The organism is Modicisalibacter muralis, assembly GCF_900102945.1.
Classification (GTDB): domain Bacteria; phylum Pseudomonadota; class Gammaproteobacteria; order Pseudomonadales; family Halomonadaceae; genus Modicisalibacter; species Modicisalibacter muralis.
Window position 1 is genome coordinate 114,035 of sequence record NZ_FNGI01000005.1, and the last position, 57,355, is coordinate 171,389.

The window sequence follows — 57,355 nt, forward strand, 5'->3', positions numbered from 1 at the left end:
CGCTGCATCCGGCTAGTAGAATTGCTGGGGCTTAACTATGGTGCAATCGATCTCATCCAAGATCTCGATAACCACTACTGGTTTCTTGAGATAAATCCGAATGGCCAATGGGCCTGGATTGAAAATCGCACTGGGTTACCGATCGCTAGTGCCATCGTAGACGGACTTCAAGGAGTTTACCAGTGAAGGAGTGGCTCGAAATTTTATGGCCCCGACTTGATAAACCTACCTCGGAGCAAGAAAAGAACGATTTAATACTATGCAAGCAGCATATCAAGGAAATTCAGGATCAGCCTTGGGAGCGAGACATTGATGCGGCACTTGAAGAGGCCCGACGGCTAAATGACATAGAGAATGACCGCCGTAAGGGGGCTGATACAAAGGCCGGGGTCTACTTGGCTGCCGTAGGTGCGCTTGCTCCAATTCTTACTTCCTTAATTATGACCTCATGGGATGAAGTGCCCAGTTTATCCCTCCGCTGGATCACACTTGGTCTTCTGCTACCAGCTGTAGCCTATTTGCTGAGTAGTGGTTTGTGGGCATTTCAGACCTTGAAAGTAGCCGCTTCAAACCGTGTCGATGTAACCGAGCTAGTGAAAGCTTGGACAAGTGATGAGCCGAAGGCCTACTTAATTAAAGATCACTTATCCGCCGTTAGGCTGAATCGCGCGGGTGTTAACCAGAAAGTGTCATGCATCAAGATGACACATGCCTTCTTGCTGCGAACATTTCTTTCCTTCACTCTTCTTCTCTTGGTTCAGGGCATTTGGCCTCCAATAGCCTCTTATTTTGAAGCGGATATTGAAACCGCCCAGAAAAACTTCCTAACTCGCCTTATAGTTGTGGAAACTGACAACGCTTGTCCGGCCCAGCCCCCTCTAAAAATACCTAGTTCATGTTAGATAGTCAGTCTTTGCAACTTCATATTCATGCCTACCGTGCCAAGATGCATCGATCGCTTTCAAGATATGGAATAGGTAGCTAGGGCAGCAGCTGAGCATGCGAGCAATCCAGGGTCTTGGCTATGAGGTACAGCTTGTCCACAGTGATGTTGACCTCTCCCCGTTCGATTCTCCCCATATAGCTACGATCAATGCCGCACGCTAAGGCCAGCGCATCCTGGGATAGCCCTTTTTCCTTTCGGGCTACCCTGATCCTTTCTCCGATGACCTTTGCTAGCTCACTCATTGACGCCTCGCTTACACGAGGCAGAACTATCCTTCGTTGCGGGCGCAGCGGCCACGGACTATAATCCGCATTTTTTTATGCCCACCCCTTCTCCTACCCTTCAAAGGAGCTGTATGGAACCCCAATCCTTCCGCTTGGATCGCCGGCTCCATGAGCTGTTAATGCAGGAATGCCTCTCTATCTTTACCGTCAGGCAGCTGCGTGATGCTTATTACGAGGGGTTGAGCACCCCGTCCTGCAGTCGCAGCGAACTTCGACGCTACCTCTATCAGCAGGTACTGCGCCTGAAAAAAGCGGGCTGGATTGTAGTCGGGGAAGAGCGTGTAAAACGTGACCAGTGCTTCCATGTGCGCGAAAAGCCGGAACGCCTTCGGCTAAAGCTGATCGACCGGCCTTTCGAATCGAAGCCAGAGAATGCGGAAAACAGCCAGCCTGCTAGCGGACCGTTAGAGACACCGGCTGCCTGCTCGAAGGTAGCCGAACAGCTGAACTATCGCTGGAAGGAAATGCGTCTGGAATTATTGGCAAGCATTGGCGAGGCTGAGCAATTCAAGATGCTATTTCAGGAATTTCCTAACCTAGAAGCGCGTCTTAACCCTTCTTATCTCGAGTCGCGCGACCGCAGTTCAAAGCTGCTAGGTCAGATTAAGGCTCTGGAGACGACAATGCAGGCATTGACAGAGCATTCGAGATGAAGCCCCTTCGCCGATGGCAAAGGCAATGTATCGATCGTGCATTGGATCACTATCGCTCATATCCACACTTTTTCTGCCAGGCGACTCCCGGTGCAGGAAAAAGCCGTATGGCGGCTGAGGTAGCCCACCAGTTATTAAAGGATGGCAAGATAGATCTGGTGGTTTGCTTTGCACCATCCGTTAGTGTCGTTGATAGCCTTCGCGAGGCATTTTCACAAACCTTAGGCAGACGTTTTGATGGCAGGATGGGATCCGCTGGCGGAGCTTTTACTTATCAATCCATGGCCCACCTACATGATTCGTTCTGGGAGTTGTTTGAGGATTACCGGGTCATGGTGGTCTTCGATGAAATTCACCACTGTGCTGGCAGTGACCCGCTTCTCAGCAATGCGTGGGGACAGCAGATACTGTTACGTATCCAGCAGCACGCAACGGTAACGTTGGCTTTATCGGGCACCCCTTGGCGCTCTGACGAACAGAGCATAGTGCTGGCTCGATACTCGAACCCAGAAGGGCAGTTGATCTGTGACTACTCGTACGGGCTTAGAGAGGCTGTCAGTGATCTTGTCTGCCGCTCTCCACGCATAGTCCTGGTCGATAACGGTCACGTGATACTCACTGAAGAAGCCGAACCTCGGCAGCCTCGATTTTTTCCCAGCATCGGCGGGCTGCTACGTGAATCGGCGATCAGCTACGATGATGTGCTGCAGCACAATGACGCCATCCAGCAAATATTATCGCTAGGCACTGAGAGGCTAGACCGTATACGTACAACGATTTCCGATGCAGCCGGTCTCGTCGTTACTTCTAGTGTCGCGCATGCCCAGCAGGTGGCAGCTATGCTGGCCTCGATGGGCGAAACGTTTCAGGTTGCTACCTACAAGGCACCGAACGCCCAACAGGTAATCGAAGGATTCAGAACAAGTACTACATGTCGCTGGATTGTCACGGTCGGCATGATCAGTGAAGGAACAGACATACCGAGACTACAGGTATGCTGTCACCTGAGCCGAGTCAGAACAGAGCTGCATTTCAGACAGGTGTTGGGAAGAATACTTCGCAGAAGGAGTACAAGCGATGACCAGGCGTGGCTGTATGTGTTAGCCGAACCGGCTCTTGAACGATTTTCCCGGCGTATCGGCGACGACCTACCGGACGATCTGGCCGTGGTCAGCGAAGTTTCGGGCAGCACTCGAGCGGTTAATGGGAAGTCATCAAGCCAAGAGCTTCCCGGCGAAGGAAAGATCATGGAGAAGTTGAGCGATAGCGGCCTTGCTGAGAAGCCCTCCAAGGGGCAGCCCCGTCAGTTATCCGAGCCACCGCCTGCGTTGCGTTTAGAGCTTTCCCAGCATTTCCGCCACCAAGTTTTAGCCTTGTTTTGAGCTTCAGACTCACAAAGCATCAGTGTGGTGACAGGGATTCCCCCGGCCGAGTGCACCGGATCTGGTGAGCCTCTGGTCTCAAGCCGCATCGGAAGAAGACGTTCAAGTTGTCTGGAATGCTCCGATACCAAGCCTCAAAATGAGGCCTGCTCGAAGATGTCTGGGCTGACGCCACTTATCGACAGCCGACCGCAGGATAATCTAGCAACTGCAAAGCACTCCGGGCGCCAGTAGCAGGCGGTTGCAGGGTATTCTGGAAAGCGGTCTGGCGTGCGAGTAACTTTTTGACTTTGTTATGGTTCACCTATTTTGTCGCAGCTATCAACGCCGACTAAAAAGGGGCTCCTTTCAGCCTTGATTCGCCGAAGTAATATTGCCCCCAGGCCCGACGGTTATTCGCCTGCCGTCGCTGGTGATCCCCAGGAGAAGGAAATATGCGCTTAAGAGTGCTCTCCGACTTGCACCTAGAGCATTTCGACGAGGAACGAGTGCTGCCGGACGTGGCTGCAGATGCGGTAATCCTCGCGGGAGATATCCATAGTGGAACTCAGGGCCTAGCCTGGGCCGCTAGTCGCTTCGATGGAATACCGATCCTCTATGTACCCGGCAACCATGAGTTCTATGGTAAGTGTGTGCCGACGCTTCGCATGGAGCTGGCCGCCGAGGCTGAGCGCTTGGGCATCCATCTATTGGATAACAGAAGTCTGACCCTAGGAGGCGCGCGTTTTCACGGCACCACTCTGTGGACTGATTTCCTTCTTTACGCCGATCAGCGCGGTCACGACCCAGCGCTTTCTGAGGAGATGGCGCTACGACTGATGACCGATTTTCGTGTCATAGAGCAACGAGAAGGACAGGTGTTCACTACGGCGGAAAGCCGCCGCTTACACGCTGAGGCCTTGACCTGGCTCGATGCGGAGCTTGCCCACCCCTTTGATGGGCCACGGGTAGTGATTAGCCACCACGCCCCGCTGGCAGAGTGCATACCGTCACGCTATCAAGGCGATATTCTTTCTCCGGCCTTCGCATCACATCTCCCTCATCTGATGGGACGCATGGATCTTTGGATTCACGGTCATGTACATGAGCCAGTTGATCGGGAAGTGATGGGGACCCATGTTCTCGCCAACCCCGGCGGTTACCCAGACGAGTTTGACCTACCATTGTTTACGCCGGACTTGGTAATCGACGTTCCTGCCGATGGCACATGGCGTTAGCACGCTTAAGCCTGCTTACCTTAATCATATGAGATCGTGGCGCGCTTAGCCTCAGAGGCCCGGGCTAAGCGTTGGATCGCACGCATGCTGGGCGGTCTCAAGCTCCAAATGCAACACTAACGGTTGCGTTCATAGGGCTTGAAGGAGAGGCTCGATTGAGTGATCGCACATAGCTCAATCATTCCATAGCTGGCCAGCCCCCAGGAATTCGACGGTAGCACCAATGGACCAAGGCAAGCCTCTCAAGGCCTGAACCTCCGGGGCATCTTCCTCCTTAATTGCGAAACGATCGACCTTTCCCAGTATCGGCAACGGCGATATAAATCCGACAATCATCGAAACAGATTGTCCCCCGACCCGCATGGCCTTCCCTTGTTGGTGACCAAGCCTTCAAGAGATCGCGCCATGCTAAACCGAGAGGACTTTCTCATGATAAAACAACTTCAGCGAGGCGTTCATCTCGTGGACATCGCTCATCAGGTCGGTTGCTGCGAACACACCATGCGTCGCCATCTGGCCTTGCCAGCGCCTCCTCGACGTGCCCTCAAGCGAGCAAACCATCGCGCCGTAGAGCGAGGAATTACGTGCCTTGCTGGATGCTATCGATCGACAGACGCGAGCCGGTTGTCGTGGCTACGCCCTGCTACTCACTCTGCTCAACACCGAGGCGCGGGTGTGGGAACTTATCGATCTGCGACCGATGGACCTCCAGCTCGAGCGCCCCTTGCAACTTCGGCTCTATGGCAAGAGGGACGCAAGGAACGCTTTTGCCCGCTGTAGCCGCAAACTGCTGCGGTATTGCGTGTGCTTCTTTCCAAACAGGGACTCACAGCTGGCTTGACTGCTTGCCAGTCAGCATCGGATACCGCCCATGACGATGACAGCTCCCTTTACTACTGAGCGCGGGTGCTCATTAGCAACGGATGGCCCGAAGAAAGCAGCCAGGGCTTTACGATAGGGCAAGGCCTATATAGGCTATAACCTATATACAAAAAAGAGGTAGCTGATGTGGTCGATAGAACAAACCGAGATATTTGAGGACTGGTATTACTCGCTGGATGGCGCTGATCGCGGGAACGTCCTGGCGGCGATGTTGATGTTCTGGGAAAAAAGGTCGATGTTGCCATGCCCGCATGCCGACATCGTAAACGGCTCTCGATCTCCTAATAGGAAAGAGTTGTGCACCCAGAGCCAGGGCAACCCTCTCAGAACCTTCTTTATGTTTGACCCGCAGCGAACTGGCGTCCTGCTCTACGCCAGAGACAGGGGCGGCAACGACAAACGCTTTTACAATGAGATGATTCCAATAGTTGGCCGGGTATACGCCGTGTAACTGGAATCACTGAAGTGAGGTGAAAACGATGGTACGCAAACTGGAACAGCTTCTGGATAACGAGAAACCAGAGATTGTTGCGGCTGCGAAAGCGAAGGCCGACGAAATGCTGCTCGAACTGCGACTCAAGGAGATTCGCCGTCTGGTGGGGATGACTCAGGCTCAGATGGCCGACGCCTTAGGCGTCAAGCAACCGACCGTCGCCGGCATGGAGAAGGGCGGCCAGGATCTTCGACTGAGCTCGATTAAACGCTACGTAGAGTCAGTGGGCGGCCGGGCCCGTCTGGACGTCGAGCTGTCTGACGGGAGCCACCATGGCTTCCTAGTCTGAGAGGCCCCACAATCGGGAGAAAAATCTCCGCAGCATCGCCCAGTTCAGGCGTTCAGGTGATGCGAAGGTCTACTTGGCCGTTGTCTGGATCTGTATGCCCGCCGGTGATCGGCTGGTCTATGCCACGGCCCCCGACTCTAAGCTAACCCGACAGGCCCTGGCGATCGCTTATGAGTCTTAAAGACGGCCACCTTGGCTCTTGTTCCATTCGGACAGGACTGTCACCGTGCCAGTCTCTCGTTCCGTCAGTTGCTCTGGCAATAACAGGCCGAGCGGAGCATGAGCTGAAGGAGTAACTGCCAGGATAATGCATCTATGCCCGGCCTCCGACGTGGGCCGTCACGGGCATGGCGGTTCTGGCGCTTGCGTGCACCGGCATGCATGCCATTCGCATGCAGTCGGGGATCGTCTACGACTCGGCTTTGGTGGCGGCCTCGCTGGTGGTGGCGTTTGTGGCATCGGCGGCGGCGTTGTGGATCAGTTTCAACCTGCGCGGCGCCTATTTACTACGTGGCTTCGTCCGCAGGTTGGCGCGGCACTGGTCATGGGTGCGGCAACCGTTGCATGCACTACACCGGTATGGCGGCGGCGCAGTTTCCGCTGGGCAACATCTGCGGCGCGGCAACGCAACTCGACTCAGCCTGGCTCGCGCTGTTCGTCGGCTTGCCCACAATGCTGTTGTTGAGTCCTGAGGTGATGGCGTCCATGCTGGACCGGCGGTCCGAAACCGCGCAACTCGTCAAGTCGTTGGGCAAGGCAAATGCCGAACTACTGCATCTGACGCTTCACGACCCACTGACCAACCTCGCACTATTACATGATTGTATAGACCAATGCGTGGAGCGGTGGCGGTGCGAGCATGATCGCTTCGTCGTGACCAACGTGGGCTTGTGGACGGACTCAAGACGCTGAACGACGACCTTGGCCATCAGGTCGGCGACGAGCTGCTGTGCAACGTCGCCAACGCTATGTGCGGCTCGGCACGCGATACCGATACCGTCGCCCGGGTCGGTGGCAACGAGCTCGTGATTGCGCTGGCCGAAATGCCAACGCGCGACGCCGTGGCGGGGATCGGCGCGAAAGTACTCACGGCGGTGGCCGCAATCAGCGTGGGGGGGTGCAAGTGTCCGCGAGCATAGGCGCAATAGTTTGCCCCGAGGATTGAGGCCTACGAAGAAAAGCACTCCCCTGTCGATCGGTGAGAGGCCGGCGCCAACTCGTCAACTAGGGGCCGAGACAAGATCGGAGTGAACGGGGTTTGTATGGCGAGGGTACGAGAAATGTATTCCCAGACACTTCTTTTCTACAATTGCGCCCATAGACACAAGTATTGCTTGGAAGGTTATCCATGACCACGGTGGAAGCGCCAGTCATCAGCAAGACGACGGCAGCCTCTGGGCTGACGGCCGCCGTCGCCATCCTGCAAAAGTGGGGAGCCACCGGCGAGCAGGGTACCGCCATTCTGCGTGTTTCTCGCAGCACCTATGCCAGGGCCAAACGCCGCGATCCAGGCTGGGAAGTCAACCTCGATGGTGACCAACTCACGCGCATAAGCCTGGTTCTCAATATGCACGCCGCGCTGCGTGTGATTTTCGACAACCCTGAGAATCACTACGGCTTCATGGCCATGGCCAACCACAATGGATACTTTGATGGGCGCTCCCCTCTGGAGATCATCGCACAGGGCGGTATCCTCTCGCTCTACGAGGTATACCGGCGCATTGATAGTCTGCGAGGAGCGCAATGGTAAGTCTGGAAGTGCTACCGATTCTGCCGGCCGGTGATTGCCGGGGGCATCGCCTGGTAAATTCAAAGCTGCCCCCGATTCCTATGTTCGATGATGTCGCCAGTCTTGACGAATTCGATGCGCTCTACGAGCTTCAGTAGCTGACCAATCCGCGCTTGCAGACGGCGGTGGGAAATCTGGGGCCGCTTCCGCGAGCAGAGATTCCCTTCGGTATACCAGGCTGCTCGTATGCCACAGCGCGCTTCACCCACCTCAATTCTGATGGATCCCGCTTCAGCAATGGACAGTATGGGGTGCTCTATGTTGCGGGACACCATGGATAGGCGCTATCGGAGGTTCGCTATCACCAGGAATGCTACTGGCGAAATGTACCAGACCTCAGCTATGAGCGTTTCGTGTTCCGCAGCCTGGTGTGTCAGTTCGACGAAGCGGAGATTGCTGATGGCTTGGAGACCCGACGACGGGACCCTATCTACGCATCCGAGGATTACTCTGCCTCACGGGTTCTGGGCCACGCCCTGAAGGAGCAGGGTGCGCCTAGGCTCCGATATCATTCCATTAGACAGCCGGGCGCCACCTGTTGGGCGCTGATGACCCCAAAGCCGATGACCTCCATTACCCAGACCACTCACTTTGAAATAGTCAGAAACGGAACGATTGCAGGGGGCAATCGATCCTCCTCAGCATAACCAGGGCGTAGCTTGTCCCCTTACCCCGCCCGAACATCACCTAAAATCCATTCGGCTTCGCAGTCTCACCACGACATCGTGATGCTGCACGCGCCTTCATCGACACCGTAGGCATTTTAGTCCCCTGCCAAGCTGGTCCGGCCTCGCCCCTGCCCCGCACTCCACAGCAGCACCGCAACGAAGATCACCAGGCCAGCTAGATCGACAACGAGCAACCCATGTGGCCATAGCATCAGCGCGCCGATGGGGAACATCAGAAGGCGAACCCACCACGGCAACTCATGCTCGAGATAGCCTTCCAGCCCGGCGATGATGGCGTAGATGCCGAACAGCGCGAAGACGAATACCGTCAGCTTCTCGAGCAGCGTGCCGCTGAGCAACGGCGACCACACGAACAACAGCGGCACGATGTACAGCCCCTTGGCGAGCTTCCACGCCGTGAAGCCGGTACGCATCTGTGGCGTGCCGGCGATGGCCGCGGCAGCAAAGGCGGTCAGGCACACCGGCGGCGTGACGTTGGAATCCTGCGACAGCCAGAAGATCACCATATGCGCGGCGACCAGCGCCATGGTCAGGAAGTGCGGCGACAGCGCCTGCTCGTAGAGCTGACTCTGGAAAGTATCGGGCACCTTCGTCAACAACGCCTCGGCGCTGGCCATGTCCATCGGTGCCGTTAGTGCCTGGACCTGCTCTGGCGCGGCGATCATGAAGATCGCCCTGGCCTGCTGCGGCAGGTTGCCGTCGGCAATCAGCTCGAGCAGTTGCGCGTGGGCGATCAGATCGTAAAGCGCCGGGGCCGACAACGTGGCGAGCACGATGTAGGACGCCGTCACCGGTAGCCCCATACCCAGGATCAGCGAGGCGATGGCGATCAGCACGATAGTGATCAGCAGGCTGCCGCCGGCCCAGTCGGTGATCATCAGCGAGAAGGTATTGCCGATGCCGGTAGTCGAGACCACATTGACGATCAGCCCCACGGTGATCAGCAGGATTGCCGTGGTGATCATGTTGCGGCTGCCTAATGCCAGGGCGTCGAGGATGGCTTTCGGACCCATCGGCTGCTTCGACAGCCATGAGGCCACGATCACCGAGAGGATCGCAACGCCGGCGGCATAGGTTGGCGTGAAGCCCTGGATCATCGTGCCAATCAGCACCAACAACGGCAGCAGGAAGTGCCAGCCACCTTTGAGCACCTCGCCGAACGTCGGCGCATCGGGGTCAGCCAGTGGCTGAGCATTGCTGCGTTTGGCCTCGACGCGCACAAACAACGCCACCGACAGAAAATACAACAGCGCCGGCAGCGCCGCCACGCCGATGATGGTCAAGTACGACACCTGCGTATAGGACGCCATGATGAACGCGCCAGCGCCCATCACCGGGGGCATCAGCTGGCCACCGGTCGAGGCCGCCGCCTCGACGCCGGCGGCGAAGCGCGGCGGATAGCCGGCCTTGCGCATCAGCGGAATGGTAATGACGCCGGTGGAGACGGTATTGGCCACCGCCGAGCCGGACACCGAGCCCATCAGCCCCGACGAGAACACGGCGACGAAGCCCGGGCCGCCGGTCAAGCGCCCAGCCGCACAGCGCGCCAGTTCGATGATGAAGTCCCCGGCGCCGGAGCGGACCAGGAAGGCGCCGAAGAGGATGAACATGAATACGTAGGACCAGGAGATACGCGCGATCATGCCCAGCATGCCCTCGCCGCCCAGGTAGCTGCGAAACAGCAGCGTCTCCCAGGTCAAGCCGGGGAATTGGAAGATACCGTCGATGTACTGGCCCCACCAGGACACGTAGGTCAAGGCGATAATGCACAGCGCCGGAATGAACCAGCCGGTGGTGCGCCGCGCAAACTCAAGGGTCAGCGCCACGGCGGTGATCGAAACCATCCAATCCGCCGTGTTGAAGTTCACGCCACGCGCGTAGAGCGCATCTTCGAAGGCGATCAAATACAGCGCGCAGCTCGTCGCGGCCAGCGCCAGGATGACATCGATGACGAAGACCAGGTGTCGCGGGACTCGCCGCGCCGTACTGATCATGGGGATCGACAGCGCGCACAGCACGCCAAAAGCCCCGAAATGCAGGGCACTGGTCCATAGCGTCGACATCGTCGACAGCGTGTTGAAATACAGATGGCCCAAGGCCACGATAACCGCGAAAACGAACAGGAAGCGGCCAAGCCAGGGGTGTTGCAGGCGCCCCTTGTCTTCGCTGGTACCCTCGTTGTCACGGACCTGATCGATCGTGGGATCGCTCATGGATCACTCCGGAAAAGAGACAGGGAGCTGCTGCGGCAGCTCGGGGGGATCACCCACCACGGCGGTCGGACGCGGTCATCAACCAACGTCACCGGGCCGTACGGCGACCCGGGACGAGGCGGTTTATTCGGTGATGGGCATCAAATGCTCGGGAATCTCCAGCCCCTGTTCTTGGAAGTAGCGCGCGGCGCCCGCATGCAGTGGCATCGGCAAGCCAGCGATCGCTTTCTCCAGTGCCATCGCCTTGGTCGCCGGGTGGATGTTGTTCAAAAAGGGCAGATTTTCGTACATCGTCTTGGTAATGGCGTAGACATGCTCCTCAGGAACATCACTGCGCACCGTCAGCACGACGGGACTGGCGATAGTGGTTACAGGCTCATTCTGGTTGGGGTAGGTATTGGCCGGCAGTTCGTGGGGACTCCAGAGCTCGAACTCAGCATTGATACGCTCAAGCTGCGCTGGGGTAATCTCCAGGATGTCGACATTTTCACCGGCTTGCGCCAACAAGCGCGTCACCGCGGAGACGGGGGCACCGCCAATGATATTGGCACCGCTAACCCGACCATTGAGCATCGCATCGGTCGTGGGTCCAAACCCCAGGTACGCCAGGTTGAGCCGATTAACATCGATCCCGAGCTGGCCCAATATGTAGCGACCCGAGCCCTCGGTGCCCGAGTTGCGCGCCCCGATAGAAAACGCGCCTTTTTCGTATAAATTTGTTAAGTCCTGGACGTTCCCGCTTTCGATGTACTCTTTATCCAGCAGGAAATGTTGCACGTCCTGCCACAGCATCGATACGCTGCGTAAATCCTTGTAGGCCTTGGGCACGGGACCGGTGCCGTTCCAGGCGAAGCTTCCATAAAGGCCTTGCAACATCCCAAACTGAGCCTGGTTCTCGTCCATGAGCTTTAGATTCTCTGCCGACCCGCCCGAACTGATGGCCGATAGTGAAATGCCGGATGTAGGTTCCAGTTTCACTTTGGTCAATGTCGATAGCGCAACCCCGACCGGATAGAACGTCCCGCCTGTCGTCGCGGTGGTCAGGATATATTGTCCTTGTGCCGCGGCCAGCGTAGAGACGGCGGTGAGAACCGCGCCAAAACAGATTGCCGATAGGTATCTTGTTAACATGATTTGTTCCTCTCGAAGCACTCTTTCGGATGATCTCGGTGCGTTATGGCCAGGCCATCGCACCGAGGGGATGCCCAGACAGCGATCACTGTCCGGGCACGTTTAATGGCATCTCGCAACGCTCGAGCCAGGCTGTGAAAACCTGCCGAGCGACGGCTGACAGTTTCGGGCCGTAGCGAAGCGCCTGATTACGAATGGCCTGGGGGTCGATGCCGGCCAATGACAGTTCAAAGGCATGGCCGATCAGCCATTGCTCGATACGCGTGCCATCGGTTTCCAAGTGGAATTGCAAGGCAAGCGTGTGGTTCTCCAGGGCAAAAAGCCTGGCGATAACACCGGGGCGAAACGGCGAGTGCAGCGGCCTGAGCGGGAATCTCGAATTCGTCACCATGCCAATGCAGCACGGGCATGTTGTCGAGCGGAGCCATGAACGAAGCGCGCCCCGCTGCCGTCAGCGTCAAGGTGTCAAAACCGATCTCGCGGGCTGTCATGGCCGTGATGAAGGCGCCCATGGCCCGGGCAATCAACTGAGCTCCCAGGCAGATTCCCAGGGTGGGGTAACCCGCGGTGATCCGCTGCTGAATGACCTCAAGCTCGGCTAAAAGAAAGGGGTAACGCGCCTCATCCAGGGCGCTGATCGGCCCACCCAACACCACCAGGAGATCGGCTTGCAGCGCCTCCTCGACCCAGCGGCTATCCAGCCCGATGTCGTGATAACGCACGTCATAACCGCGCTCACGCAGTAACGGTTCCCATACCCCCAAGTCCTCGAAGGAAACATGGCGAATGGCGAAGGCGGTCTTCATTGCGAAATCCCCTCCGTGCTTCCCTGGTCAGGCCAAAAATGACGATCGGAAAGATGTCGAGGACCAAAGATTGCCTGTCCGATACGAACGACCGTGGCGCCCTCTTCGATGGCGATCTCGTAATCACCCGACATCCCCATGGAGAGTGTCGCCATGTCGATACCCTCGGGCGCCTCCTGACGGAGCCGGTCGCGCAGGGTACGCAGACGCACGAAACAGGTCCGAGCGCGCGCTGGGTCGGACGATAGGGCCGCCAAGGTCATTAGTCCCCGGACCCTCAGGCTGGAAAACACGGGCAGAGCATGAAGAAAGCCGGTGACTTCCTGTGGAGGAAGACCGTATTTACTGGTTTCACCCGAGGTATTGACCTGGATCAGCACGTCCAAGGATCGCCCCATTGCCTGCAAGCGTCGATCCAATGCCTCGGCCACTTTCAAGCTATCCAGTGCCTGAAACTCCGATGCGAATTGCGCAACGGTTTTCGCTTTATTGGTTTGAAGGTGGCCAATCATCGACCACCGCACCCCCTCAAGGTCGGCAAGCGCTTGCGACTTACGATCGGCTTCCTGAACGCGGTTTTCCCCGAATTCACGACACCCCGCCGCATGAGCCCAGCGCAGCCGGGCAGCCTCGACGGTCTTGCTCACCGGCAACAGCCGGATATCAGTCGGAGAACGGCCGCTACGCTCGCAAGCGGCTGCTATACGGCGTTGAACAGCGGCCAGGTTATGCTGCAGATCGAGCGGCGATGCCACTGATGGATAGTCGTCGGCATCTTGCTCGTCGGGATACGCGGTTCGTGACGCATTCATGGGCATGACCTCGACGTCGATATCCGAAAACCGTTATCAGGGCCTTAGGGGCTCACGTGCTACAGGGAACGCCAAGGTGGGCTTGTGCTATGTCGAAACCCACGTGGGACGTGCTTGACGCAGGTAGCTTTTCAGCGAAGGTCGTCGAGTATTCTCTGCAGCCGATGACACCCCTCGGCGTTGAGCGCACTCAGCGGTGGGCGTGGGGCGCCGGTTTCAAGCCCAGTCAAGCGTAGGCCGGCTTTTACCGTGCTTGGCAGGCCACCGCGAAGAATGAAATCCAGCAGAGGGAGCTGACGATAGAACAGGCTTTTCGCTTCGTCCCATTGACCCGCGTTCACGGCCGTATAGAGCTGACCGTTCAGATCGGGGATGAGATTGGGCGCTGCGGTGCACCACCCTTTTGCCCCAGCGACAAACGCTTCCAGAGCCATTGGGTTACAGCCGTTGTAGAAAGGCAGCTGCCCTTGCGAACGCAGGTTCAGCTGATGCATGCGCTGGATATCCCCCGTGCTCTCTTTGACCATGGTCACGTTGTCCACCGCGTTAACGATGCGCATGATCAAGTCCACGGACATGTCGATACCGCTGGTGCCGGGATTGTTATAGAGCATGATCGGGATGCCCAGGTTGTCGCCCACGGCACGGTAATGCTCGAAGATCTCCTCATCGCTGAGCTTCCAGTAAGAGATCGGCAGTATCATGACCGCGTCGGCACCGTGCGCTTCGGCGAACTGGGCACGCCGAAGCGTGCCCGCCGTGGTGAGATCGGAGACGCTGACAATGGTCGGGATACGCCGATCGACCTGAGTCAGCGTGAACTCGGCCACCGCTTCCCACTCCTGTTCACTGAGATAGGCGCCCTCACCCGTGCTGCCGAGAGGCGCGATCGCGTGAACGCCACCGTCAATCAGCCGTTCGATGGAATGACCGAGAGCCGGCAGATCGAGTTGCCCTTCGCTGTCGAAAGGAGTGATGGTGTAACCGATAATGCCGTGAATGGACTGCGTGGACATCGTATACCCCTTACGTTCACCGGAAGTTAAAGACAGGCATGTCGTGGCTGCTCAACTCAAGCAGTCACTGTGCTGACGCAGGGTGCGACGTGCGTAGTAGTTGAAGGCCGCGCCATGACGCTTGGGCTTCGAGATCCAATCGTGAGCCTCGCGGCCGAGTTCCGGCGGGATGGGGCGGATATCGCCGGCGGACATGGCCAAAAGCTGTAGCCTGGCGGCGCGTTCAATCAACATGGCGATAACGCAGGCTTCCTCGATCGATTGGCCGGTGGACAACTGACCGTGGTGGGCCAGCAGGATGGCCCGCTTGTCGCCCAAGGCCTCAGAGATGATCTCGCCCTCCTCGTTGCCCACCGGCACACCCGGCCAGCTTTCGAGAAAGGCACAGTCTTCAAAGAGCGGACAGATATCCATGTGCGATACCGCCAGCGGCACCTCGAGCATCGACAAGGCGGCGATGTGCAAGGGGTGGGTATGAATGATGCAATTCACATCTTCACGAGCTCGGTAGACCCAGCTATGGAAGCGGTTTGCCGGGTTGGGCATGCCGCTTCCCTCGAGAACGTTGAGATCCTCGTCCACGAGTAGCAGGTTGCCGGCGCTGATCTCGTCGAACCCCAGTCCCAGGCGCTGGGTATAGTAGGTGCCGGACTGAGGCCCACGCGCTGTAATCTGACCGGCAAGGCCCGAGTCGTGGCCGCCTTCAAAAAGAATCCGGCAGGTTAGTGCCAGTTTTTGGAGATCGGTCCAGGTATTATCACTGAGGCCGGTCTTCATTTGCTGTTCAGCATGGCGAACCAGGTCGTCTTTGGAAGTCTGCATGGTCGTCATAACATGTCCTTATCGCCGCTTGCGGCGAGGCTGGTGTTCTTACGGCCACATCGAGAGGTGAGTGGCGATGACACAAATGACTATATATGACACAATGTGTCATCTGCAAACATCAATTTGATGGAATCTGTGCTGCAATGTCTATGCGTTTGAAACTCTTGAGAAAAAAACTTGGTGTTACCTTGGAGGGGCTAGCGGGACAAACCGGGATGAGCAAAAGCTATCTGTCCAAGATTGAACGCGGACTGAATACGCCGTCGATCGCGGCGGCGCTCAAACTGGCGAAGGCCATGAACGTCCAGGTCGAGGAACTGTTTTCCGATGAACTCGATGCTCAGCAGGGCTATAGCATCGTACGCGCCGAGCAGCGTGGTACTTTAACTAACGGTGATGAGAGCTTGTCCTACGCATCGCTGGCCAAAATGGTCGGCAAACGTCAGTTGCTCCCGTTCATGCTCTACCCAAAGCCTGACTTCAACCACTCCGCCTTCAAAGAGCACCTCGGGGAGGAGTTTTTGTTTGTGCACCGCGGACAAGTCGAAATCGATTTTATGACCGAACGCGTCACACTCAACGCTGGGGATGCGCTGCATTTCGATGCGAAACAACCCCACCGCATTCGCTCACTGGGCGACTCCCGGGCCGAGTTGTTGGTGGTCGTCGACAGTCACGAGTGAGCACCCAGGCGCGTACATGTAGGCGTTAGTGGATACCCGTGAACAGAGTCTCGAGCCCAGACCACGCCAGCGCCCTTTTCAACCGAGATCGTCGGCTGCGGCCGCAGCGCCGCAAGTGCGCCAAGACAATCCGACGGTTTATCCCGACGGCCGCCCACGGCACGTCAACGGCATAAAGCTGCGCCTGACCGGCTCCTGCGGCTGGCCGTCATCTCGGAATACGGCGATAGGTCGCGTAGGCGACGCCACCCAAGTCGTAGACCCGAAGTGGTTCGGCGAGGCCACGTTCGATGCCAATTCCCGGCGACCCCATCAGCATGCCCGGCACGCTGATGCCGGCGATGGTGGGACGCTGGTCGAGCACCCGATGCACGCTTCTGACCGGGATGTGGCCCTCGAAGACATAACCCTCGATGATTGAGGTGTGGCAGCTGGCCAGCGGCCTGGGCACGCCCTGCTCCGCCTTGATCTGGGCCATGTCAGGCATCGGAATGACCACGACATCGAAACCATTCTCGCGCAGGTAATCGACGTACGCCGAGCAGCAGCCACCGCTCGGGCTTTTGTACAGTCGCACGGATTCGCTGGCGGCAACGGCCGTCAGCGGCGTGACGAGCAGGAGAGCTATCAGAAAGGGGCGGACCATGACACGAACCTCCTGTGAACGATGGGATCAGGTTACACGCATCAGCGACATCGCATTATCGTCACCACAACGCATAAATCGCCCTCGGGGCGTCGGCCCCCACCAGCAATGGGTAACGCGGCTGAGGGAATTCAGCTCATGGCGAAATCAACCGGACGGTGGCCCGGTAAACGTGGTAAACGATGCCGTTACCATCAGGATGACGATCACCACGACGAGTTCGCTGCCGATGGAGCGTTTCAACGCGGAAATTGCCCCGGCCTCCTGAGCCCTAAGCCGTGGCACCAGGCGCCGCCGGTTGACAGCCGCCAGCGACAACAGTCCCGCCACCGCGATCAGTTTGAGCGAGAACAAACGCCCGTACGGGGTCGTCACCAGATTCGTGACCGAGCCCAGAAGCAGCCACGCCAGTGTCGTGCCGGCGATGACCAGGCCGGCCACGATAAAGCGCGCGTAATCGCCGAATCGCTCGAGTATCGGCACGGCTTCACCGGGGTGCGCGGACCATGCGAGATGGAGCAACGGGGGCAACGAGCCGATCCAGTAAGCCACGGCCGCTAGATGGAGGATCAGCAGCGCCTGCGCGAACGCACCGACGCCCGAGGCGTGTCCGGGAAATAGATCTGCTTTTCCGCAATCGCATCCAGTACCGACTGGCTGTCGGCAATGGCCTGCCGATCCCCCCCAGCAGCAGGGTGGCGCTGCCGGCTTCCATCTGGCTGACTCCAGCCAGCACCGACGCATCGACGATGGAGATGCCGTACGGCTCGAGTATCTCCTGGCTTTTGTGTATGTGCTCCGGATTGACCGTGCTCGTTTCCACGACGATGCTGCCACTTTCGAGATTGCTGGCCAGCGTTTCCAGAACGGCCTGAGAGATGTCGGGGCGCGGCAGGGACAGCACGACAACACTCTTCCCCGGCAATGCCTTCTGCGAAGCGAGGGCCTTCGCCCCGAACGATGCCTCCGCTTTCTTCACTTTTTCCTCGTCGACATCAAAGACCGTGACGGCAAAGCGCCTGGCTATTCTCTCGGCAACGAGGTACCCCATATTTCCGAGGCCGTAAACGACGATGTTGTCTATAGCTTGCATGATTCGCTCCATGACAGTCACCGACCCCAATGCCGGTGGCGGCGGCTCATGACCGACCGACTTTTCAGAATTGGCAAGGCTTACTTGGCGACTTTAAGGGGCTGTTCATGCAACCCGAAGTACATGCTCTTGACCTGTGCATAGAGCCGCAGGCCGTCGATGCCTTTCTCCCGGCCTATACCGCTGTCCTTGAAACCGCCGAAGGGTGTGCTGGTGACGGATTGCTTGTAGGTGTTGATCCACACAGAGCCGGCGTCCAGCGCGCGCCCGATACGCCAGGCTTTCTTGAAGTTTTCCGTCCAGATGCCGCACGCCAGACCGAAGTCAGTGTCGTTGGCCTTTTCGATCAGGTCTGACTCATCGTCGAAAGGTAGCGCGACGAGCACCGGCCCGAAGGCCTCCTCCTGACAGGTGCGCGACCGTGGTGGCAGCCCGTCGATCACGGTTGGCAGATAGAAGGCCCCGGCGGCGAGCCTGGAATCGTCCGGTATCCGACCGCCGCAAAGCACTCGGCCCCCCTCGGCCTGAGCGCGCTCTACGAAGTCGATCACACGACGGCGGTGGTGCAGCGACGAGAGTGGGCCCATCTCAACGCCGTCGGCATCAGGGAAGTCCACGCACAGCGTGCTGGCGCGCTCTACGATGCGTTCGAGCACCTCGTCGTAGACCTCGCGCTCGATGAAGACTCGAGACCCAGCCACACAGGATTGGCCAGCGGAGCCGAAGATCCCCGCTACCACGGCAGCGATAGCATGCTCACGGTCGGCATCGGCGAACACCACGTGCGGCGACTTTCCACCCAGTTCCAGCGCCACCGGGATCAGGCGTTCCCCCGCTGTGTGGCCAATGGTGCGACCGGCGACGGTGCCGCCGGTGAAGGACACCATGCGGACATCAGGATGCTCGACCAGCGCGGCTCCGATGTTTGCACCACGCCCCTGAACTACCTGTAGCTGGCCGTGGGGAAGGCCCGCCGCCAGTGCGATGCGTACCAGCTCCGGGGCCAGGAGCGGTGAGTCTTCCGAGGGTTTCAGAATCACCGCATTGCCCGCCGCCAGCGCCGGCGCCACTTTAGTGGCGTCGTTCATCAGCGGTGAGTTCCAGGGAGTGATAGCGGCGACGACGCCGTAGGGTTCGAGCACGGTGAACGACACGTAGTCGCCACGCGATGGCGTGACGTCGGTTTCGAGGGTTTCACACACGCCGGCATAGTAGCGAAAGGTACCGACCGCAGAGTCCACCATGCCACGGCATTCGCCTATTGACTTGCCATTGTCACGCATCTGCAAATCGGCCAGTGACTCTTTCTCAGCCATTAGTCCATCGGCAATGGCATGCAGAACGGCCGCCCGCTTATGAGGAAGCAGCGACTTCCAGCCGGAATTGTGAAAAGCTGACTGCGCATCAGCGACAATCCGGTCGAGCTCCTGGCGACTCGTCATGCGGACACGTCCAACTTCTTCGCCGTTGGCCGGGTTATAACTCACCAGTACGTTATCAGTGAACTGCATGGGCATTCGTGCTCTCTCCGTAACCGAGAGCTCCTACTCTAGCGAGGGAGCCAATTACGGCAAGGAGCGCGTTATCACTACTCGAATCGATGGAATTATCGAGTCCAAAACCGCCGCAGAATCAGCTATCTGCGCGCATTATCAATAACCCGTCAAGCGGACTGATTCGCCTAAAGTTTAAGACGCTACGATCATGTCGAATCCATGGACAGCAACAGCCGCCACTGTTGCTCTGCCTCGAGGGCGAGGCTACGATGGACCAGGCCTAGTTGCTCGTTTCCGACCCAGCCACTTCCCTTCAGCAAGGCCAGATCGTGTCACCGCCAATGTAAGACGGCCCCCTTAACGCCGAAGTAAATTTGACCCCGCTGGGCGAAGATGGCGGCTTTTGAGCCACCGAATGTTGCCCCAGGAGCAGTCAGTAGAAATCAAAGGGTTGGCCCGTCAGGGCCATGGCATCAAGGCGATCGCGCGGGAGCTGACAGTCGCGCAATACGGTACGTAAGCCCTTCAGAAGCGGCGAGCAACCGCAGTATACGCCGCGCAGCCACGACCGACCCGTACAAGGCGTATCTACAGGAGCATATCGAGGCGGCCCGGCCGCGCTGGGTTCCGGCGACGGTGCTGCTGCGCGAAATCCAGGCGCAGGGCTATCCGGGCGGTGTCAGCCAGCTGAAAGCTACCTGGCACCGTATAAATGCCAGCCGGAGGAGCTGTTGATTCGTTTTGAGACGCCGCCGGACAAGCAGTTGCAGGTCGGCTTCACTACCATTCGCCGGGGCCGTTCGCCGCCACGCTTGGTTACAGCCGTGCGACCTTAGTGCGCTTCTCCGTCCCGAGAGACGGCGAGGCATGGCTCGCGGGCTTGGAGGCGGCCTTCGCCTACTTTGGTGGCGTGCCGCAGGAGACGCTGTTCGACAACGTCGGCGCCATCATCACCGAGCGCGATGCGTATGCACCGCTGGCATCCCCGGCTCGCCGCCCTGGCCGACAAGTACGGCTTTCGCCCCCGCTTCTGCCAACCCTACCGGGCCAAGACTAAGGGTAAAGTCGAGCGCTTCAACGGCTACCTCAAGGGCAACTTTGTGATGCCACTCGCCGCCACGCTGAAAAGCGCCGGCGGCCTCGTGCTCGACGTCTCCACCACCAACACGCGGGTTCGGTAACCACACTGGCCAACGGCTGGAGATCACCCAAGCACAACCTGCTGGCATTGGTGGGCCTGGTGACCGCCGAGCAGGGCATCAGCGTGCTGTCATATTACTGCGTGGCCAACCTGGCTGGCGGCGACGTGCTGGAAGTCATCGACACAACGCCACCACTGCCGAGGATCGGTTATTACGCGGTGTTTCGTGACAGCTCACGGCTGAAACTGATAGAGACCCTCGCCCAGCGCCTGGCGGGGGCGGCTGACTTTACTCAACCGTTCTTTCTGCGGGGCTCGGTCGACCGGGAAGACTGAACGACTCTCTCGGCCGGCCGGAAAAGGGAACGGTGCAGCCATCAAAGGGGGATGCCACAAGGCACAGAGTCTCGTCCCCCGGACCTCATATGATCGAGAAAGCCAGTAGAAAACCGGATTATCTGGATATTGATAAGGGCCACAATCGATAAAGGTGGACGCCATGTTGAGGAACAAGACAGTCATGGCAAACAAGCAGGCAAGCTTTCCGGCTGGACTGACCCGATAACCCCTGGGTTCATAGAAGTCGGATAGACCGGGCGATTGCTCTATCCATCAGATCCGACTGGATACTCACATCCACCACGCGCTGCATGTGCCGAGCTCTCTTGACATCAAACTCGATGCCATAGGCATCGGTTTGCTCCCGCCCCAGCCGGTGAGCACTTTCCAGGGTCGCCATGCCTTCGCCGGCACAAGGATCAAGAATGCGCACCCGTTGGTTGTGAGAAGTCTCCAGGGCGTTCAGTACACGCTCGAGCGTGACTTCATCGGTTAGGTAGTCGCCATTGTGGTGTCGATTCCGCACGCTCCCGTTCGATTAGATCAGGAGCCAAGATAAATAGCGGTATCTGCAAATCGACGGAGTTGGAAATGATGAAGCTATACGGAACACCCCCGACCCGCGCCCTGCGCGTTATCTGGTTGCTCAACGAACTAGGTCTGGAGTACGAGATGCTCCCGGTGGATATCTCGCAAGGTGAGAACCAACAACAAGACTTTCTCACGCTTAACCCCGCCGCCCAGGTCCCGCGACGGAAGCCTCGTGGTAACCGAATCGGCCGTGATCCAACTCTACCTGGCCGAAAAGAATCCCCAGGCCCGTGTCGCGATAAGCGACGCTACGCCCGTCGATATCCAAAAATGCCATAAGGCTTCTCCAATCGTGAGCGCCTTGGCAGATGCCTCGGCGCGATATTCCGAAAGATGGAAGAACGGGCTGCGCCCTTAAAGAAGGAAGAACAACACGTCGTGCCGCGAAGGCCCGACGATTCGTCTCTTCTTTCTTCCCTTTCTATATCCGCTCGATGACTGTCGCAATCCCCTGTCCGACGCCGATACACATGGTGCATAGCGCGTAACGGCCGCCCTTGATCTCAAGCTCGTGCATGGCGCTGGTGATGATCCGTGCGCCCGACATGCCCAGCGGATGACCCAGCGCGATGGCGCCGCCGTTGGGGTTGACGCGCGGGTCATCGTCGGTGATGCCCAGCTCGCGTAGACAGGCCAGCGCCTGGGCGGCGAACGCCTCGTTGAGTTCGACGTGATCGAGCTGATCGAGGGTCATGCCGAGGCGCTTGAGCAGCTTCTGCGACGCCGGCACCGGGCCGATACCCATGATGCGCGGCTCGACGCCGGCGGTGGCCATGCCGTGAATGCGTGCCATCGGTGTGAGGCCGTGACGCTTGACCGCGTCCTCGCTGGCGACGATCAGCGCCGCCGCGCCGTCGTTGACGCCCGAGGCGTTGCCCGCGGTCACTGAGCCCATCACGCTGGAACCGGCGGCGCGGAATGGGGTCGGCAGCGTGGCGAGTTTTTCCAGGGTGGTGTCGCGTGGGTGCTCATCACGATCGAAGATCAGCGGCTCCTGCTTGCGCCGCGGAATCTCGATGGGCACGATCTCACGCGCCAGGCGCCCGCTGTCCTGAGCGCGCTTGGTCTTGATCTGTGAGCTATAGGCGAGCTGGTCCTGATCCTCGCGCGAGATAGCGAAATGCTCGGCGACGTTCTCGGCGGTCTCGGGCATCGAGTCGACGCCGTAGCGCTCCCGCAGCAGCGGATTGATGAAGCGCCAGCCGATGGTGGTGTCTTCCATGGTCTGGTTGCGAGCGAATGCGGAGCCAGCCTTGCCGAGAACATAGGGCGCACGCGTCATCGACTCGACACCGCCGGCGATCATCAGCTCGGCCTCGCCGGAGCGAATCGCTCGCGCCGCGGTGCCGATGGCATCCATGCTCGACCCGCACAGGCGGTTGAGGGTGGTGCCGGGCACGCTGGTCGGCAGGCCCGCCAGCAGCGCCGACATGCGCGCCACGTTGCGATTGTCCTCGCCGGCCTGATTGGCGCGGCCCATGATCACGTCCTCGATGGCGGCCGGATCAAGGCCCGGCGCTTGGGCCAGCAGGGCCTCGAAGATACGTGCAGCGAGATCGTCGGGGCGCACGCTCGACAGCGCACCGCCGAACTTGCCCACCGCCGAGCGGACCGGATGACACAGATATACGTCATTCATGATTAACTCTCCTGTTAAATTCGCGCTTGAAACGTGTCGAGCGAGGATTACAAGGCAGAAAGCAGCGAAGAAGGGTTTTGGACTCGCACTCGAGTTTACGTATGGGTAAATGAACATTCTGAGCTGCTTTCTAACGCCGTATGGTCAAGCGCAGGCCGTCTCAGACGAATTTATTCGCCAGCATGGTGACGCTCGGTTCGCGCTTTTAAACCACGCAGCACGTCGAGTTCCTTATCGGAGGGCTCGGGGGTCGCCTCGATAGCCTCGGCGAAGCGGATCTTCCAACCGGTGGTTTCGGTCGTATAATCTTGGCTCACGCTTGGATGCAGCGAAACCACCACCAGTTCCTTAGTCTCGAGATCGGGTCTCATCACGCACAGATCGGTGATCACCCGTGTCGAGCCCCTCCGCTAACGCCGTGGCCGAGAGCTTTTTCCAGTTGCTGGAACGGAGCGGATCAAGCAGCAGATCTATCCGACCCTGGATGCCGCCAAGAACGATGTGCTCGATCACATTGGATGTTTTATAACCCACGGCGCCGACATGGGGAAAATGATGCACTGTCCCCCTACCGAATGCGAATGGTGCTATGCCCAGAGTCTAGAAAAATTCGGGTCAATTCATCGGAACTTGATGCCTAGAATGTTAGAATACCAGCCTCCGCCCCCCATGTAATAGCTGGTTTGTCAGGGTAGTCACAAGCTTCGAAATTATTTCTTAAATGGAATATCAGTTTAGACAATAACATAGCCATTTCCAGTAATTTTATTCACTTTGTCATTAAGAGGTCGAACTATGACAGCGCGCCATGAAGGAAGTGACTTACGCTGTGATCACAAAATCACTCCAACGGACTCAGCGAGTGGTTGAGAAGTTCAATAACCGCACCAGGAAGCGCTTGGGTTATCGGATAACAGCCCAAGTGTTCTTGGGGTGAGTACTCAGGTGCACTGAAAACCGCGGTGTTGCGCTTATTGATTGAAAACAAGATCTAAACTCGCTTCATTCCATCCGAGGCTGTCCAACCTCCATCTACAAAAATTTCTGCGCCTGTGATGAAACCACTAGCTTCTGAAGCCAGGAAAATAACAGGGCCAACAATATCGGCAGGCCTCGCCCATCTCTTTAGCATAGCCCTGTTAGCCGTTTCTTTATATCTAAGACCATCATCTTGTAAATCAGCTGTCATTCGTGTCTCCACTGAACTAGGGGCAATCAAGTTCACTCTGACACCTCTTGACCCAACCTCAGAGGCCAAGGACCGCATAAGCTGTCGAACAGCTGCTTTAGTTGCAGAATAAACACTTGCCATCGGCTCAACTGTAATAGAGCGGATGCTTGAAAAGGCTATAATGCTGCCTCCCCCCTTCTGAGCCATTAATGTGGAAAATACTTTGGCAACATAAAAATGGCTTTTTATGTTGATATTAACTTGTTTATTAAAGTCCTCTTCAGTTTGATCAACAAGAGCTTTTCTAACAAGGATAGCTGGTAGAATTACCAAAACATCGATGTCTTTGAATTCATCTGCCAGCATCTGGATGCTAGCTAAATCTGTAGCATCCACAAAGCGAGTGGTAATATTTACTTCGCAAGTATCTATTTCTTTACCAAGCTTGGCAAGTGATTGCTCGTCATTATCGGCAGCTATAACTCTGGCGCCATGAGCCACAAGACCCTTAGTAACAGCCGTGCCAATCCCTCCGCCGGCCCCCACTACTAAAATCGTTCTTCCTGATATATCAAAAATATTCTCACAGCCAAGCATAAAACTCCCCTATTACAGTGCAGACTCAGAAGGCGGCTGATAGTGCTGGGATCACCGTTGTCAGACTGGGGAAAATCACAATCAAGATCCAGATGACCATGAGGGTAACGAAATACGGCAATAAGTTCGATAGCATCGTAATTAATGGCACACCGGTGACACTGCTGGCCACGAACAGATTCAATCCGAACGGTGGCGTAATGAAACCGATGGCGGTGCCAATCACGAAGATCACGGCAAAGTGGATTGGGTCAATCCCTAGGCCTTGCATGATCGGTGCCAGAATAGGCGCTAGAATAATCGTGACCGGGACACTCTCCAGAAAAGAGCCCGCGATCAAGATCATTGCCATACACATTGCTAATGTCAACCAGTAACCAGCGGCTAGGGACGTCACCAGCCCCTTGAGCTGCTCAGGTACCCCAAGGATCGAGAGTAATTGTTGAAGGACCACAGATACCGCCACTAGCGGCACGATCATGCCTGCAATTTGCCCCGACCGGAGAAAGATGGTGGGCAATTTCCTCAGGCTAAGTTCGCGCGTGACCATAGTGCCTGCAATGAGACCGAATGCCACCGTTATCGCCCCCGCTTCACTCGGCGAAAAGGCTCCGCCATAAATACCGAACAGCACGATTGCAATGGCGATGAAGCCGAGATAGGCGCGCGCCCCCGAGCGGAAGCTACCGATTATACTGAACGGAATTATCTGACCCCAATTATTCCGACGTGATCTAACCAGGCAGATGGCCTGCATTCCCAGGACTAACAGTATCCCCGGCAGTAACCCCGCCAAGAATAGCTCACCGACGGGTAGCCCCATTAGAAAACCATAAATGATCAGCAATATGGACGGTGGGATAATCACGCCAACGATACCTCCCGACGCCATAGTGGCAGCTGAAAAACGAGCATCATAATTCCCTTCCTTCATCTCCTTATGCATGATCGAGCCGATGGTCGCCGTGGTAGCGGCATTGGATCCCGAGATGGCGGAGAACATCCCGCAGGCCCCCAGCACTGCCAAGCCAAGACCGCCACGTAGCCACCCAAAGAGACTGTAGGCAAAATCGGTCATCCGTTTAGCTATGCCCGCACCGTTGATGATGTCGCCAGTAAGAATGAATAAGGGTAAAGCCAGGAGGCCAAAGAAGTTAATCCCCTCGAACAAGGTCATGCTGAGATTATTGAGCGAAAAGTCTATAATGATGCTAACCCACAGCACCCAATGCCCAATCACCAGCAGCACCGGCACACCCAGCGTGAACATAATGGCCGCGCTGACAGACAATAAAGCAATGAGCATTCCATCCATATCGATTCCTCACTCTGCCAAGGGCGAGCCGATTACTTCAAACGGCTCACGATGGCGGTATTTATTTACGTCTCTCCATAGATTCTGTAGTGCCCGAAAGATGACAAGCCCCCAAGATACTGGCATGATTATATAGAACCACCATTGCATCATGTCGAAGCTGCCCGGTACGAAGGCAAAGTTCATCTGCAGTGCTTTGACCTGCCCTATGGAGTAGTATACTGCAACACCAGCCATGGATACCCACAGAAAAGCGTCCAGGATGAGGCACGTGAATTGAGCGGCGTAGGGGAGTTTCTCTCGAACCATGCTGAAAGATAAGTGAGTTCGCTGGCGCACATTATAAGATGCACCCACCCAGGCCATCCAAATGAACATGTAGATAGCGACACTTGTGCCCCAAGGGATCTGTGAGCTAAAGCCGAAACGCAGAATGACCTGCGCCAAGACCAGTATCACCATTGCGGCGTAAGCTATGTTCATGATGACCGGCTCAAGGTATCGATCGAGCCAGATCAGTGGCTTGGCGAACAGCGCCAATCCATGCCGCCTGCCACGCTGCTCTTCCGGGGAGGGGGCGGCATAGGTGCCCTGTGCTTCTTGATTATCATTCATTATAGCCACCCCACCTACGGCCAGGCACATTCTGCGCCGCAACATCCTGCGGAATTTCGCGAGCGATGCGATGGATCTCGGTGTAAACGTCATGGCCACCGGACCAATTGTTGAGCCGCTCGCGCCATGGCGCCCAAGGCTCGGGCACATGGTTCGGCGCAGTCATCTGCTCAGCCTTCTCGATCTCAGCGTCCGGAAGCAAAGCTACCCGCACGCCACTCTCGTCGAACACGCTACCCGGCAGCGGCGGATTTGTGACGCCGACAGTGTTGTAGATGGTTGCCTCATGGGCCGACTGAATGTGAATTTGGGTCAGGTAAGCAGACTCGAGAATGGCGTCTTGAAACTCAGGTTCGAGTTTCTCGAATAGACTCGCGCGCATGGCCACCTGCTCTAGCCCGGCGGTAAAGCGCAACTCCACCGCTTGGGAGACCACTGGCGTCATATTGAAAGCGGCGACAGCCGTAGACCAGGTCTCCATGCCATCAATCAGCCCCTGCTTCATACCATCCATGGTCTCCTCCCAGGCTAGCGGCACCGGGTTCAGACCCATAAGATCCATGCTGATGCGGATTAGTTGGGAACCGGTTACCCGGTTCTTGGTGCCTTGCAGGTCGCCGAGACTACTGACTAGAGGCCTATTCTTATAACTGCTGCCCATCATTAATCCACGATGCTCAAACATACTGAATAGGAACATCGTGTCATGCATGCGCCGCAGCGGCTCTCGGAATAGCTTCTCGCTGTCGGTGTGATAAATAAAGTGGTAGAAGGACGCCCGAGTCGGGAATAGAAAAGGGAAATCAAGCACGTTATAGTAAGGCGCCTGACCCGCCGCATTCTGCGTTGATGAGACGAAGAAATCGATAATCTCAGCCTGCATCTTCTTGAGGCAGGTGCTCTCTTTGCAGATCTCGTTGTTGCCGATGAACTCAATCTGGATAGCGCCGTCAGTGCGCGCCTCCAGATCGCGGATAAAATCAATCGCACCCACCTGGACAAACTTGAGACTGCGCTCATTGTAACCGGCGCCACCCATGCGAAACTGGTATTTGGGTTTTTTAGCCGCACGGGCCTTATTCGTCTCCTCTGCGGCTTGAGCCAAGCGCGACGGGGTGACCACCCCGCTCATGCCAGCGGCTGCAAGCAAAGTGGACGTAACGCCGAAACGGCCAAACAGCTTGACCATCTCGCGGCGGGTGATGCCATGCTGATTATTAGCCATGATGGCGGCCTCCTTTACATTTTTGTAGTAGACGTAGTTTTGTATCTATCCGTTCGAGGAACCAGAGCCGAAAATACTCAGCAGGTTCGCGGCGCCTCCATGCTCCATTTGCTTCTTTAGCGCGCCTTGTCATTTATTCGTACGCAAGTAGGCGACCCGGGTATTGCCACGTTCAAGCTCAAACCGCGTGACAGAACTGCGATCGTTAAGCGCCTTAAGAAGATTCTCCAGTGGCGCCCCGCCGTTCATAGTAGTTTTCAGCGGGCCAGCTGCCGCCATCTCATCCACCTCATCGCCGGCGAACATATATCGCAGCAAACGTTCGTCATCACCGAGATGCGGGTACTTGCGCCTCAACTCGGGCATAGCCGGCTGAAGTGGCTTACACTCAATGGGAATTTTCTTCGAGCCGTTCTCCACTACCCGATCCAGCACGTCCGGTTCCACCGGAGCCAGTAGCTTGCCGAAGTGGCCTAAGGCATACATCTTGATCTCGTCAGCTACCGAGCCATAGCGCTCGCCACCGACGACGTTCATCATCGCCTGAACTGCGATGATTTGGGAGAAGGGTGTCACCATGATTGGCCAACCGAGCTCTGCGCGAATTCGCACAATTTCCTCAAGGATCTCGTCGAAGCAATCCGCCAGCCCCGACTGCTGGAGTTGGAAGCGCCAATTACTCAGCATCCCACCCGGCATCTGATGCTTGTAATGGAACAGGTCATACTCCATCGGCTGCCCCAGCGGGAAGCCCTCGCGCTTGGCCAGGTCGTGGAGGTAGTCGCTGATCTGCTCAATCTGCGCCGAATCTATCTCCGTGGCGACTCCCGCGAGATCCAGGTTGCGCAGCGTGTTCTGCACGGAGGGCTGGGCGGGTCCGCTTGCCAGCGGGGCGACAGAGGCATGCAGTTGGGTCACCCCGAGCTTAGCTGCCTCCAAATATACGAGCGGCGCTAAGCCCGTGTTGCAGTGACTGTGCAACTCCAGCGGCCGATCGCCGATAACTGCCTTCAGCGCCGGCACCAGAGTACGGATGCGGTCCGGCGTGAGCAACGCACCGGAATCTTTGATCATCACCGCATCAATATCGGCACGCTTGATTAGTTCGCGCGCGGTGTGTGCGTACAGCTCGTCTGTGTGCACCGGACTTTCGCAGAATACCAGCGCGGCGACAGAGTACATGCCGAGCTTCTTCGCATGTTTGAGGCTCAGTGTCATGTTGTCAATATCAAACAGGGCATCGAGGGTACCCACCACGCCGAAACCGTTGGCGTGCAGTTGTTCGATCCACGTCTCGACGATGTCGTCGGGTACCAGGTTGAACCCGATCAGACTCTTGCTGCGACAATAGCCACGCAATGGAGTGTTGGGGAAGTGTTGGTGGAAAAGCCGAGCCTTCTCCCAGGGATTTTCCTTGAGGTAGCGTACACAGACATCGAACTGCACCGGTGCCATGAAGTCGATCATGTCGTAGCCAGACCGCGCCATCGCGTCGACGATGGGCGTCATCATGCCGGTGGTCATCCGGGTCGCCCAAAGACACTGCTGGCCGTCACGCAGAGTAGTATCAATGATGCCGATGCTGCCATCGTTGATCCGCCTCGAACCCAGGTGTCTCAGACGCTCTCCCGCGTCTGCATTCTCCATTGTGGTGCCCGAATCTTTTCCCCGCATGCATAGTTCTCCTTCATCCCGAGTGGTCACCTATGCATGCCACCGACATGCACTCGTCAAGCATCTCTTCTACTTGTTTAAGTCTCAGGCGGCCTAGCAATGAGGTCAAATAGTGAAAAAACATTTGGCGATAAGGATACTGTATAGATGTAAAGAAACGGCACAGCTACATGGAGCATCATAGAGCATTGTTACATGCTCAAAATGGCCTCTCGCGCCATCATTGACAAGCACATTGGCGACAAAGTTGCTTACACTTTAGCGTTGGAAGGTGCTGCCCCAGGAGATGGGCTGTGGCTCGGGAGTCATCTGCTGGCTCGTTCTTGCCTCGGATATCATCTATGAGGCCGAGGAGGTGGAGTTCAGACTGCTGGAGAGCCGTATCGGAATTATGCCGGGGCCGGGGGAATCCAGCTCCTACCACGGATAGCCGGGCGTGGCAAAGCTATGGAGATGCTTCTGAGTGGCAAGCAGATCAGCGTCGAGGAAGCCCGGCAATGCGGGATCGTCTCCGGAACTTTCCCTGGGGCGAGTTGGTTACCGGCGCCGTGGAGCGAGCCGAGCAGATCGCTGAGATGCCGTAGTTGACGGTTCGTGCGATGTGGCAGGCCGTGCTGATCAGGGACGAACTCGATCTCAGCAGTGGGCTCGCCTATGAACTCGCCTTGCATCAGCGGCGGATGACCAGCGAGGACCGAGAAGAGGGATCCGCGCCTTCGTCGAGAAGCGCCACATCTGCAGGGCCAGTAACCAGTGGCGGGGGGACAGGCTGTTGTCTACATGATGAAGCTGCGGTAGCGTTCCAGCCACTCCTTGGCACTGCTGATGATGCGTTTTTTTATCTCCTCGGCTCCGGCGGCGTCGCCGGCGCGCATGTGCTTGAGCATTTCCAGATGCATTTCGCGGCCGATCTCTGCGCGCCCGTGCAGTAGCGTGACCCGGCGCTTGATCAGCCGCGCTTTGTCCAGCACCAAATCCAGAAAGTTGGCGGCATGGGTATTATCTGCCCAGCGAATGGTCTCACTGCGAAGCTCCTCTAGAGCAGCGATGTATTGCTCCACCTCGCCTTCGACAATCGCCTTTTCCATCGCTGGCCCGAAGAGCTCGATGTAAGGATCCCACGTCTCCGGCGGTGCGTTCATCGTCGCCTGGCGGGTGCACAGGCCCTCAAGCGCCTCGCGGATATCGAAGATCTCATAGATTTCCTTGGGATCGAGCCGCGCGACCACTGCGCCGCGGTTGGGAATGCGGTTGATCAGCCCGCGCTGTTCGAGAGTCCCGAGCACCTCCCGAATCACCGTCCTGGAGGTATTGAACTGGTGAGCAAGGTCGAGCTCCTGGAGGCGAGTGCCGGGTGGAAGGTCATGTTCGGCGATTCGTGTGCGCATCTCCAAGAGGACTTCTTCGGTACGGCTCTTCTGACCACGCCTACCTTTCCCGGTCTTCCTTTCTGCTGCATCGATGCTCATACGCTGTCATATGCTCCACATTCTACTGACTAGCCCGAAAATCGGGAGAGGCGCTTGCAGTATCTACCGGCGTGATCTGACCAACCCGTATTAATGATGCCGCGCCGGATGTAAACGGACATGGCCTGAGAGAGTCGAAATACATTATCACGGAATACGGCAACGCAAGTCCGGTTCGAGGCTTCTTGCTGACTCCGCCAGGGCGCGCTTGATGGGAGTGACAGTGCCCGAGCGCGGGAGTCGATTCGATTTCTTAGTAAGATCATACATATTTGCAGACAATCCTGTCTACTACGCAGCATGACTTCTACATCTTGGGCCTTCGATTCCAGAGAAGTGGCTGGCTGAGATCGGTGATCTCCGGCGGCACGGACCGGAGACAGCGTATACTGACCGAAGAACAAACATTTTTGTTGACAATAATGTTTATTTGGTAGTATTTTTTTGGTTAGCCTGAGCAGGCCCGCTAGGGTCACCTCTTCAATGACAATGACTATATTGGCGTCACGGGCGCGGGCTCCCAATAAGTCGCCAATCCTGATGAAGAAGGAGCTATAGAATGGCGAAATTGAGCGGTGGGCGAGCAGCGGTCGAGGCGCTGCAGGCGAACGGGGTTGACATAGTATTTGGGCTGATTGGTTCGGCCACCATGGAAATGTTCGATGCCCTGTATGACGCACGGGACATACGCTTTATCGGGGTGCGGGATGAACGCTCCGGTACCCACATGGCGGATGGTTACGCTCGTGCCAGCGGCAAGGCCGGGGTCTTCCTCGCCGGACAGAATGGCCCCGGCGTCACCAACCTCGTGACGGCTATCGCCCAGGCTCGGGCTGCTTACTCCCCCGTGATTGCCCTGGCGGGCTCACTGGCCACTGGACACGTTCACAGAGACGCCTTCCAGGAGGTGGATCAACAGCAACTCTTCACTCCCATCACCAAGAAGACCTACATGGTCAACAGTGCCGCCCGCGTGCCGGAGATTATCAACGAAGGCTTCCGCAACGCCCTCTCGCCGCGTCAGGGCCCGGTGCTCCTCAATCTGCCGCGAGACGTGCTAGCCTCTGAGGCGGAGTTCGACACCATCCGAGGGGCGATGGAGGATGGTACTCACACCGCTGTGCGGGCGAATGCTGAGCAGATCGTGAAGGCGGCGAAACTCTTGGCCGGAGCTAGTCGCCCACTCATCATCGCTGGCGGCGGCATCAAGAACACCCGGGCTCACAAGGCGGTAATCGAACTTGCTGAGTCTCTGGGTGTGCCGGTAGCCACCTCTCCTGGCCATGGCGATGGGATGCCGTTCGACCACCCCCTCAACGCAGGGCAGGTAGGGCCAAGGGGCAACAGCGTGGCCTCGCGGCTCGCCCGCGAGGCAGACGTCATCCTCGCACTAGGTACACGGCTCGGTTTTAACACCACCTTTTACACCTATGACAACATCAATCGCGATGCGGCCATCATTCAGGTGGAGATCGAGCCTACCGCCTTAGGGCGCTTCTTCCCGGTGGAGGTGGCCATCTGGGGAGATGCGCCCTCGGTGGTACAGGATCTCCACGAGGCGACCCGGGGGAGTGAACGCGATGGGGGTGCTTGGCTTGCCGATTTCAAGAAACAGCGCAAGCGTCACCTGGAGGCCCTGGACGAGACTGACGACGAGCAGGCACCGATCCAGCCAGAAAAGCTGTTCAAGGACTTGCGTGCTGCAGCCCCACGGGATGCCATGTACACGATGGACGCAGGGACTTTGTGTCTGCAGGCCACCGATAAGATGGCCTACTGGCAGCCCCCGGCATTGTTCACGCCTCTCGATTTCGGATTGGTGGGTTTTTCCTTCGCTTGCGGGCTTGGGGTTAAGCTCGCCTGCCCCGAGCGCACGGTCATCAGCCTGATGGGCGATGGCGGCTTCGGAATGACTGTCTCTGAACTTGCGACGGCAGTGGAGTATGGTATCAACACCGTGACGGTGGTAATGAACAACCAATGCTGGGGCGCGGAGAAGGCCTACCAGCGCGACTTCTTCGGTGAACGCTATATTGGAGCGAACCTGCAGAACCCCCCATACGATAAGCTCGCGGAACTCTATGGTGCACGTGGATTCCGAGTCGAGCAGCCTGGTGATCTGAAGGCCACTCTGGAGGCAGCCATTGCCTGTGGCAAACCTGCGGTAGTCGATGTGCAGGTAGATCCGTCCGCCCTTTACAGCTTTCGTCGTGACTCTTTCCAGCATCGAGCGGGAGGCAAGGCATGAGCGGTGCCCAGAGTAGCGGAGAGGAGTTCGACTACATCGTTATTGGCGCCGGTTCGGCCGGCTGCGCACTGGCGGGGCGGCTGTCGGAGGACGGCAAGCATTCAGTGCTCCTGCTGGAGGCTGGAGGCTGGCCATCCAATCCCTGGATCCGGGTGCCCCTGGGTGTCGGGAAACTTTTGCAGAACCCGAAATACGCCTGGCCGTTCCACACAGAACCTGAACCCGCCCTGCACAACAAGTCCATCTACTGGCCCCGGGGCAAGGTGGTGGGCGGCTCCAGCGCCATCAATGGAATGGTCTATGTCAGGGGGGATCCATTCGAGTATGACGAATGGCAGCGCCAGGGCAACGAGGGCTGGAGCTACCGTGATGTTGCCGCCTACTACAAGCGCATGGAGTGTTATCCGGAGGGCGACCCTGCGGTACGCGGCCACCACGGGCCGATGCATATCATGAACCGCGGGAGCTGGGATCCCGACCCACTATCCACCGCCTATCGGGAAGCCTGCGCTGAGGCCGGCGTGCCGCTGGTGGAAGACTACAACGATGGTACCTTCGAGGGAGTGAGCTACCTCCAGCAGACGGGCTATCGTGGTCGACGCTGGAGTACAGCGGATGGTTATATCATAAGTGCTCGGGAGCGACCCAACCTTACTGTTCGGACCAATGCCCTGACGGCGAAGGTGCTCTTCGACGGCAAGCGAGCGGTGGGGGTGGAGTACCTTCAAGATGATAAGCGGTACCGAGTCCACACCCGGGCAGAAGTGCTGCTCTGCGCGGGAGCGCTGCAGTCCCCCCAGATATTGGAGCGCTCTGGGGTGGGCGACGGGGAACGCCTCGGGAAGTTGGGAGTGCCGGTGGTGGCCCACCTCCCTGGGGTCGGCGAGAACCTGCAGGATCATCTCCAGGTGCGGTTAACTTACGAGTGCACCCGGCCGCTGACTATCAACGACATCATTGGCAGTAAGCTGCGCGGTATGCAGCACGGATTGAACTACATTCTGCGGCGGCGAGGGCTGCTTAGCACCACCTCGTCGACCGTGCACGCCATTGCCAAAACCCGCCCCGAATTGGAGCGCCCTGACGTTAAGATACAGATAGCGCTTATCAGCGGCCAAGACCGCTACTCCCGCAGCAAGGGGATGGGCATCGACACATTTCCAGGATTCTCTTTGGGCACCTTCATGCTCCGGCCTCTATCTCGTGGGGCGGTGCATGCCACCAGCACTGATCCCTCGCAACCGCCCAGCATGTTTGCCAACTACCTCTCTCGTGAGGAGGAGCGACGGACCTACCTGGATTCCCTCAAGCGCATCCGTGAGATTGCCGCGCAGCCGGCGTTCCGGCAGCTGCTGAGGCGAGAGACCCGACCCGGACCCGAGATCACCGACGACAAGGATCTCATGGAGTACATGCGAAAGACCGGGCAGACCTCATGGCACCCCATCGGCAGTTGTCGCATGGGCAGCGACGACCAGTCTGTGGTCGATAGTGAGCTGCGGGTGCATAGTGTCGAGGGCTTGCGGGTGGTGGATGCCTCCATCATGCCCACCATGGCGTCGTCCAACACCAATGCCCCAGCCATTATGATCGGAGAAAAGGGCGCCGACTTGGTGCGGGGCATCAAGGGGGTGCAAGAGCATGGCTGAACCAACCAGCGTCGGTGTCATCGGTACCGGCCAGATCGGCTCACGGATAGCGAAACGGCTTCTGCGGGCCGGCTACCGGGTGGTCATCCATGATATCGATCCGGCGGCCATGGAGGGTATCCCCGGCGCCCTGCCGGTGGACTCAGCGGCAGCGGTTGCTCGTGATTGTGACCTGGTGATCACCTGTGTCACCGATCACCACTCCGTGCGGGACGTGGTGATCGGCCGGGGTGGTATCTTGGAAGCAGTCCGGCCAGAGCATCTGGTGATTGAGACGACCACCTCCACTCCGGCTACCACCCGGGAAGTCACTGCCGCCTTGCGGGGCCATGGCGCTGACCTGGTGGACGCCCCAGTGAGTCGCGGCGTTCCGGCCGCGGAAAAGGGCACGCTGTCGATCATGCTGGGGGGGGACGAGGCCCCCCGTGAGCGGGCGCAGCCGGTACTCCAGCAACTGGGTACCGAAATCATCGCCACTGGTGAAGTAGGTACCGGGCACATCGCCAAGGCTATGAACATGATGGTTATGGCGGTCAACTTCACCGCCACCATGGAACTCATGCACGTGGCAGATTCCCACGGCATCTCTCGAGAGAAGTCAATCGCCCGTTTTGCGTCGGGGCCAGCCAGGAGTTTCGTATTGGATCATCATTGGCCGCGTTACATCCTGCCGGCCACCTACGATTCAGGGTTCACCTTGGGTCTCATGTGGAAGGATCTGCGGATCGCCAGCGAAATCGCCGTTGGCAGCGGTCAGGCTCCCCTGCTAGGCGAACGGGTGACTTCTCTCTACCGCTGGGCGGCCACTGCTGGGATGGCGGAGTCAGACAATACCCAGTTGGTGAAATTCACCGATGAAATTCGGACACCCCGGCCCTCCGGGCAGCACCGTAGCATAGAGGCGGAGAGCCTTCTGGAATGCCTCGAAAAAGCACTGTTCGCGGCGGTCTACCTCGGCACTTTAGAAGCCTTGGCGGTTGCCCGGGCCGCTGGGCTTGAGCCTGAACGCCTGCTCGCCGTACTCAACGCCAGCAGTGGTGGCAGTGCTGTCAGCAGAGGAGAGCACGGCGGCAGCGTGAACCTGGAACCGCTCTATGCGAATGCCAGAGAGGCGGCGCTGATCGCTATGGAACAGGGCAATTCCAGCTTCGTTACGGGCCTGGTACCGCAGATTCTGGGGCTGGGGCTGCGGGTGCTTTCCCGGACAGCCCCCGATGACGCGGTCATCGACTTTATATGCCGGCGGATGGAGACAGGCGACGGAAGCCGTGGGGCCGGTCCTAGACGGAATGGCTGAATATCTCTGCCAAGATCCTGCTGCTCATGGCAGCGGCAGGATTCTTCTTGGCAGCGATACTACATAGCGTCACCGGATTCGGTGATGTGTTGTTCTTGGCATCATGCTGACCCCGCTGATCGTCATCCGGAACGCAGTGCCGATGACCGCAGCGACGATGATCATGGCCAATGCCTACCGACGCTACATTCCTTGGCACAGAGGCGCATTTGTGCTGTCGATGACAATCCCCGGCATCCTGCTCGGCGCCCTGCTTTTCGGGCACATACCTGCGCAGCTGATCTTCTCCTATCGACGCCTACCTGATCCTGGCTGTTTAACGTCAATTACTTTGTCCGGTTCGCGCCGCCGCCCCGAGATCCCGCGCGACTGGTGCTACAACCTCACGTACGAGGCGGGGGCCTGGCCGGCGCCACGCCGCGTGGTGCTGCAGGAGCGGCCCGACGACCTGTGGTTCCACACCTTCTTCCTGGTCACCAACCTCAATCGGTTCGATCACTCGCCGCAAGAGGTGCTGGCCTGCTACCGTCGGCGCGGCAAGGCCGAGGCCCACATGGGTGAGCTGAAGTCGGTGCTCGATATTCAACTGTCCTCGATGGATCGCGGCGCCTCCACGGTGCAGGACGTGATGGCACGCAACCAGGCCAGTCTGTTGCTGAGCCTCTACGCCTACGAGCTGATGCATGCGCTGTGCGGCCTGATGGAAAAGGAGACCCGGCACGGCTGGAGCCTGGCCCGCCTGCGCGAGCAGGTGCTCAAGGTGGCCGCCACGGTTACCGTGCATGCCCGGCGGATCACGCTTCACTTGGGGCCGTGGCCGACAAATGGTGGCCGGCATTGCTCAAGGGGCTCCCCCGTCTCTCGCCCTTGCCGTAACGCCAGCGACGCTCAATCGAGCCGCGAACCCGATAGGATCGACGTGCCATCCCGCAGGTCGACGCCGTGGCGTGTCCCCATGCCTGTCATCAATCACTCATCGTTATAAGGACGCAGCAAAAATGCCGTTTAGAGAATTAATGCGGCTGCCGAGTGATAGCAATCTTTCAGGGACGCGTGTTCCGATCCCCGCGGCCTCCACGACATGGCGTCAGTCAGTGCCCGGTGAATAAGGCAGGATAATAGGTGATCTTGCCCAGCAGCAGTGGACACCTTGTTAACGCAGTACACTGCGATGAGGTGACCCATGGCAAGGCAAGCAACTCCAATGAAGAAGACTCGCGCCCGTTATACCCAGGCCTATCGAGATGAGACCTTGGCACTCGCTGATCGTATTGGCGTCAGTGCTGCCGCTCGCCATTGCCGAGAAGGCAGCGGCAGGCGATCATTGACCAGCATGTAGTCAGGCTTACCACCATCGGAAGGGGCGCTCTGGCGCCCCAAGATTGGCGCTCGACCTGCGTGACGGGGGCCTGCCGGTGAATCGTAAGATGATCGCCGCCAGTCTCCAGCGGCAAGGGTTGCGTGCCAAGGCAGCATGTAAGTCCAAGGCGACGACGAACTCACGTCACTCGCTGCCGATGGCACCCAACCTACTGGCGCAGAATTTCACCGCCACGACGCCGAACCAGAAATGGGCCGGCGACATTACCTATCTCGCGACCGGCGAGGGCTGGCTCTACCTGGCGGTGCTGGTCGGCCTGTATTCACGCAAGGTGGTCGGCTGGGCGATGAGCGAGCGTATGAAGGCTGGCCTGGTCTGCGATGCGCTCCAGATGGCCTGGTGGCGGCGCAAGCAGCCCAGGCGTGACTGTGCACAGCGATAGTAAGAATGTGAGTGCCAGATGTTCCCGGGTGAGCTTGACTCACACAGCGATCGACCGATCGTAGGAGTTCTGGTGCCGTGAGGGTTCCCGGGTTTCCTGACCCCCACTCTGATCGACCGCGAGATTGTGTCTTTCCTCGGACCTGTCGGCTACTCGGGAACATCTGACGGCGAGGTTTCGCCTCGTCGATGCCTGTGACCCAAGAAGGGCCTGACAACCTGTCTCATTACTGTCTTGTCCAAGTTATCGAACTCGGTGAAGCCCTATCAGCACCGTCATCGATTAACTGAGGGGCAGACCATGAGCCAACAACAGACCAGCATGAAGCGTACTATCGTCGGCGGTGTCGACACGCACAAGGAGCTGCACGTGGCCGCTGTCGTCGACGAGCATGATCGTATTCTCGGTAGTGCCAGCTTCCCGACGACACGGCATGGTTACAAGTCCATGCTGGGTTGGATGCGCGTCTTCGGCACTGTCGATCGGATCGGTGTGGAATGTACCGGCACTTATGGCGCGGGTCTGCTGCGTTATTTGCAGCACGCCAACATCACCACCCTGGAAGTCACTGCGCCCGATAAAACCGCGCGGCGAAAGCGGGGTAAAGACGATACGATCGATGCGGAAAATGCGGCTCATGCCGCCTTCGCCGGGATTCGAACCGTCACGCCCAAGACCCGTGATGGCATGACGGAATCCTTGCGCGTGCTCAAGGTCTGCCGGAAGTCGGCAGTGGCGGCACGTCGGGTGGCGTTGCAGATGATCCAGATGCAGGTTGTGTCTGCCCCAGAGGCACTGCGCGATCTGTTGCGGAACATGACGCGAATGCAGCTCATCCGGACGCTGGCTGCCTGGCGACCGGACCTCACCGGCTTCCGCGATGTCACGACCGCCTATCGCATCGCACTGAAGTCGTTGGCTCGTCGCTATCTGGAACTGCATGACGAGATCGCCGACCTGGATGTCATGATCGCCGCCATCGTCGACGAGCTCGCGCCCGATCTCATTGCGCGGTGCGCCGTCGGTTATGAATCGGCGGCCCAGCTGCTGATTACCGCTGGGGACAACCCTGAGCGGCTACGCTCAGAAGCCAGCTTTGCCGCGCTGTGCGGCGTTAGCCCTATTCCAGCATCGTCAGGCAAGACGCAGCGACACCGACTCAACCGGGGTGGCGACAGAGCGGCCAATAGTGCCCTGCACATCATCGCGATCGGGCGACTGAGGTTGGATGCCATAACGCAAGACTATGTCCAGCGGCGATTGACCGAGGGTCACTCCAAGCTGGAAGCCCTCCGATGCCTGAAACGCTATATTGCCCGCGAGTAGTACTACGTCCTGCGCAACCGTCACAAGGAAATCAATCGAGCACAAATTGCCACTTGACACTTAGAAGGGCGTCAGGGGTAGCCAGTACTGTTCGACCCTGTATCAATCGCGGCTGGCCCGGCATGATCTCCGATGCGGCATGGGCGCCAAAGGCAACTGTTACGATAATGCCTGTGCCGAAAGCTTCTGAGCCTTGTCCTGCACCGTGAGTGTCCTGTCCTTCGGCATGTTTGCCAGCAAATGTTGGCTGAGCATGCGGAGGAAGTGGCAATGGCGCAGGTAGAGGAGCTGATCGAGGGGTATTGGGGGTCGACACGCACTTGGACGTGCACCTGGACGTGCACATCGGTGTCGTCGTCGATCCAGTGGATGTGTGCTCGGCACCCGCTCAATCGCAACCTGTACCGACGGCTATCAGGATCTCCTTGAGTGGGCATGCTCATTCGGCTCTCTCTTGCGCGCCGGGATTGAGGGCACCGGAACATATGGCGCAGGACTTGCTCGTCATTTTCAGGAGGCGGGCATCGAGGTGCTCGAAGACAATCGGCCGGATCGTGCTCGCCGGCGCCGCCGGGGTGAAAATGACCCCACCGACACCGAGAACGCCGCCCGTGCCGTGTACGATGGCATGGGCACGACGACGCAAGGCCGGTTGCTCGCCATACGTGTAGGTCGCCATCAAAGCCTGGAGGCCAGCATCGGATAGGATCTGTACAGAACGGAACTTCATGCTCATCGTCCTGATTCAACGGATCAGGTTAGTTACAAGTATAGTGGAAAGCTTATGTTCGAACACTTATGCATGAACTCCCGATGGCGCTGAAGCAAGCCCTCATTAGGGTCAATATTAATACTAGTGTAGCACAAGGAATAAGCTTTATGCCCACTGCGATGTATATATCATTGTCGCCGACGCTGGACTAGTTGCTCTAATTTCTTCTCTTGTAGAACGATTTCACCATAAGATATAGCAAGAAATCTGCATGCCTAGGCGCTAGGCGCGTGCCAATGGGCGCATCAAAAGTTAGTCCTTTGGTAATTGACCAAAAACCTCAGGAAGCATAGCTAGCTTTTGTGCCATTACTTGTACATTCGCCGATTAGTCAATGGTCTTTCCACTGTTGCGATGGCATCGTAGGGAACCGATTCGGCTCGAATAACCGTAACTTTATCCTTCTCCATTACCGCTCTCTTATCTGGTAACTCGAATAAATAATTGACCATTTCATGCTAGCCTAACTATGGCTCCTTCCATTTCCTTGCTAGGCGCTTCGAAGCGATTCATAACTTCTGGGTCATGGCCAGGCACGATTAAAGAGGGCGAAGAAGCCAGTTCACGTAGCCTGTTATATCCCTCCAACATCTGGCCAACATCGAAGACAATTGGAAAAGGAGTGTTTGTTTCTAAATTAGCGTAATAATGTGTCGCATCAGAGGCCAACACTAGCCAGCCTTGGCCTGTCCATATCTGCACAGCCTGCAGCCCAGCACAGTGTCCCCCCACATGATGTACATGCAAACCAGGGGCTATCTCTGAACTACCGTCAATAAAGTGCACTCGATTAGCATAAACAGAGCGGACGAGTTCAACAATATCCTCTACTTCATAGGCCTGACGCAAGAAACCATGCCGCATGTACCGCCCGGTCGCGAATGCAACTTCGCTATCCTGAATATAAAATTTGGCATTCGGGAAAAGAGCTAGATTTCCGCCATGGTCATAGTGCAGATGTGTTAAAACCACTGAGTTTATTTCCTCTGGTGCAATACCTAAGAGCTCCAACCCCTCAGTTGGACAGCGCAGGAAGTTTCTACCCCTTGCTCTTGCTCTTTTCCTATCAAACCCTGTATCGATAAGGAAGATATGCTGAGAGGAGCGTGCGATCCACACATAATAGTCCATTGTAGTACCCGCCTCATGCGGGTCGCCACCAATAAAATTCTCGCCAGCATGACGGGAAACCGTAGCATAGCGTATCGCATAAACTTCGAAGCTTTCTACCTTACTCATCCGTAATTACCATTTTCTCTGTTGAAGTCCAAGTGTTTAATGCTAGTGATACGCACCAGCTCTGGTAGCAAATAATGTAAAAATAGTGAGCTCCACCAACCCTTCTCGAGCCCTCGTAAGGATTCCCGCAATGATATTCGGCTGTCATCCAGCGCATTACGTAGTTGCTGCTCCACGCGGCGCTCTCCTGGCTTCAATCGGCCTGAGATGATCTCCTCGCGCAATGCATCCTGAACTTGATGGCGGGGCATGAATAGGGCACGATCCATCCATCCTTGCCCCCAGCAACTGGCATAGCCGAGGAACACGCCGATCTGGCAGTTCTCTATCCGGTCGGCGGTCCCGCAGTACTGGCGCTTGACGCCCGAATGCCTGCCCTTCTTGAAAAGGCCTGTTTCATCTACCACCAGCGCCTCCATCGTCGTCGCGCAGGGCCTCGTAGACGCGCTATCGCACGCCATCCCCATCCCAGCGGGCCCGGTTGATCAGGTGCTGGAAGCCGTAGGGGTGAGCGTCGCTCTGATGTTCGGCCAGCTGCCAGCTGTTGCGTCGCTAGATTTCACCCAGCAGGCCCCGCAGATAGGCGCCGAGGCGCTCTCAGGCCTCGGCACGCTTGACGTAACCGCCCAGCTCTGTCAGCCATGAAGATAACGCCGACTCCCAATCATGGGTTGCTTACGCAGGTTCTCAAGGGTCAGGTCGTTCAGCATCGTGCACCTTCGCTGACTCACGGGCCATGGTCAACGAAGTATAGCTTCTATCTACAACTGCAGTACTAGCTCGTCTTAATGACAAATAAGGGCTGATCCTGCTCCACCATTTGCTGGTCCTCGACCAATACCTTGATGATGGTCCCGCTTACTCCAGCGCGGACGGTGTTATACACCTTCATCACCTCGAGCAAGCATACCGGGTCATCCTGTCCGACTTCGGCGCCGAGCTCTATGTAGGGGGGTTCCAGCGGCGTGGGCGCCCGGAAAAAGCAACCAAACATCGGTGCGCGCACTAGCTCGGTTCCCTCTTCTAGCGCCAACTCTTCTGTCTCAGGTTCCGGTTCGGCGACAAGCTCCGGCCCGGCAATAGGTTCCGGCCGTTTGGGTGCCACAGTACCTCCCTGCGGGGATGGAACGGCGACCGAGGGCTCGGCCGTCGCCGACTCGGGAAGTTCGTCCCGCCGTGCATTTCTCGCACCACCTTTCTGCACGTGCAGCTTCAAATCGCCGATCTCGAGCCGCACTTCAACGTCGGAGGTCTCGTCTATAATTTGCAAGATGCGCATCACGTCGTCTTGCGTTAGATCCAATCCAGTTCTAGTCGACATAACCATGTACCTTGCGTTGCAGCCCAGATGGGCATAGTTAATCGTTCTCGGTAGCGTAAGCGGCAACGGCTCAACCCGCGCTGACGCCCTTCGCGCTCGCTTCTGCGACCGTGCGCATTAGCTCCCCCATATCCTCGCACTGCTCCAAGTCCTTCAGCAGATCGATGGAGCGGGCGATATCCGCCTCCGCAAGCACTCCTTCGACGCAGCCGCGGTATTTAGGGATGCATTCGTCGAAACCCAGCAGCTCCGGCGGCTGCCCCCTCACTCGCTCCGGCCGCCGCACGACTTCGTGCTCGTCGCGCAGACGATAGATAATCTCCGGCACCCAGCCATGCGGGTTCCAGCCCCATTCCTCGTGCACTATTGTCTTGACACGGGTGCGGAAGTCGGCGAAGGCCGGATCCTTTATCTTATCCATTGCGAAACCGGCCGGAATCACCCGCTCCTCCAGCATGGCGATGGCAAGCACATGCGGCAGGCTGAATTGGGCCTCGATCTCGTTGGCAGGTTCCGGGTGCTGGACCACCGTCGGGAAGAAGGCGTTGACGTGGACCACGATCTCCTCGATATCGTCGGCCGCCAGCCCCATCTCCTGCTTCACTTCCAGAGTGGTCTCGATTAGACGCTGCAGGTGATAGCAGCAGGGATAAAACTTGATCCCCACCTCATTGATCCGGTATGGCTTGCCCCAATCGAGCAGGATCCGTTCCGGCTCGCTTACCTGGCCGCAGGTGATCATATTGAATAACCCGCGCGGCGCCTCCAACACGTCCTGCTTACCGGTGAAGCCGTCGTTAGCCAGCAGCGCCGCGGTCAGACCGTTGCGAGGCGAAAAACCCATTTCGATGATATGCGCCATAGTGCCGGTCTGATAGCCGATCCCGCTGGCCTGGGAAGCAGCGATACTGATCGCGTTAGCTGTCTGCGATGCATTCAAGCCGAGAAGTTTGGCCGCGGAGACTGCGCAGCCGATCGAGCCGGCCAAGCTCAGGACCATATAGCCCTGCTTACGCGCTGGACGGCAGGCGAGGCCAATGCGGGCCTGGGCTTCATAGCCGAGAACGAAGGACTCGATGACCTCTTTGCCGCTGGAGCCGAGATGCTCGGCCAAGGCCAGGATCGCAGGGAAAAGGGTGTAGCTCGATACCGCCTCGGGGAAGCTATCGTCCTCATATTCTGTGGCGTGGGCATAGGTACCGCTGGCGAGCGCAGCCATTTCTACCGGAGCCTTGAAGCCGGCACCGGGGACGGTGGCTTCCTTCGTTCCTCCCGCGCGTTTTACGTAACGCGTAATGATATCGCCTCCTGGGCAGTATGGCCCGGCGATCATGGCACCCAAGGCGCTCATAGCCAGCGTCTTGCTGTATTCGACGTCCCCACCCTGCAGGTCTTGGAAGCTCGTTTCCACGGTCCGCTTCGCAATCTCTCTCGTAATATTCATGGTTCCTCCATCAATAAACTAGACTCTGGCTGCTTCACTCTGAGTGTCACGCAACGTGCTGGCCGAAAGACGGCGAAGTTTCAACACTGGACGATAACGGTCTTCGCCGTAGGCGGCCTGTAAGTTCTCCAGTACCCGCAGTATGTAAGCCAAACCGAGCTGCTGGGCCCAGGCAATCGGTCCGCGCGGATAGTTGGTGCCGTAGCACATCGCCTCGTCCACTGCCGCGGCCGAGCAAACGCCGTGGTGGGTGGCTTCAAAGCCTTCATTGGCAAGCATCGCCACGGTACGCAAGAGAACCAGAGCGGGGGCGTCGTCGACCCAACTTACAGCGAAGCCGGCAGCCTGAAACAGACCGGTGGCTGCCCGGCAGGCCGTATCGCTGGCCTGATCGGCGGCGCTCAGTGCAATACGAGTGGCCGCAGCATAATCCAGCGTCAGATCGAACAGCACGAGATCGTCGACACCTTCGGCCGTCGCCCGCGCGGTTGCTGTGCGACCATCGCTCAGGGCGATCCGCACGCCGTCGACCTCGATATAGCCAGTGCCCTCGGTGCGCTCCATCTCGACGCAGCCTTGCAGCCGCTCGAGCAGCGCGGCGGCGGGACCGAGAGCACCGCGCACCAAGACCTGCCCCGGCTTCGGCGCGCTGGCGGCGGTTTCTGGCTCTGGGCGGGTTGCGTCTTCGCCATAGTCGTAGAAGCCTCGACCGTTCTTGCGTCCAAGCCGCTGCGCCGATACCAGTTCTTCCTGAATCAGGGAGGGCTTGTAGCGAGGATCGTAGTGGTAGGCCTCGAACATCGAACGGGTCACTGCCGCATTGACGTCTTGGCCAATCAGGTCAGTGAGCTCTAACGGTCCCATGCGGAAACCGCCGGCCTCACGCATTACCGCGTCGACGGTGGCCGGCTCGGCAACCTGCTCTTGAAGCAGGCGCAGAGCCTCAGCATAGAAGGGTCTGGCGACGCGGTTGACGATGAAGCCGGGGGTGGAGCGTGCCAACACCGGTTTTTTCCCCCAGGCAGCGGCGGTCTCGTAGGTCCGCTGCGCCACATCCTTTGAGGTGGCGAGACCACTGACCACCTCGACCAGTTGCATCACCGGTGCCGGATTGAAGAAGTGCATACCTACCATTTGCTCGGGATGCCCCAGTGCGGCGGCAATGGCGGTGACTGACAATGAGGAGGTATTGGTCGCGAGGATGCAGTCGGGGCCACAGATAATCTCCAGGCGCTGAAATACAGACTGCTTGACGTCGAGGCGCTCGGCGATGGCCTCAATCACCAGCGCGCTGCCGGCCACCGCATCGAGCTCGGCGGCCGGGCTCAGTCTCGCCAACACAGCAGCGCACTCCTCAGTGCTGATCTTGCCGCGACTTACCCGGTGTGCGAGCTGCTCACCTATGCTGTCGATGGCTTTGGCTGCCGCCCCTTCGGCAAGATCGAAGATGCGCACTGGGTGCCCTCGCTGGGCAGCCACCTGAGCAATACCGGCACCCATGGTTCCAGCGCCGATTACGGCGATGACCTGCTTACTATCCAATGCCTGCATGTTTGCATTCTCCAGCAGCGGCGTTAGCTCATCGGCCATGGAAGTTTGGGCGTCGTTTCTCGAGAAAAGCGGCGATGCCCTCGTTACGGTCGTCGCTGGCGGCGAGCAGCGCGAAACTGCGCCGCTCCGCCTCGAGGCCAACGCTGAGGCTGGTCTCGAAGCTTTGCTGCAGCAACTCCTTGGCCGCCAGCACCGCCAACAGTGGTCGTTCGGCGATGCTGCGCGCAAGCTCCAGTGCTCGAGGCTCGACCTGCTCCGCCTCGACGACCTCGGCCACCAGCCCTCGCTCACGCGCGGTGGCGGCATCGATTGGCTCACCGCTGAGCACCATCTGCGAGGCCAACGCCTTACCCACGATGCGAATCAGGCGCTGAGTGCCGCCAGCGCCCGGGATCATGCCGAGCCGGATCTCCGGCTGGCCGAAACATGCGCCCTCGCCGGCAAGGATGATGTCAGCATGCATGGCCAGCTCGCACCCCCCACCCAGGCAGTAGCCGTTGACGGCCGCCAGTAACGGCTTTGGGAAACGAGCAATCCGCTCCCATTGGCGCGGACGCTCATGTTGCCAAACCCCCACAGGGTCGAGTTCGGCCATCTCACGCACATCGGCGCCAGCGGCGAAGGCACGCTTGTCGCCGAGCAACAGCACGGCGCGCACGGCGTTATCGGCCGCTGCGGCCTCCAATAAGTCCGCCAACTCCCTGAGAGTCTGGGTGCGCAGAGCGTTGCGCACCTCCGGACGGTTCAGCCGCAGGCAAAGGACCCCCACCTCCGGCCCTTCCACCTTGATGTCTTGTCGTTCCCGCATGGACTACCTCGATCGCTCACTATTCAGGGGATGATTCGCTCCCGACGCAGTTGTTCTAAGGCCTCCAAATAACACTCTTCGCTGTCGCGGCAGTCGTGGAAGCCGGAGCGGCGCAGCTTCACGGTGGAGGAAACGTTGTCGTAGGCGCTGTTGAAGATGAAGTCTCCCCAGCGCCAGTCGACCAACTTATCTATCGGATGCTCAGCCAGGCCATGGCGATGGACGATCCGCTCCCACAGCGGGCCCTTGTCCGCCATCTGTCGCTCCAACGAGAGGGTCTGTACCTCACCCGGCTCGACGCCGAAGAATTGAGCCAGCCGCGGCCATAGGTTCTTCCAGCGAAACAGGTCGCCGTTGGTGATGTTGTAGGCTTGATTGGCGCACTGCGGCTGAGTGGCCACCCATTCCATGGAACGAGCCAGCAGCTGCGGATCGGTTATCTGATAAAGGGCCTCGTAACAGCCGCGCGAGCCCGGGAAGTGCAGCGGCAGACCCAGCTCCTTGCAGATCGAGCCATAGATGGCGAGGACCAGAAGCTGGTTCATTGGACTGCCGAGCGAGAACACCAGTGGCGCCTGTGGACGCAGACTGGACCAGGTCCAATTTGCGCCACGCTGGCGCGCGACGATGAAATCCTGTTGGTCGTAGTAGAAGTTAGGCGGCATGTGCCGCGAATCGTCTTCCTTCGCCGGTGTGCGGTACGTCCCCAGGTGGTTGCCGTACCACTTCTGGCCATGCATGAGATTGATATGCTGGAAACCCGGAACCTCAGCCTCCAGGGCATCGACCAGGTTACGCAGCATCTCCAGGTTCGGCCCTACCTCCTCCGCCGCAGAGGCAGCCTTGAGGTGAGCAGTGAAGAAGACGTGCGTAATCTCGGGATGCTCGGCGAGCCTGCATCGACAATCCTCCGCGTCGAGCAGGTCCAGCGACAAGGCACGGACATTTGCGCTGTCCGCAGGCGGTCTCCGAGCAGCAGCCAGCACCTGCCAGTCCTGCGCGGCGGCAAAGTGCGCCAATGCCGCGCGGCCGACAATGCCGCTGGCGCCGACGACCAGGGCAACCTTACGAGAGTCACTCATGGCAACTTCCCCCCGTCGCTAGCTGTATGCGAAGGTGCCCGTTCGGGCTCGATCGGGTCGTTACGGCGTGCCGATCGGTCCTCGTAGCGTGCCAGCCCCGCCAGCGCCCGGCCGGCTGTGGTGAAGTCGTCGAAGACCGGGATGCCGGCGGCGATTGCCCGATGCCGATGCTCCCGCTGCGCCTGATCCACCTCGGCAGAGCCGTCGGATCGCAGCACTAGGATGAGGTGGGCCTGATCTCCATCGTTCGCACTTCGATGGGCAATGCAGGCGTCGATCATGTTTTTCACCATGTCGCTTTCACGGTAGCTCAGCAGCACCGGCAGGTTGAAGTGAGCGATGATGGCGTCGACGCCCGAGTCGCCTTTCAACGCGGCGAGGATGTCGTTCGCCACTCGACCGTCAGTGCGGTTAAACGCGTTCGCAGGCAGATCGATGGGATTGCTGCCGCTGGCACCGTCGGGTAGTTCCAGGGCTATCAGGCGTTTTCGGGTATCGTCCGCGAACCGGGCAAGCTCGAAGCCACGCTCGGCGAAGCCATCACTGGCGACGACGCTGGCACCACCGCCGTTACCGAACAGCACCAGTCGCCGAGTCGGCCGTGCCAGGTTGGCTTCCAGGGTTTGGAATAGCATCAAGGTCTCGATCAACTCTTCCACCGTATCCACCAGCACGCAGCCGGTCTGTCCGGCCACCGCCTTCCACACTGCCGCGTTTCCGGCGAGCGAGCCGGTATGCGACGCGGCCGCCTGCTGCCCCTGCTCGGTACGCCCACCCTTGAGCAGCACCACGGGCTTGCGACCCTGGCTAGCCTGTAGCAGCTCCACGAAGCGGCGACCGTCGCTGATATCTTCCAGGTACATCCCGATGACTCGCGTCTGCTTGTCGTTGATGAAGTGCTCCAGCAGGTCGTTCGGGCCCAAATCGATACTGTTGCCGACGGTGACCAGACCGCGGAAGCGCAGGCCGCGCATCTGACCACGCCGAACCAGATCGACGCCGAAACCACCGCTCTGGGACACTACCCCAACGCAGCCGGCGGCGTCGGCACCGAACTCGGTTTCAGCGAAAGTAATCCGCCCCCGGGGACTGTAAGTGCCCAAGCAGTTCGGGCCGAGCACCCGTACCGATCCACGCCGCGCGGCTTGGAGAAGCTCGGCCTGCGACCCCGGCCCCTCGCCATGCTCGTCGAAGCCACTGGTCATTACCTGGGCGAAGGCGACCCGCCCTTGAGCCCCGGCTAGCAGCTCGGGAGCCGCCTGGCGCGGCACCGCGACATATGCATAATCCACCAGCTTGGGCGTCTCCGCCAGGCTGCGGTAGGCCGGTAGCCCCGCCACGCTGTCGGCGCTAGGGTGGATCACGTAGACATCGCCCTGGAAGTCGAGCCGGCGCAGATTGTTGATGAAGCGGTTACCTGCGCCCTTGCCCGAACTGGAAACGCCGGCGACGGCGATGGTTTTGGGCGCGAACAGCGGCTCGAAGCTGGACGGCAGGGTCGGCCGCGGGCCGTCGGAAGGGCGCCGACTCGAGGCCAGGACTAGGCGAGCATCCACCGCAACCGCCGAGTCGGGGCCGACGATGAGCGGGTTAATGTCGAACTCCTGCAGGTCGTTACCGAGTTGCATGAGCAGGCCGCCCTCGCCACCAACCTTCATAAGCACATCGAGGAGCGCTTCTTCGCTGATTGGCGTACGTCCTCGCGCGCCACGGAGGATAGGCAGCGCGCGCAACTCCTCCAGCATCTCACGGGCATCCGGCTCTTGGATGGGGCAGACTCGGAAGGCCACGTCGGCGAAGATCTCAACGAAGACGCCACCGAGACCGACCATGATCATGGGCCCGAACTGAGGATCGACGAAGCCGCCGATCACTAACTCCTGTCCGGCTGACGCCATTTGCTCGACTAGGAAACCCTCGATCCAGGACCGGTCGCCGGTCCAGTCGGCGAGAATCTCCTCAGCCGCCTCGGCTACGGCTTCTGGATCCCGCAGACCCAGACGCACCCCACCCAGATCGCTCTTATGCAGAGGGCGAGAGGAAAGCACCTTGACCACATAAGGCCCAGCAAAGCCGCAGGCGGCATCGGCCGCAGCTGCGGGGTCGGCCCCCGCCACAGCAGAATACGGCACGTTGATGCCGAATGCGGCCAGTGCCGCCTTGCCGGCCTTTTCGTCCAGCGCCAAGTTGCCGGCCTCGCGCTGTTGCTGCAGCAGCGCGGCCAAGTCCGTCTCCACACTCTGTTCGATTCGGGCCCTTTGGCTCGCCATCTGCATCACCTCTTCCCGTCTATCTTCAAACCTCGAGCACGAGGATTAGGTCGCCCTCGGCCACCGCGTCTCCCTCGGCGACCACGATCCGCTTGATAACACCGTCCTCTGTCGAACTCAGGGGAATCTCCATCTTCATGGACTCCAGTATTATCATTGTGTCGTCCTCCTGGATCTCATCTCCTTCTTTGGAGAGGATTTTCCAGACGGTGCCGGTGATGTCGCTCTTGACTTCTAGTTCTGCCATGCTCGTTTCCTTATCTGCATCTGCCGGTACTGCCGCAGCCGCTGGTGCGGAGCGGGCCGTTGGACCTTGAAATCGCTTGAATCAGTAGCTGGTCGGCCAGACCGAAAGGTCGTGGCGGCCAACGATCCCGTCGCCGGCGTGAACATCGAGTAGGCGTTTGAGCGAACTGCGTGTCTCGCGCGGATCGATAACGGCGTGTGTTTCGTAGAGCTCGGCCAGGGCCCAGGCAGAAGAGTCCTGCTGGAGCTCTTTCAGGCATTCCTCAAAGCGCTCCGGATCATCTTCCTTCTTGACACCGTAGAGCATGTGCACCCCCAGGTGCGGGTCGACGAAGCCCAGGTCGGCTGTGGGCCAAGTCAGCACCTCGTCGGAGTTACGTCCGCCGCCCATGTTCAGATAGGCCTGGCCGTAGCTCTTGCGCATAATCACCGAGATCCTCGGCACGCTGACCAGACTGATAGCGTTCATCCAGTTGATGATGCGACCCGGGGCGCCACGCTTCTCACCATCCACACCGATCAGAAAGCCGGGTTGGTCCACTAGGAACACGATAGGAATGTTGAAGGAGTCGCACATCACCATGAAGCTGGTGGTCTTGCGCATGGCATCGACGTCGATGGCACCGCCCTTGAACTTTGTGTTGTTGGCGATTACGCCGACAGAGCGACCGTCGATTCGCGCCAAGCCAGTGCTCACCGACTTGCCGAAGCGAGCCTTGAGCTCGAAGAAGCTGTCGCGATCGACGATGCTTCGGATGACCTCGCGTACGTCATAGACGGAGTTGCGCTCCTCCGGGAGCACCTCGAGAATGCGCTCGGCCGCGGCATCGGATCCCTCGGGAACTTCTACACGCGGGGGCGCCTCCTTGGCGCTTGAGGGCAGATAGCTGAGGAAGGTGCGGATCGCCTTCAAAGCCTCCTCATCGCTGTCGACTGCAATATCTACCATTCCGGTGGTGCCAGTATGGAGACGCCAACCACCGAGTTCCTCGGGGTCGACTTCCTGATTGATAGCTATGGAGGTGACCCGGCTGCTCGCCACGGCCATGGTGGCGCCCTTACGCATGACCACGAAGTCTGACATGCAGGAGTACCAGGTCGACGAGCCGTAACAGTCCCCGAGCAGCGCCGACACCCAGGGAGTCTGGCGACGACGCTGATACTCGGCCGGATCCTGGCCCAGCATGGCGCGACCGGGCGCGCCCATACGATCCGGCATTCGGGCGCCGGCGGATTCGCCGAGAAAAATCATGGGCATACCACGTTCGGTAGCAACCTCGCGGATGTGCCGAATCTTTTTACCGTTGATGGCGCTGCTGGAAGCGCCGATCGTGGTGAAGTCATTGGAGACCACGGAAACCTCGCGGCCCTCGATCCGGCCGTAGCCGGCGATCTTACCGTCGGCCGGAGTCTTATGACGCACTTGCGGTCGGATTCCCTTGGCGAACATGCCAGACTCAAAGAAGCTGTCGCTGTCGAGCAGCACGTCTAGCCGCTCACGGGCGTTCAGCACGCCCTTTTCGCGCCGCGCCGCCAGCTTGGCCTCGCCCCCCATGGCCAAGGCAGCAGCAGTTTGCTGCTCTAGCTCTTCCAGTTGTGCTTTGAATTTCACAGATCTGCTCCAATAGTGCGTTGAGGTGCCATACATGCGAAGCAGCCATGGGAGCCGAAGGCGACGGCTGCGCCGCTTCGACCTACCGACGCCATTCTCGTGATGGCGGACGCCTAGCATCTGCTTCGGCTGCAAACCCTTCGCGAAATCTTATTCGGTGGCTTTCGCCGGTGCTGGTTCGGGCAATACCCGAAGAGCAGAAGAGTAGGATTCATTGTTTACCTGCCTTGTTATACGATCAAATATAAAGTAATCATCCTTTTATGCATTTTCTTTATAGGGTCGGTGACGTCAGGTTCTGGTTGTGAAAAAAGCTCCTAGGTAGGATCGATCATGACGCATCCACTCGTGACGATTGAGATATTGGTCGTGATCAATCAACAGAATAAGCCACCCTGCCTACCTCTCCTGACGCTGGGTATCCGTCCGCATTGAAGGTGACATAGGGTGGGAACGCTTTGTTGCCGATTCATTGCAACAATTTTTTGCTAGTTTGGTACATTAACGAAATTCGGTGTCTGGTAATTTTTGGCTGGTTGCCACACCGATATGGGATGCGGTTTCGTTCAAGGAGAATGAGGATATGAACGATTTGCAAGGCAGCCCACGATTAATCCGGTTTGGACTTTCGCCGCGTATATCCCGGCTTTCACCGTTGGCGGCGCAGACATATTGGGCCGGACGGCACGCTGACCTGTTTTCACGTGTCCCCGACCTCTCATCCTATGTGCAAAATCACGCTGTCTTGGAAGCTAACGAGCAGCCGATTCTGGGCGAAACGGGTTTTGACATCTTCTCCGAAGTGGAATTCGCATCGCAGATGGCAATGTCGGCCGCGACAACGAGCAAGTACTATCAAGACGTCATTCTCGCGGACGAACGCTGCCTGCTTGATGCTTCAAGAAGAGCTTTCATCTTGGTCGCGCGGAGGGGAACTGGGTCGACAGGCTTGCCGAGCGGCGCGACCAAGCTGGTGCAGTTCCTTTCCAATCACCGTCCAGCCATGACAGAGGCTGGGGATGCTCCGACGGCATACTGGGAAGATATCGTCGTAAACGTTTCCGGTTGGCACGGCGTCCAGCCCTCGGTCATCAGGCAAACACCATATCCAAGTGTAGAGGAGGCTTTGGTCGCACATCGTCAAGGAGGAGATGAGGCGGCACTGCTGTCGGTAATCGTCAGACAGAGCGTTGTCGTCGAGCCCAAGATGGGCGGCGGACTAGGCAATTCCTTAGAGACCGTTTGAGAATGGGATCGATGGCTGAGTCAGCAAAAAGATGCTGGATCAAGTAGTTGTCGTGCCCGATCATGTTTTTACGCCGCCTTCTTGGCCAGCGTCATTACCGCTCCCGCTCGGGATTGAGCGAGACTATCTTGATCGGCTCTCAGTTATGGGTCTTGCCGCTCCAGCGAGCCGGGTTGCCTCGGCGAGCCGTTGATACCGAGGCGATGTAGCTGTCTTCCTTGCGCTAATTGTAGATAGTTGCCACCAAGATACCTTCCTGCTCGGAGACCTCACTGGCGCTGAGGTTATGGATGGCAGCAGCTTGACCACCACGGCTTATCCCCGTTCCTCGGAGTAGCGAGGCATGAACGACTACTCCTATCGCCCCTTGGGTTCTTACGAGAGGGTATCAGAGGGAGCGACAACCATCCTGACTGAGGGGTCGATCGCACAGCGCAAGCGGCTTGTGTCCAGTTTCAACTGAGCTTAGCATGCATAAATTGCATGCTAATTATTTTTCTATTTGATTTTGTTATACAACAGGGCGTCGCTGGTTATAGAAAGCGACCGAAAGCTAACCGCATAGATACAGATTAGGAACCTATTATGGCGGTACGGGTAAATCTCAAGCAGATCGACGCCTTCCGCGCGGTGATGATTGCCGGATCGACCAGTGAAGCCGCAGGCCTGCTGAATGTATCCCAGCCGGCAGTCAGCCGCCTGCTTCAGAACCTGGAATCGTACATCGATTTTCGCCTTTTCATTCGTCAGAATGGCCGGCTCTACCCCACCCCTGAGGCCGAGGCCTTGCTGCATGAGGTCGAACAGGTCTACAGCGGCTTGGATCACCTCAGTAGCGTCATGAAGAACATCAAGCTGCTTGAGGGTGGCCACCTACGCATTGTCGTCTCCACGCCGATGGCACAACGACTCCTACCGGAAGTCTTGGCGCAATTCCAAGAGCAACGTCCAGATATTCGGGTATCAATCCGTATAGTCGTCAAGCGCGAGATGCCCAAATGGCTGGACGCGCAGCAGTTTGACGTCGCATTAGTGACTTTCCCGGTGGACTACCCTTCTGCCCACCTACTCCACCTGGCCAGCGTCAACGGCGTCTGCGTCCTGCCACCGGGCCACCGCCTTTGCGATAAGCCCATGGTCCGTGCGGAGGATCTCGCCGAAGAGCACTTCATCTCCATCATCTCAGACACGATCCTGCGCATGAAGGTGGATCAGGCCTTCGCGGGGTTGGGGGTACAGCGCAAACAGATGAGGATTGAGACCCAGTCCGGCGCCTCTATTTGCAATCTCGTCGCCGCCGGCTTGGGCGTATCCATCGTCGATCCGTTCACCGCTAGTGCGCTGGATGGCAAAGGTCTGGTAATGAAACCGTTCCGGCCGATAATCGGATTCGATTTCGGGGTTTTGCTACCGATACAGCGGCCGCGTTCGCAGCTGGTGGACGAGTTCATCGAGGTGGTGCGGGAACAGGCACGGGCCTTCGAGGAGAGCCATGAGACTCTGTAGCCCATGCTGCGCGCGGCGGGGCGGAACCGTTGCGCGCAGCATAAAATGCTCTTACAACATCTCTTGCATAGGATGCCCGGCCCACATTTCCTCCTTGAGGTAGCGAGTGTGGACTCTACCCTCTAGGAAGGCCGGTTCATTCAGCAGGCGCTGATGAAAACCGATGGTGGTCGGCACGCCCGTGATCTGAAACTCTGCGAGCGCACACCGCATTCGCGCCAAGGCCTCCTCCCGAGTCTGGCCGCGAGTCACCACCTTCGCCAGCAGCGAGTCGTAGTACGGCGGCAGGACATAGCCCGGATAGGCATGACTGTCTACGCGCACCCCGGGCCCCAAAGGCACCGTGAACTCTTCGAGCTTGCCCGGGCGCGGCATGAAGCCCTTGTCGGGGTCCTCTGCATTGATCCGGCACTCGATGGCGTGACCGAAGAATTTGATATCTTCCTGGTACAGCGACATTGACTCACCGCTGGCTACCCGGATTTGCTCTTTAATAAGGTCCAGCCCGGTAACCTCCTCCGTCACCGGGTGCTCGACCTGAATGCGGGTATTCATCTCGATGAAATAGAAGTCATTGGTGGCGGTATCGACGATAAACTCCACGGTACCGGCACTGCGGTAGTTGACCCGCTCTGCGAGACGGCGGGCAGCAGTAGTAATACGCTCCCGCATCGCCTCGTCAACGGCTGGCGACGGGCTTTCCTCGACCAGCTTCTGGTGCCGACGCTGGATACTACAATCACGTTCGCCCACATGCACCACACGCTCGCCGTCGCCGAACACCTGCACTTCGATGTGACGCACCTTGTCGAGGTACTTCTCTACATACACCGCACCGCTACCAAAGGCTACGGCCGCCTCATGCGAGGCACGCTCGAACACCTCGCGCAGTTCGTCCTCATTCTTCACCACCCGCATACCACGGCCACCACCACCCGCGGAGGCCTTGATAAGTACCGGGAAGCCGATAGAGCGCGCCACCTCGACCGCCGCTTCGGAATCGGCCGCCGGCCCGTCGGAGCCCGGCGTCACCGGCACCCCCGCCTCTACGGCCAGCCGACGGGCCGCCGCCTTGTCGCCCATCACCCGGATGATCGAGGCCTGTGGGCCGATGTAGGCTAGACCAGCACCAGCACATTCCTCGGCGAAATCAGGGTTCTCGGAGAGAAAGCCGTAGCCGGGATGAATGGCATCGGCACCGAACTCCTTGGCGGCAGCGATGATAGTACTACCTTTCAGGTAGCTCTCGGTGGCCTGCGGCCCACCGATCTCCACGCTCTCGTCGGCAAGGCGCACCGGCAAAGAGTCCTTATCAGCCGAAGAGTAGGCCTGCACCGAGCCGATCCCCAGCTCCCTGCAGGCGCGGATGACACGCAAGGCAATTTCCCCGCGGTTGGCGATGAGTACTTTTTTGATTGGCATAATTCCTCCTAGTAACGGCGACCGTAGTAGTGTATGAAACAGTATGTGAGTCGGCCGATCTTCTAAAGCTCGACCTGAAGGAGCTTCGCCGCATTCTTCCAGAGAATTTTGTGCACGATGTCCTCGCGCCACCCCATCTGTAGGAAATCGCTGACGGCCTCGTGGATGTCCTTGACCGGATATGCGCTGCCAAAGAGAGTGCGGTCCTCAAGGAACATATTGGCGCCTTTAACGTAGGTATCCGCGCAGATGATGTCCTTGGTCGCCGCATAGAGATCAGGCGAGACGTAAATATTTGGGCAGGCCAACGCCACTACTATCATCTCCCGGTCGTATGGCCACGCTGCATGGGAGACGATGATCTTGAGCTCCGGATAACGCTGGGCAACGTGCTGAATGGAGACGGGACTCGACCATGTAATGTCATGCCCGCCAAGGACCGACAGCAGGCCCGATAGGGAAATCGACACCGGCAGCCCCAACTCGAGCGCTAGCTCGTAGACAGGATGGAGGGACTCATCATCCGACCACCGGGGCTTTTGACCAGAGCCCGGCTCAATGGAGATACCCTTAATATTCGCTGTAGAGGCGTACTCGCGTATCTCGCTCAGGCTGCTGGGGATGTTCTCCAGATCGACGCCTAGAAAGCCTAAGAAGTGATCGGGATAATCGTTGATAGCGTCAACAATGTCTTTGTTCTTCACACTCCCCAGGTTGCCAGCGCCGGCCGAGGCACGCCCCATGAGGACGCCGTAACGGATGTTAGCCGACTCCATCTCCTCGAAAAGCAGATCCAAGGATTCCAGCCATGCCGAACGCGCACCCATGAAACGAAAGCAGTGCCGCGGGTAATGCATCGCGGTGCGGAACGCCGAGCCCTGAGTCCAGGCGGGAATCGGCGGTCGTAGGCGCATATCCAAGATCGGCGGCATCATCATCGTCGTCATTTTGTTTTTCCTCCCAACCAGAATGACACCCAATTTGCGGGTGCGGCCGAAACAGCCTGCGCCCCTCGTGAAGGCGCCGTCATCTCCAAATGAAGACTAAGTGTTAGGCAGCCAAAGCAATACGGTCAAATGTCAAAATAACATTACTTAATCAGCCTGCCTTATAGCTTTTTTAGTAGCTACTTTGCTGTAACAATGATTTGTATAACGGCTGGTATTCGATACTTGCATTCTAAGTATTCATTTCATATGCAATAGCAATAATCTCCATGATGACATTGCTGGATACAGGAACAAATGGACAAAAATCAGTACAGGAGTTACTAATGAGCCCTCTACTCCACAGCCCGCTGCAGCTTCGCTCCGTAACCCTAAGGAACCGCGTTGTCATCTCCCCTATGTGCCAGTACTCGGCACAGAATGGTTACGCCAACGATTGGCATCTGGTGCAACTCGGCCGCTACGCTCTCGGTGGCGCCGGACTC

Annotated in this window: 53 protein-coding genes and 7 pseudogenes (2 of these 60 cut by a window edge); 27 read left to right on the forward strand and 33 right to left on the reverse strand. The window is 58.3% G+C overall.

Annotated features, from left to right (window positions below):
- Both BLR92_RS10505 and BLR92_RS10510 read left to right on the forward strand, forming a co-directional pair.
- Positions 1-186: the final stretch of an MvdC/MvdD family ATP grasp protein gene (locus BLR92_RS10505; protein ID WP_089728298.1), read on the forward strand. The gene continues 765 nt to the left of window position 1, outside the view; only the last 186 of its 951 coding nucleotides appear in the window; its start codon lies beyond the left edge, outside the window; the stop codon is at positions 184-186.
- Positions 183-902: a hypothetical protein gene (locus BLR92_RS10510; protein WP_089728301.1), complete on the forward strand. Its 720-nt coding sequence runs from the start codon at positions 183-185 to the stop codon at positions 900-902. The genes BLR92_RS10505 and BLR92_RS10510 overlap by 4 nt, the downstream gene beginning before the upstream one ends.
- Before the next feature lie 79 nt (positions 903-981).
- Here BLR92_RS10510 and BLR92_RS10515 read toward each other — a convergent pair whose 3' ends face one another.
- Entirely contained in the window at positions 982-1,188 is a 207-nt protein-coding gene (locus BLR92_RS10515; RefSeq protein WP_089728303.1) for a helix-turn-helix domain-containing protein, read from the reverse strand.
- A gap of 113 nt (positions 1,189-1,301) precedes the next feature.
- On the opposite strand from BLR92_RS10515, the gene BLR92_RS10520 reads away from it, so the two are divergent.
- The 11 genes and pseudogenes from BLR92_RS10520 to BLR92_RS19950 form a co-directional block, all read left to right on the forward strand.
- Positions 1,302-1,883, forward strand: a complete 582-nt coding sequence (locus BLR92_RS10520) for a hypothetical protein (RefSeq protein WP_089728305.1) — start codon at positions 1,302-1,304, stop codon at positions 1,881-1,883.
- Complete coding sequence (locus BLR92_RS10525) at positions 1,880-3,265, forward strand: DEAD/DEAH box helicase (protein ID WP_089728307.1); 1,386 nt, start codon at positions 1,880-1,882, stop codon at positions 3,263-3,265. The genes BLR92_RS10520 and BLR92_RS10525 overlap by 4 nt, the downstream gene beginning before the upstream one ends.
- Before the next feature lie 434 nt (positions 3,266-3,699).
- Positions 3,700-4,482 (forward strand): metallophosphoesterase, encoded by a 783-nt coding sequence (locus tag BLR92_RS10530; protein ID WP_089728309.1) that lies wholly within the window; start codon positions 3,700-3,702, stop codon positions 4,480-4,482.
- A gap of 405 nt (positions 4,483-4,887) precedes the next feature.
- Positions 4,888-5,022: pseudogene (locus BLR92_RS19945) on the forward strand (IS21 family transposase); the annotation flags it as partial.
- 466 nt (positions 5,023-5,488) lie between these two features.
- On the forward strand, positions 5,489-5,815 hold the full coding sequence (locus BLR92_RS10545; protein WP_089728315.1) for a type II toxin-antitoxin system RelE/ParE family toxin: 327 nt from the start codon (positions 5,489-5,491) through the stop codon (positions 5,813-5,815).
- A gap of 28 nt (positions 5,816-5,843) precedes the next feature.
- Entirely contained in the window at positions 5,844-6,146 is a 303-nt protein-coding gene (locus BLR92_RS10550) for a helix-turn-helix transcriptional regulator (RefSeq protein WP_089728317.1), read from the forward strand.
- Between the two features lie 347 nt (positions 6,147-6,493).
- Positions 6,494-6,634 (forward strand): annotated as a pseudogene (locus BLR92_RS20160) (MHYT domain-containing protein); the annotation flags it as partial.
- A 76-nt stretch (positions 6,635-6,710) separates the two neighbouring features.
- The gene (locus BLR92_RS19710) at positions 6,711-7,058 is read left to right on the forward strand and encodes an MHYT domain-containing protein (protein WP_175488780.1); all 348 of its coding nucleotides are present in this window, start codon (positions 6,711-6,713) and stop codon (positions 7,056-7,058) included.
- Positions 7,037-7,285 (forward strand): diguanylate cyclase domain-containing protein, encoded by a 249-nt coding sequence (locus tag BLR92_RS10565; protein ID WP_089728323.1) that lies wholly within the window; start codon positions 7,037-7,039, stop codon positions 7,283-7,285. Before BLR92_RS19710 ends, BLR92_RS10565 begins: the two co-directional genes overlap by 22 nt.
- A gap of 209 nt (positions 7,286-7,494) precedes the next feature.
- Entirely contained in the window at positions 7,495-7,896 is a 402-nt protein-coding gene (locus tag BLR92_RS10570; RefSeq protein ID WP_089728324.1) for an antitoxin Xre/MbcA/ParS toxin-binding domain-containing protein, read from the forward strand.
- Positions 7,897-8,228: 332 nt separating this feature from the next.
- Positions 8,229-8,582, forward strand: a pseudogene (locus BLR92_RS19950) (RES family NAD+ phosphorylase); the annotation flags it as partial.
- 116 nt (positions 8,583-8,698) lie between these two features.
- Here BLR92_RS19950 and BLR92_RS10580 read toward each other — a convergent pair.
- The 6 genes from BLR92_RS10580 to BLR92_RS10605 all read right to left on the reverse strand — a co-directional run bounded on the left by BLR92_RS10580 (position 8,699) and on the right by BLR92_RS10605 (position 15,424).
- Complete coding sequence (locus tag BLR92_RS10580) at positions 8,699-10,837, reverse strand: TRAP transporter permease (RefSeq protein ID WP_089728327.1); 2,139 nt, start codon at positions 10,835-10,837, stop codon at positions 8,699-8,701.
- 123 nt (positions 10,838-10,960) lie between these two features.
- The gene (locus BLR92_RS10585) at positions 10,961-11,968 is read right to left on the reverse strand and encodes a TAXI family TRAP transporter solute-binding subunit (protein WP_089728329.1); all 1,008 of its coding nucleotides are present in this window, start codon (positions 11,966-11,968) and stop codon (positions 10,961-10,963) included.
- A gap of 227 nt (positions 11,969-12,195) precedes the next feature.
- Positions 12,196-12,774 carry a glutamine amidotransferase-related protein gene (locus tag BLR92_RS10590; RefSeq protein WP_245704172.1) on the reverse strand — a complete coding sequence of 193 codons (579 nt, stop codon included), beginning with the start codon at positions 12,772-12,774 and terminating at the stop codon, positions 12,196-12,198.
- Positions 12,771-13,586, reverse strand: a complete 816-nt coding sequence (locus BLR92_RS10595; protein ID WP_175488781.1) for a YggS family pyridoxal phosphate-dependent enzyme — start codon at positions 13,584-13,586, stop codon at positions 12,771-12,773. The genes BLR92_RS10590 and BLR92_RS10595 overlap by 4 nt, the downstream gene beginning before the upstream one ends.
- A gap of 131 nt (positions 13,587-13,717) precedes the next feature.
- Complete coding sequence (locus BLR92_RS10600; protein WP_089728332.1) at positions 13,718-14,602, reverse strand: dihydrodipicolinate synthase family protein; 885 nt, start codon at positions 14,600-14,602, stop codon at positions 13,718-13,720.
- Between the two features lie 51 nt (positions 14,603-14,653).
- Positions 14,654-15,424 (reverse strand): aldolase, encoded by a 771-nt coding sequence (locus BLR92_RS10605; protein ID WP_245704173.1) that lies wholly within the window; start codon positions 15,422-15,424, stop codon positions 14,654-14,656.
- Positions 15,425-15,576: 152 nt separating this feature from the next.
- On the opposite strand from BLR92_RS10605, the gene BLR92_RS10610 reads away from it, so the two are divergent.
- Positions 15,577-16,110 (forward strand): helix-turn-helix domain-containing protein, encoded by a 534-nt coding sequence (locus BLR92_RS10610; RefSeq protein WP_245704178.1) that lies wholly within the window; start codon positions 15,577-15,579, stop codon positions 16,108-16,110.
- Positions 16,111-16,318: 208 nt separating this feature from the next.
- Here the strand turns inward: BLR92_RS10610 and BLR92_RS10615 are convergent, their stop codons facing one another.
- From BLR92_RS10615 to BLR92_RS10635, 5 genes are all read right to left on the reverse strand, one after another.
- Entirely contained in the window at positions 16,319-16,756 is a 438-nt protein-coding gene (locus tag BLR92_RS10615; RefSeq protein WP_089728338.1) for a DUF411 domain-containing protein, read from the reverse strand.
- Positions 16,757-16,903: 147 nt separating this feature from the next.
- Positions 16,904-17,239 (reverse strand): CopD family protein, encoded by a 336-nt coding sequence (locus tag BLR92_RS19715; protein WP_175488782.1) that lies wholly within the window; start codon positions 17,237-17,239, stop codon positions 16,904-16,906.
- Between the two features lie 4 nt (positions 17,240-17,243).
- Positions 17,244-17,849, reverse strand: a complete 606-nt coding sequence (locus tag BLR92_RS10625; RefSeq protein WP_175488783.1) for an NAD(P)-binding domain-containing protein — start codon at positions 17,847-17,849, stop codon at positions 17,244-17,246.
- Positions 17,850-17,929: 80 nt separating this feature from the next.
- A complete protein-coding gene (locus BLR92_RS10630) occupies positions 17,930-19,360 on the reverse strand; it encodes an aldehyde dehydrogenase (RefSeq protein WP_089728511.1) in 1,431 nt (476 codons plus the stop codon).
- Positions 19,361-19,551: 191 nt separating this feature from the next.
- A complete protein-coding gene (locus tag BLR92_RS10635; protein WP_245704174.1) occupies positions 19,552-19,665 on the reverse strand; it encodes a DUF1826 domain-containing protein in 114 nt (37 codons plus the stop codon).
- A gap of 95 nt (positions 19,666-19,760) precedes the next feature.
- On the opposite strand from BLR92_RS10635, the pseudogene istA reads away from it, so the two are divergent.
- The 3 genes and pseudogenes from istA to BLR92_RS10655 form a co-directional block, all read left to right on the forward strand.
- Positions 19,761-20,520: pseudogene (istA, locus tag BLR92_RS19955) on the forward strand (IS21 family transposase); the annotation flags it as partial.
- Positions 20,521-20,585: 65 nt separating this feature from the next.
- A complete protein-coding gene (locus BLR92_RS10645; RefSeq protein WP_139171587.1) occupies positions 20,586-20,822 on the forward strand; it encodes a hypothetical protein in 237 nt (78 codons plus the stop codon).
- A gap of 597 nt (positions 20,823-21,419) precedes the next feature.
- Positions 21,420-21,695: a thioredoxin domain-containing protein gene (locus tag BLR92_RS10655; protein WP_245704179.1), complete on the forward strand. Its 276-nt coding sequence runs from the start codon at positions 21,420-21,422 to the stop codon at positions 21,693-21,695.
- Between the two features lie 142 nt (positions 21,696-21,837).
- Here the strand turns inward: BLR92_RS10655 and pcaF are convergent, their stop codons facing one another.
- From pcaF to BLR92_RS10690, 7 genes are all read right to left on the reverse strand, one after another.
- A complete protein-coding gene (pcaF, locus tag BLR92_RS10660) occupies positions 21,838-23,055 on the reverse strand; it encodes a 3-oxoadipyl-CoA thiolase (RefSeq protein WP_089728352.1) in 1,218 nt (405 codons plus the stop codon).
- Between the two features lie 170 nt (positions 23,056-23,225).
- Positions 23,226-23,447: a hypothetical protein gene (locus tag BLR92_RS10665; RefSeq protein ID WP_245704175.1), complete on the reverse strand. Its 222-nt coding sequence runs from the start codon at positions 23,445-23,447 to the stop codon at positions 23,226-23,228.
- A gap of 599 nt (positions 23,448-24,046) precedes the next feature.
- Entirely contained in the window at positions 24,047-24,823 is a 777-nt protein-coding gene (locus tag BLR92_RS10670; RefSeq protein ID WP_089728354.1) for an SDR family NAD(P)-dependent oxidoreductase, read from the reverse strand.
- Positions 24,824-24,848: 25 nt separating this feature from the next.
- Positions 24,849-26,138, reverse strand: a complete 1,290-nt coding sequence (locus BLR92_RS10675) for a TRAP transporter large permease (RefSeq protein WP_089728356.1) — start codon at positions 26,136-26,138, stop codon at positions 24,849-24,851.
- Positions 26,139-26,147: 9 nt separating this feature from the next.
- Entirely contained in the window at positions 26,148-26,753 is a 606-nt protein-coding gene (locus tag BLR92_RS10680) for a TRAP transporter small permease (protein WP_089728513.1), read from the reverse strand.
- Positions 26,746-27,978, reverse strand: a complete 1,233-nt coding sequence (locus BLR92_RS10685) for a TRAP transporter substrate-binding protein (protein WP_089728358.1) — start codon at positions 27,976-27,978, stop codon at positions 26,746-26,748. The genes BLR92_RS10680 and BLR92_RS10685 overlap by 8 nt, the downstream gene beginning before the upstream one ends.
- Before the next feature lie 129 nt (positions 27,979-28,107).
- Positions 28,108-29,652, reverse strand: a complete 1,545-nt coding sequence (locus BLR92_RS10690) for a hypothetical protein (RefSeq protein ID WP_217636569.1) — start codon at positions 29,650-29,652, stop codon at positions 28,108-28,110.
- 402 nt (positions 29,653-30,054) lie between these two features.
- On the opposite strand from BLR92_RS10690, the pseudogene BLR92_RS20165 reads away from it, so the two are divergent.
- Positions 30,055-30,240 (forward strand): annotated as a pseudogene (locus BLR92_RS20165) (enoyl-CoA hydratase-related protein); the annotation flags it as partial.
- Positions 30,241-30,428: 188 nt separating this feature from the next.
- Here the strand turns inward: BLR92_RS20165 and BLR92_RS10700 are convergent.
- On the reverse strand, positions 30,429-31,121 hold the full coding sequence (locus BLR92_RS10700; protein ID WP_089728361.1) for a GntR family transcriptional regulator: 693 nt from the start codon (positions 31,119-31,121) through the stop codon (positions 30,429-30,431).
- 559 nt (positions 31,122-31,680) lie between these two features.
- On the opposite strand from BLR92_RS10700, the gene BLR92_RS10705 reads away from it, so the two are divergent.
- From BLR92_RS10705 to BLR92_RS10730, 6 genes and pseudogenes are all read left to right on the forward strand, one after another.
- Positions 31,681-33,369 carry a thiamine pyrophosphate-binding protein gene (locus BLR92_RS10705; protein ID WP_089728363.1) on the forward strand — a complete coding sequence of 563 codons (1,689 nt, stop codon included), beginning with the start codon at positions 31,681-31,683 and terminating at the stop codon, positions 33,367-33,369.
- Positions 33,366-35,018 carry a GMC family oxidoreductase gene (locus tag BLR92_RS10710; RefSeq protein ID WP_089728366.1) on the forward strand — a complete coding sequence of 551 codons (1,653 nt, stop codon included), beginning with the start codon at positions 33,366-33,368 and terminating at the stop codon, positions 35,016-35,018. The genes BLR92_RS10705 and BLR92_RS10710 overlap by 4 nt, the downstream gene beginning before the upstream one ends.
- Positions 35,011-36,315: an NAD(P)-binding domain-containing protein gene (locus BLR92_RS10715; protein WP_089728368.1), complete on the forward strand. Its 1,305-nt coding sequence runs from the start codon at positions 35,011-35,013 to the stop codon at positions 36,313-36,315. Before BLR92_RS10710 ends, BLR92_RS10715 begins: the two co-directional genes overlap by 8 nt.
- Positions 36,316-36,661: 346 nt before the next feature.
- Positions 36,662-37,191, forward strand: a pseudogene (locus BLR92_RS10720) (transposase); the annotation flags it as partial.
- Between the two features lie 420 nt (positions 37,192-37,611).
- A pseudogene (locus BLR92_RS10725) lies at positions 37,612-38,076 on the forward strand (IS3 family transposase); the annotation flags it as partial.
- 302 nt (positions 38,077-38,378) lie between these two features.
- Positions 38,379-39,404, forward strand: a complete 1,026-nt coding sequence (locus BLR92_RS10730) for an IS110 family RNA-guided transposase (protein ID WP_089728370.1) — start codon at positions 38,379-38,381, stop codon at positions 39,402-39,404.
- Positions 39,405-39,843: 439 nt separating this feature from the next.
- Here BLR92_RS10730 and BLR92_RS10735 read toward each other — a convergent pair whose 3' ends face one another.
- From BLR92_RS10735 to BLR92_RS10785, 11 genes are all read right to left on the reverse strand, one after another.
- The gene (locus BLR92_RS10735) at positions 39,844-40,134 is read right to left on the reverse strand and encodes a hypothetical protein (protein ID WP_089728372.1); all 291 of its coding nucleotides are present in this window, start codon (positions 40,132-40,134) and stop codon (positions 39,844-39,846) included.
- A 495-nt stretch (positions 40,135-40,629) separates the two neighbouring features.
- On the reverse strand, positions 40,630-41,415 hold the full coding sequence (locus tag BLR92_RS10740) for an N-acyl homoserine lactonase family protein (RefSeq protein ID WP_089728374.1): 786 nt from the start codon (positions 41,413-41,415) through the stop codon (positions 40,630-40,632).
- Positions 41,412-41,834 (reverse strand): transposase, encoded by a 423-nt coding sequence (locus BLR92_RS20195; protein WP_217636570.1) that lies wholly within the window; start codon positions 41,832-41,834, stop codon positions 41,412-41,414. The genes BLR92_RS10740 and BLR92_RS20195 overlap by 4 nt, the downstream gene beginning before the upstream one ends.
- Before the next feature lie 356 nt (positions 41,835-42,190).
- Positions 42,191-42,694, reverse strand: a complete 504-nt coding sequence (locus tag BLR92_RS10750; RefSeq protein ID WP_175488785.1) for an acetyl-CoA carboxylase biotin carboxyl carrier protein — start codon at positions 42,692-42,694, stop codon at positions 42,191-42,193.
- 112 nt (positions 42,695-42,806) lie between these two features.
- Complete coding sequence (locus tag BLR92_RS10755) at positions 42,807-44,180, reverse strand: MmgE/PrpD family protein (RefSeq protein ID WP_089728377.1); 1,374 nt, start codon at positions 44,178-44,180, stop codon at positions 42,807-42,809.
- 18 nt (positions 44,181-44,198) lie between these two features.
- Positions 44,199-45,770: a 3-hydroxyacyl-CoA dehydrogenase PaaH gene (gene paaH / locus BLR92_RS10760; protein WP_245704176.1), complete on the reverse strand. Its 1,572-nt coding sequence runs from the start codon at positions 45,768-45,770 to the stop codon at positions 44,199-44,201.
- The gene (locus BLR92_RS10765; protein ID WP_089728380.1) at positions 45,760-46,539 is read right to left on the reverse strand and encodes an enoyl-CoA hydratase-related protein; all 780 of its coding nucleotides are present in this window, start codon (positions 46,537-46,539) and stop codon (positions 45,760-45,762) included. Before BLR92_RS10765 ends, paaH begins: the two co-directional genes overlap by 11 nt.
- Positions 46,540-46,562: 23 nt before the next feature.
- The gene (locus BLR92_RS10770; protein WP_089728382.1) at positions 46,563-47,621 is read right to left on the reverse strand and encodes an SDR family oxidoreductase; all 1,059 of its coding nucleotides are present in this window, start codon (positions 47,619-47,621) and stop codon (positions 46,563-46,565) included.
- Positions 47,618-49,846 carry an acetate--CoA ligase family protein gene (locus BLR92_RS10775; RefSeq protein WP_175488786.1) on the reverse strand — a complete coding sequence of 743 codons (2,229 nt, stop codon included), beginning with the start codon at positions 49,844-49,846 and terminating at the stop codon, positions 47,618-47,620. Before BLR92_RS10775 ends, BLR92_RS10770 begins: the two co-directional genes overlap by 4 nt.
- A gap of 70 nt (positions 49,847-49,916) precedes the next feature.
- Positions 49,917-50,138, reverse strand: a complete 222-nt coding sequence (locus BLR92_RS10780; protein ID WP_089728386.1) for a biotin/lipoyl-binding carrier protein — start codon at positions 50,136-50,138, stop codon at positions 49,917-49,919.
- 81 nt (positions 50,139-50,219) lie between these two features.
- Positions 50,220-51,785 carry an acyl-CoA carboxylase subunit beta gene (locus tag BLR92_RS10785; protein ID WP_089728389.1) on the reverse strand — a complete coding sequence of 522 codons (1,566 nt, stop codon included), beginning with the start codon at positions 51,783-51,785 and terminating at the stop codon, positions 50,220-50,222.
- A 547-nt stretch (positions 51,786-52,332) separates the two neighbouring features.
- On the opposite strand from BLR92_RS10785, the gene BLR92_RS10790 reads away from it, so the two are divergent.
- Together BLR92_RS10790 and BLR92_RS10795 are read left to right on the forward strand one after the other, a co-directional pair.
- Positions 52,333-52,995 carry an EthD domain-containing protein gene (locus BLR92_RS10790; protein ID WP_089728391.1) on the forward strand — a complete coding sequence of 221 codons (663 nt, stop codon included), beginning with the start codon at positions 52,333-52,335 and terminating at the stop codon, positions 52,993-52,995.
- 585 nt (positions 52,996-53,580) lie between these two features.
- Positions 53,581-54,501, forward strand: a complete 921-nt coding sequence (locus tag BLR92_RS10795) for a LysR substrate-binding domain-containing protein (protein ID WP_089728393.1) — start codon at positions 53,581-53,583, stop codon at positions 54,499-54,501.
- A 51-nt stretch (positions 54,502-54,552) separates the two neighbouring features.
- Here BLR92_RS10795 and accC read toward each other — a convergent pair whose 3' ends face one another.
- Positions 54,553-55,923 carry an acetyl-CoA carboxylase biotin carboxylase subunit gene (gene accC / locus BLR92_RS10800; protein WP_089728396.1) on the reverse strand — a complete coding sequence of 457 codons (1,371 nt, stop codon included), beginning with the start codon at positions 55,921-55,923 and terminating at the stop codon, positions 54,553-54,555.
- A 62-nt stretch (positions 55,924-55,985) separates the two neighbouring features.
- Positions 55,986-56,870, reverse strand: coding sequence for an amidohydrolase family protein (locus BLR92_RS10805; RefSeq protein WP_217636571.1), 885 nt, complete (start codon positions 56,868-56,870; stop codon positions 55,986-55,988).
- A gap of 326 nt (positions 56,871-57,196) precedes the next feature.
- On the opposite strand from BLR92_RS10805, the gene BLR92_RS10810 reads away from it, so the two are divergent.
- Positions 57,197-57,355 carry the 5' portion of an NADH:flavin oxidoreductase/NADH oxidase gene (locus BLR92_RS10810; protein WP_089728398.1) on the forward strand. The gene runs 1,008 nt beyond the window's last position, so the window shows 159 of its 1,167 coding nt (coding positions 1-159); its start codon is at positions 57,197-57,199; its stop codon lies off the right edge, out of view.

Coding starts and splice junctions, on each gene's coding strand:
- BLR92_RS10515 (WP_089728303.1), bottom strand. CDS start 1,188: ATGAGTGAGCTAGCAAAGGTCATCGGAGAAAGGATCAGGGTAGCCCGA.
- BLR92_RS10520 (WP_089728305.1), top strand. CDS start 1,302: ATGGAACCCCAATCCTTCCGCTTGGATCGCCGGCTCCATGAGCTGTTA.
- BLR92_RS10525 (WP_089728307.1), top strand. CDS start 1,880: ATGAAGCCCCTTCGCCGATGGCAAAGGCAATGTATCGATCGTGCATTG.
- BLR92_RS10530 (WP_089728309.1), top strand. CDS start 3,700: ATGCGCTTAAGAGTGCTCTCCGACTTGCACCTAGAGCATTTCGACGAG.
- BLR92_RS10545 (WP_089728315.1), top strand. CDS start 5,489: ATGTGGTCGATAGAACAAACCGAGATATTTGAGGACTGGTATTACTCG.
- BLR92_RS10550 (WP_089728317.1), top strand. CDS start 5,844: ATGGTACGCAAACTGGAACAGCTTCTGGATAACGAGAAACCAGAGATT.
- BLR92_RS19710 (WP_175488780.1), top strand. CDS start 6,711: ATGCACTACACCGGTATGGCGGCGGCGCAGTTTCCGCTGGGCAACATC.
- BLR92_RS10570 (WP_089728324.1), top strand. CDS start 7,495: ATGACCACGGTGGAAGCGCCAGTCATCAGCAAGACGACGGCAGCCTCT.
- BLR92_RS10580 (WP_089728327.1), bottom strand. CDS start 10,837: ATGAGCGATCCCACGATCGATCAGGTCCGTGACAACGAGGGTACCAGC.
- BLR92_RS10585 (WP_089728329.1), bottom strand. CDS start 11,968: ATGTTAACAAGATACCTATCGGCAATCTGTTTTGGCGCGGTTCTCACC.
- BLR92_RS10590 (WP_245704172.1), bottom strand. CDS start 12,774: ATGAAGACCGCCTTCGCCATTCGCCATGTTTCCTTCGAGGACTTGGGG.
- BLR92_RS10595 (WP_175488781.1), bottom strand. CDS start 13,586: ATGAATGCGTCACGAACCGCGTATCCCGACGAGCAAGATGCCGACGAC.
- BLR92_RS10600 (WP_089728332.1), bottom strand. CDS start 14,602: ATGTCCACGCAGTCCATTCACGGCATTATCGGTTACACCATCACTCCT.
- BLR92_RS10605 (WP_245704173.1), bottom strand. CDS start 15,424: ATGCAGACTTCCAAAGACGACCTGGTTCGCCATGCTGAACAGCAAATG.
- BLR92_RS10610 (WP_245704178.1), top strand. CDS start 15,577: ATGCGTTTGAAACTCTTGAGAAAAAAACTTGGTGTTACCTTGGAGGGG.
- BLR92_RS10615 (WP_089728338.1), bottom strand. CDS start 16,756: ATGGTCCGCCCCTTTCTGATAGCTCTCCTGCTCGTCACGCCGCTGACG.
- BLR92_RS10625 (WP_175488783.1), bottom strand. CDS start 17,849: ATGCAAGCTATAGACAACATCGTCGTTTACGGCCTCGGAAATATGGGG.
- BLR92_RS10630 (WP_089728511.1), bottom strand. CDS start 19,360: ATGCAGTTCACTGATAACGTACTGGTGAGTTATAACCCGGCCAACGGC.
- BLR92_RS10655 (WP_245704179.1), top strand. CDS start 21,420: ATGAAGCTATACGGAACACCCCCGACCCGCGCCCTGCGCGTTATCTGG.
- pcaF (WP_089728352.1), bottom strand. CDS start 23,055: ATGAATGACGTATATCTGTGTCATCCGGTCCGCTCGGCGGTGGGCAAG.
- BLR92_RS10670 (WP_089728354.1), bottom strand. CDS start 24,823: ATGCTTGGCTGTGAGAATATTTTTGATATATCAGGAAGAACGATTTTA.
- BLR92_RS10675 (WP_089728356.1), bottom strand. CDS start 26,138: ATGGATGGAATGCTCATTGCTTTATTGTCTGTCAGCGCGGCCATTATG.
- BLR92_RS10680 (WP_089728513.1), bottom strand. CDS start 26,753: ATGAATGATAATCAAGAAGCACAGGGCACCTATGCCGCCCCCTCCCCG.
- BLR92_RS10685 (WP_089728358.1), bottom strand. CDS start 27,978: ATGGCTAATAATCAGCATGGCATCACCCGCCGCGAGATGGTCAAGCTG.
- BLR92_RS10690 (WP_217636569.1), bottom strand. CDS start 29,652: ATGCGGGGAAAAGATTCGGGCACCACAATGGAGAATGCAGACGCGGGA.
- BLR92_RS10700 (WP_089728361.1), bottom strand. CDS start 31,121: ATGAGCATCGATGCAGCAGAAAGGAAGACCGGGAAAGGTAGGCGTGGT.
- BLR92_RS10705 (WP_089728363.1), top strand. CDS start 31,681: ATGGCGAAATTGAGCGGTGGGCGAGCAGCGGTCGAGGCGCTGCAGGCG.
- BLR92_RS10710 (WP_089728366.1), top strand. CDS start 33,366: ATGAGCGGTGCCCAGAGTAGCGGAGAGGAGTTCGACTACATCGTTATT.
- BLR92_RS10715 (WP_089728368.1), top strand. CDS start 35,011: ATGGCTGAACCAACCAGCGTCGGTGTCATCGGTACCGGCCAGATCGGC.
- BLR92_RS10730 (WP_089728370.1), top strand. CDS start 38,379: ATGAGCCAACAACAGACCAGCATGAAGCGTACTATCGTCGGCGGTGTC.
- BLR92_RS10735 (WP_089728372.1), bottom strand. CDS start 40,134: ATGAAGTTCCGTTCTGTACAGATCCTATCCGATGCTGGCCTCCAGGCT.
- BLR92_RS10740 (WP_089728374.1), bottom strand. CDS start 41,415: ATGAGTAAGGTAGAAAGCTTCGAAGTTTATGCGATACGCTATGCTACG.
- BLR92_RS20195 (WP_217636570.1), bottom strand. CDS start 41,834: ATGGAGGCGCTGGTGGTAGATGAAACAGGCCTTTTCAAGAAGGGCAGG.
- BLR92_RS10750 (WP_175488785.1), bottom strand. CDS start 42,694: ATGCGCATCTTGCAAATTATAGACGAGACCTCCGACGTTGAAGTGCGG.
- BLR92_RS10755 (WP_089728377.1), bottom strand. CDS start 44,180: ATGAATATTACGAGAGAGATTGCGAAGCGGACCGTGGAAACGAGCTTC.
- paaH (WP_245704176.1), bottom strand. CDS start 45,770: ATGGCCGATGAGCTAACGCCGCTGCTGGAGAATGCAAACATGCAGGCA.
- BLR92_RS10765 (WP_089728380.1), bottom strand. CDS start 46,539: ATGCGGGAACGACAAGACATCAAGGTGGAAGGGCCGGAGGTGGGGGTC.
- BLR92_RS10770 (WP_089728382.1), bottom strand. CDS start 47,621: ATGAGTGACTCTCGTAAGGTTGCCCTGGTCGTCGGCGCCAGCGGCATT.
- BLR92_RS10780 (WP_089728386.1), bottom strand. CDS start 50,138: ATGGCAGAACTAGAAGTCAAGAGCGACATCACCGGCACCGTCTGGAAA.
- BLR92_RS10785 (WP_089728389.1), bottom strand. CDS start 51,785: ATGTATGGCACCTCAACGCACTATTGGAGCAGATCTGTGAAATTCAAA.
- BLR92_RS10790 (WP_089728391.1), top strand. CDS start 52,333: ATGAACGATTTGCAAGGCAGCCCACGATTAATCCGGTTTGGACTTTCG.
- BLR92_RS10795 (WP_089728393.1), top strand. CDS start 53,581: ATGGCGGTACGGGTAAATCTCAAGCAGATCGACGCCTTCCGCGCGGTG.
- accC (WP_089728396.1), bottom strand. CDS start 55,923: ATGCCAATCAAAAAAGTACTCATCGCCAACCGCGGGGAAATTGCCTTG.
- BLR92_RS10805 (WP_217636571.1), bottom strand. CDS start 56,870: ATGACGACGATGATGATGCCGCCGATCTTGGATATGCGCCTACGACCG.